This window comes from Amaricoccus sp., from assembly GCF_017993425.1.
Lineage (GTDB): Bacteria > Pseudomonadota > Alphaproteobacteria > Rhodobacterales > Rhodobacteraceae > Amaricoccus.
Genome location: NZ_JAGOMQ010000033.1, coordinates 1 through 43,038, shown reverse-complemented (window position 1 = coordinate 43,038; position 43,038 = coordinate 1). Strand labels below are relative to the sequence as shown.

The 43,038-nt window shown below is 72.9% G+C and carries 39 protein-coding genes and 1 tRNA gene; 17 read left to right on the top strand and 23 right to left on the bottom strand.

Annotation, left to right across the window (positions count from 1 at the left end; all coding sequences use genetic code 11):
• Window positions 1–267: 267 nt before the first annotated feature.
• The 6 genes from lysA (at window position 268) to KBB57_RS15155 (ending at window position 8,456) form a co-directional block, all read left to right on the top strand.
• Window positions 268–1,566, top strand: a complete 1,299-nt coding sequence (gene lysA / locus KBB57_RS15180; RefSeq protein WP_290751846.1) for a diaminopimelate decarboxylase — start codon at window positions 268–270, stop codon at window positions 1,564–1,566.
• 11 nt (window positions 1,567–1,577) lie between these two features.
• Window positions 1,578–4,118 carry a TIGR02302 family protein gene (locus KBB57_RS15175; protein WP_290751844.1) on the top strand — a complete coding sequence of 847 codons (2,541 nt, stop codon included), beginning with the start codon at window positions 1,578–1,580 and terminating at the stop codon, window positions 4,116–4,118.
• A 246-nt stretch (window positions 4,119–4,364) separates the two neighbouring features.
• Window positions 4,365–5,555: a multidrug effflux MFS transporter gene (locus KBB57_RS15170; RefSeq protein ID WP_290751842.1), complete on the top strand. Its 1,191-nt coding sequence runs from the start codon at window positions 4,365–4,367 to the stop codon at window positions 5,553–5,555.
• A complete protein-coding gene (gene prfA, locus KBB57_RS15165; RefSeq protein WP_290751839.1) occupies window positions 5,555–6,610 on the top strand; it encodes a peptide chain release factor 1 in 1,056 nt (351 codons plus the stop codon). The genes KBB57_RS15170 and prfA overlap by 1 nt, the downstream gene beginning before the upstream one ends.
• Window positions 6,607–7,434, top strand: a complete 828-nt coding sequence (prmC, locus tag KBB57_RS15160; RefSeq protein WP_290751836.1) for a peptide chain release factor N(5)-glutamine methyltransferase — start codon at window positions 6,607–6,609, stop codon at window positions 7,432–7,434. Before prfA ends, prmC begins: the two co-directional genes overlap by 4 nt.
• 203 nt (window positions 7,435–7,637) lie before the next feature.
• Window positions 7,638–8,456: a DUF4167 domain-containing protein gene (locus KBB57_RS15155; RefSeq protein WP_290751833.1), complete on the top strand. Its 819-nt coding sequence runs from the start codon at window positions 7,638–7,640 to the stop codon at window positions 8,454–8,456.
• A 55-nt stretch (window positions 8,457–8,511) separates the two neighbouring features.
• On the opposite strand, the gene rsmA is transcribed toward KBB57_RS15155, so the two are convergent.
• The 6 genes from rsmA to lptF are packed head-to-tail and all read right to left on the bottom strand — an operon-like array spanning window position 8,512 to window position 16,153.
• On the bottom strand, window positions 8,512–9,381 hold the full coding sequence (rsmA, locus tag KBB57_RS15150) for a 16S rRNA (adenine(1518)-N(6)/adenine(1519)-N(6))-dimethyltransferase RsmA (protein ID WP_290751830.1): 870 nt from the start codon (window positions 9,379–9,381) through the stop codon (window positions 8,512–8,514).
• On the bottom strand, window positions 9,378–10,391 hold the full coding sequence (gene pdxA, locus KBB57_RS15145; RefSeq protein ID WP_290751828.1) for a 4-hydroxythreonine-4-phosphate dehydrogenase PdxA: 1,014 nt from the start codon (window positions 10,389–10,391) through the stop codon (window positions 9,378–9,380). Before pdxA ends, rsmA begins: the two co-directional genes overlap by 4 nt.
• Window positions 10,388–11,716 carry a peptidylprolyl isomerase gene (locus KBB57_RS15140; RefSeq protein ID WP_290751825.1) on the bottom strand — a complete coding sequence of 443 codons (1,329 nt, stop codon included), beginning with the start codon at window positions 11,714–11,716 and terminating at the stop codon, window positions 10,388–10,390. Before KBB57_RS15140 ends, pdxA begins: the two co-directional genes overlap by 4 nt.
• Window positions 11,717–11,755: 39 nt before the next feature.
• Window positions 11,756–13,948, bottom strand: a complete 2,193-nt coding sequence (locus tag KBB57_RS15135; protein ID WP_290751823.1) for an LPS assembly protein LptD — start codon at window positions 13,946–13,948, stop codon at window positions 11,756–11,758.
• The gene (gene lptG / locus KBB57_RS15130) at window positions 13,941–15,032 is read right to left on the bottom strand and encodes an LPS export ABC transporter permease LptG (protein WP_290751820.1); all 1,092 of its coding nucleotides are present in this window, start codon (window positions 15,030–15,032) and stop codon (window positions 13,941–13,943) included. The genes KBB57_RS15135 and lptG overlap by 8 nt, the downstream gene beginning before the upstream one ends.
• A complete protein-coding gene (lptF, locus tag KBB57_RS15125; RefSeq protein ID WP_290751818.1) occupies window positions 15,029–16,153 on the bottom strand; it encodes an LPS export ABC transporter permease LptF in 1,125 nt (374 codons plus the stop codon). Before lptF ends, lptG begins: the two co-directional genes overlap by 4 nt.
• Before the next feature lie 85 nt (window positions 16,154–16,238).
• On the opposite strand from lptF, the gene KBB57_RS15120 reads away from it, so the two are divergent.
• Window positions 16,239–17,714, top strand: a complete 1,476-nt coding sequence (locus tag KBB57_RS15120) for a leucyl aminopeptidase (RefSeq protein WP_290751815.1) — start codon at window positions 16,239–16,241, stop codon at window positions 17,712–17,714.
• Window positions 17,715–17,718: 4 nt separating this feature from the next.
• A complete protein-coding gene (locus KBB57_RS15115) occupies window positions 17,719–18,189 on the top strand; it encodes a DNA polymerase III subunit chi (protein ID WP_290751813.1) in 471 nt (156 codons plus the stop codon).
• Window positions 18,190–18,575: 386 nt separating this feature from the next.
• Here KBB57_RS15115 and KBB57_RS15110 read toward each other — a convergent pair whose 3' ends face one another.
• The 9 genes from KBB57_RS15110 to KBB57_RS15070 form a co-directional block, all read right to left on the bottom strand.
• Window positions 18,576–19,031, bottom strand: coding sequence for a cytochrome c-type biogenesis protein (locus tag KBB57_RS15110; protein WP_290751811.1), 456 nt, complete (start codon window positions 19,029–19,031; stop codon window positions 18,576–18,578).
• Window positions 19,031–21,013: a heme lyase CcmF/NrfE family subunit gene (locus KBB57_RS15105; protein WP_290751808.1), complete on the bottom strand. Its 1,983-nt coding sequence runs from the start codon at window positions 21,011–21,013 to the stop codon at window positions 19,031–19,033. The genes KBB57_RS15110 and KBB57_RS15105 overlap by 1 nt, the downstream gene beginning before the upstream one ends.
• 121 nt (window positions 21,014–21,134) lie before the next feature.
• Window positions 21,135–21,743, bottom strand: a complete 609-nt coding sequence (locus tag KBB57_RS15100) for a holin family protein (protein WP_290751805.1) — start codon at window positions 21,741–21,743, stop codon at window positions 21,135–21,137.
• Window positions 21,734–22,345, bottom strand: coding sequence for a holin-associated N-acetylmuramidase (locus tag KBB57_RS15095; RefSeq protein WP_290751803.1), 612 nt, complete (start codon window positions 22,343–22,345; stop codon window positions 21,734–21,736). Before KBB57_RS15095 ends, KBB57_RS15100 begins: the two co-directional genes overlap by 10 nt.
• Before the next feature lie 927 nt (window positions 22,346–23,272).
• Window positions 23,273–23,731: an NUDIX domain-containing protein gene (locus KBB57_RS15090; protein ID WP_290751800.1), complete on the bottom strand. Its 459-nt coding sequence runs from the start codon at window positions 23,729–23,731 to the stop codon at window positions 23,273–23,275.
• Complete coding sequence (locus KBB57_RS15085) at window positions 23,728–24,792, bottom strand: 5-(carboxyamino)imidazole ribonucleotide synthase (protein WP_290751797.1); 1,065 nt, start codon at window positions 24,790–24,792, stop codon at window positions 23,728–23,730. The genes KBB57_RS15090 and KBB57_RS15085 overlap by 4 nt, the downstream gene beginning before the upstream one ends.
• Complete coding sequence (locus KBB57_RS15080; protein ID WP_290751794.1) at window positions 24,785–24,952, bottom strand: hypothetical protein; 168 nt, start codon at window positions 24,950–24,952, stop codon at window positions 24,785–24,787. Before KBB57_RS15080 ends, KBB57_RS15085 begins: the two co-directional genes overlap by 8 nt.
• A complete protein-coding gene (gene purE / locus KBB57_RS15075) occupies window positions 24,945–25,457 on the bottom strand; it encodes a 5-(carboxyamino)imidazole ribonucleotide mutase (RefSeq protein ID WP_290751791.1) in 513 nt (170 codons plus the stop codon). The genes KBB57_RS15080 and purE overlap by 8 nt, the downstream gene beginning before the upstream one ends.
• 19 nt (window positions 25,458–25,476) lie before the next feature.
• Window positions 25,477–25,695: a DUF465 domain-containing protein gene (locus KBB57_RS15070; protein ID WP_290751788.1), complete on the bottom strand. Its 219-nt coding sequence runs from the start codon at window positions 25,693–25,695 to the stop codon at window positions 25,477–25,479.
• A gap of 149 nt (window positions 25,696–25,844) precedes the next feature.
• Here KBB57_RS15070 and KBB57_RS15065 point away from each other — a divergent pair, with 149 nt between their 5' ends.
• Window positions 25,845–26,039: a hypothetical protein gene (locus KBB57_RS15065; RefSeq protein WP_290751786.1), complete on the top strand. Its 195-nt coding sequence runs from the start codon at window positions 25,845–25,847 to the stop codon at window positions 26,037–26,039.
• Here the strand turns inward: KBB57_RS15065 and KBB57_RS15060 are convergent.
• Complete coding sequence (locus tag KBB57_RS15060; RefSeq protein ID WP_290751783.1) at window positions 26,036–26,332, bottom strand: hypothetical protein; 297 nt, start codon at window positions 26,330–26,332, stop codon at window positions 26,036–26,038. The two genes, KBB57_RS15065 and KBB57_RS15060, sit on opposite strands and share 4 nt — an antisense overlap.
• A gap of 128 nt (window positions 26,333–26,460) precedes the next feature.
• Between KBB57_RS15060 and KBB57_RS15055 the strand changes: the two genes are divergently transcribed.
• Window positions 26,461–27,084, top strand: a complete 624-nt coding sequence (locus tag KBB57_RS15055; protein ID WP_290751781.1) for a ParA family protein — start codon at window positions 26,461–26,463, stop codon at window positions 27,082–27,084.
• Window positions 27,085–27,307: 223 nt separating this feature from the next.
• Here KBB57_RS15055 and KBB57_RS15050 read toward each other — a convergent pair whose 3' ends face one another.
• The 4 genes from KBB57_RS15050 to KBB57_RS15035 all read right to left on the bottom strand — a co-directional run bounded on the left by KBB57_RS15050 (window position 27,308) and on the right by KBB57_RS15035 (window position 31,164).
• The gene (locus tag KBB57_RS15050; RefSeq protein WP_290751779.1) at window positions 27,308–28,969 is read right to left on the bottom strand and encodes a DUF262 domain-containing protein; all 1,662 of its coding nucleotides are present in this window, start codon (window positions 28,967–28,969) and stop codon (window positions 27,308–27,310) included.
• Between the two features lie 240 nt (window positions 28,970–29,209).
• On the bottom strand, window positions 29,210–29,518 hold the full coding sequence (locus KBB57_RS15045) for an antibiotic biosynthesis monooxygenase (RefSeq protein ID WP_290751776.1): 309 nt from the start codon (window positions 29,516–29,518) through the stop codon (window positions 29,210–29,212).
• Between the two features lie 53 nt (window positions 29,519–29,571).
• Window positions 29,572–30,258 carry a glutathione S-transferase gene (locus KBB57_RS15040; RefSeq protein WP_290751774.1) on the bottom strand — a complete coding sequence of 229 codons (687 nt, stop codon included), beginning with the start codon at window positions 30,256–30,258 and terminating at the stop codon, window positions 29,572–29,574.
• 204 nt (window positions 30,259–30,462) lie between these two features.
• On the bottom strand, window positions 30,463–31,164 hold the full coding sequence (locus KBB57_RS15035) for a GNAT family protein (protein ID WP_290751771.1): 702 nt from the start codon (window positions 31,162–31,164) through the stop codon (window positions 30,463–30,465).
• Window positions 31,165–31,243: 79 nt separating this feature from the next.
• On the opposite strand from KBB57_RS15035, the gene KBB57_RS15030 reads away from it, so the two are divergent.
• A tRNA-Arg gene (locus KBB57_RS15030) sits at window positions 31,244–31,320 on the top strand.
• Window positions 31,321–31,433: 113 nt separating this feature from the next.
• Here KBB57_RS15030 and KBB57_RS15025 read toward each other — a convergent pair.
• Both KBB57_RS15025 and KBB57_RS15020 read right to left on the bottom strand, forming a co-directional pair.
• Entirely contained in the window at window positions 31,434–32,213 is a 780-nt protein-coding gene (locus KBB57_RS15025) for an SDR family oxidoreductase (RefSeq protein WP_290751768.1), read from the bottom strand.
• A gap of 189 nt (window positions 32,214–32,402) precedes the next feature.
• The gene (locus KBB57_RS15020; RefSeq protein ID WP_290751765.1) at window positions 32,403–33,068 is read right to left on the bottom strand and encodes a GntR family transcriptional regulator; all 666 of its coding nucleotides are present in this window, start codon (window positions 33,066–33,068) and stop codon (window positions 32,403–32,405) included.
• 260 nt (window positions 33,069–33,328) lie between these two features.
• On the opposite strand from KBB57_RS15020, the gene KBB57_RS15015 reads away from it, so the two are divergent.
• From KBB57_RS15015 to KBB57_RS14990, 6 genes are all read left to right on the top strand, one after another.
• Complete coding sequence (locus KBB57_RS15015) at window positions 33,329–34,813, top strand: NCS1 family nucleobase:cation symporter-1 (RefSeq protein ID WP_290751762.1); 1,485 nt, start codon at window positions 33,329–33,331, stop codon at window positions 34,811–34,813.
• 80 nt (window positions 34,814–34,893) lie between these two features.
• A complete protein-coding gene (locus KBB57_RS15010; RefSeq protein WP_290751759.1) occupies window positions 34,894–36,192 on the top strand; it encodes a C4-dicarboxylate transporter DctA in 1,299 nt (432 codons plus the stop codon).
• 154 nt (window positions 36,193–36,346) lie between these two features.
• A complete protein-coding gene (gcvP, locus tag KBB57_RS15005) occupies window positions 36,347–39,187 on the top strand; it encodes an aminomethyl-transferring glycine dehydrogenase (RefSeq protein ID WP_290751756.1) in 2,841 nt (946 codons plus the stop codon).
• Between the two features lie 165 nt (window positions 39,188–39,352).
• Window positions 39,353–40,513, top strand: coding sequence for a hypothetical protein (locus KBB57_RS15000; protein WP_290751753.1), 1,161 nt, complete (start codon window positions 39,353–39,355; stop codon window positions 40,511–40,513).
• A gap of 82 nt (window positions 40,514–40,595) precedes the next feature.
• Window positions 40,596–41,225 carry a ribonuclease HII gene (locus KBB57_RS14995; RefSeq protein ID WP_290751751.1) on the top strand — a complete coding sequence of 210 codons (630 nt, stop codon included), beginning with the start codon at window positions 40,596–40,598 and terminating at the stop codon, window positions 41,223–41,225.
• Window positions 41,226–41,287: 62 nt separating this feature from the next.
• A complete protein-coding gene (locus tag KBB57_RS14990; RefSeq protein WP_290751749.1) occupies window positions 41,288–42,397 on the top strand; it encodes a site-specific DNA-methyltransferase in 1,110 nt (369 codons plus the stop codon).
• 60 nt (window positions 42,398–42,457) lie between these two features.
• Here KBB57_RS14990 and KBB57_RS14985 read toward each other — a convergent pair.
• The coding region (locus KBB57_RS14985) for an NUDIX domain-containing protein (protein ID WP_290751747.1) at window positions 42,458–43,038 on the bottom strand (581 nt) is incomplete at its 5' end.

The following is a 43,038-nucleotide window of genomic DNA, read 5'->3' as shown; positions in this document are numbered from 1 at the left end:
GGCCACGCCAACCCGGCGGCGGTGAAGAACGCGATCTACGACGTGGTGACCGCGCAATTCAACGGCGAGTACGACAGCGCCACGGCGGTGCAGGAGCTCGTCTCCGCCGTCGAGCTCACCCAGTAGCGCAAGCCCGGTAGCGCAAGCACGGAGGGCGGCCCCGCCGCCCTCCGGTCACTCTCCGGCTTGACCGGCCGGAGGCCTGCCTCTAGGGCCAGCGGCGCGGCGCGGCGCGGCGCCGCAGGCCACTCCCGCGCGCGGACGCACATGGACCATTTCCTCTACCGTGACGGCGTGCTCCACGCCGAGGACGTGCCGCTGCCGGAGATCGCCGCCGCGGCGGGCACGCCGACCTATGTCTATTCGGCGGCGACGCTGGCCCGGCATCTCGGGCTCTTCGCCGAGGCGCTGGCCGGGCTGCCGCATCTCGTCTGCTACTCGGTCAAGGCGAACTCCAACCTCGCCGTGCTCGCCCACATGGCGGCGCTCGGGGCGGGCATGGACGTCGTCTCGGGCGGCGAATGGCGGCGCGCGCGCGCGGCGGGGGTTCCCGGCGAGCGGATCGTGTTCTCCGGCGTCGGCAAGACCCGCGAGGAGATGGCGCTGGCGCTCGAGGGGGGCGTGCGCCAGTTCAACGTCGAGAGCGAGCCGGAGCTGCGCGCGCTCTCCGAGGTCGCCGCGGCGATGGGGCGGACCGCGCCGGTGGCGGTGCGGGTCAACCCCGACGTCGACGCGCGCACCCACGCCAAGATCGCCACCGGCAAGTCGGAGAACAAGTTCGGCATCCCGATCGCCCGCGCCCGCGAGGTCTACGCCGAGGCGGCGGCGCTGCCCGGGATCGCGGTCGTCGGCATCGACGTCCATATCGGCAGCCAGCTGACCGAGCTCGCGCCGTTCGAGGCGGCCTTCGCCAAGGTCGCCGAGCTCGCCCATGCGCTGCGCGCCGACGGCCACGACATCGCCCGGCTCGACCTCGGCGGCGGGCTCGGCATCCCCTACGCCAGCACCAACGACGCGCCGCCGCTCCCCTTCGACTACGGCGGCGTCATCCGCCGCACCGTCGGCGCCCTCGGCTGCGAGATCCAGATCGAGCCGGGGCGGGTGATCGCCGGCAACGCCGGGATCCTGCTGGCGCGGGTGATCTACCTCAAGCGCGGCGAGGGGCGGGATTTCCTGATCCTCGACGCCGCGATGAACGACCTGGTGCGCCCGACGCTCTACGACGCCTGGCACGACATCGTGCCGGTGCGCGCGCCGGAGCCAGACGCCCCGGTCGCGCCGGTGGACGTGGTGGGGCCGGTCTGCGAGACCGGCGACACCTTCGCCCGCGGGCGGATGCTGCCGCCGCTCGCCGCGGGCGACCTCGTCGCCTTCCGCTCGGCGGGGGCCTACGGCGCGACGATGGCGTCGGAATACAACACCCGGCCGCTCGCCGCCGAGGTGCTGGTGCATGACGATCACTTCGATGTGGTTCGTGCGCGTCCGAGCTATGAAGACATCCTCGCGCGCGATACCATCCCCGCATGGATCGGCCGGGACCCGTCTCCGCCGGCGCGAAGGAGGTAGGCTCGGAACGCATGGCGGCAGGGCGCAGGACGGCCAGCAACCACGATCCCGCCGCCGCCCGCATCGCCGCCGCAATCCGCCGCACCCGGGCCGGCCTCGCGCTCGAGCGCGCCCTTCGCGCCTTCTGGCCGCTCGCCAGCCTGCTCGCCGCCGCCTGGGCTGCGCTCGCCTTCGGCCTCGCCGAGGCGGCGCCGCGCGGGCCGCTGCTCGTCGCGACCGTCGCGGCCGGGCTCGCGGCGCTGTTCCTGCTCCTGCGCGGCCTCCGCCGCTTCCGCCTGCCCACGCGCGCCGACGCCGAGGCGCGGCTCGACGCCGGCCTGCCCGGGCGGCCGCTGGCGGCGCTCGCCGACCGGCCGGCGCTCGGGCGCGACGACGCCGGCGCGCAGGCGGTCTGGGCCGCGCATGTCGCCCGGATGCGCCGCATCGCCTCGCGCGCCGCGTGGGTGCGCCCCGACCTGCGGCTGGCGCGCTTCGACAGGTGGGGCCTGCGGCTGATGGCGCTGGTCGCGCTCGGCGCGGCGCTGCTCTTCGCCCGGGCCGATCCGATCGCCGGGCTCGGCGCGGCGATCGCCAGCGCCGGCGGCGACGCCGCGGCGGGCCCGAGCTTCGAGGCCTGGGCCGAGCCGCCGGCCTATACCGGGCGCCCGACGCTCTACCTGCCCGAGGCCCCGCCCGACCGGCCGCTGGTGGCGCCGCAGGGCACCGAGGTCACCGTCCGCGCCTATGGCGACGCCGCCGACTTCGCGCTGACCCAGTCGGTCGCCGGCACCCCCGCGGCGCTCGCCGAGGCCGCGCCGGGGATCGCCATGGCGCGCTTCGTCATCGACCGGAGCGGCGAGGTGGCGCTCGCCGAAGGAAGCCGGGCCCTCGGGGCGTGGTCCTTCGTCATGCAGCCCGACGCCGCGCCGGAGATCGACCTCGCCGCCCCGGTGAGCCGCGCCCCCACCGGCGAGACCCAGCTCTCCTACGTGGCCCGCGACGACCACGGCGTCGTCGCCGCGCGGGCCGAGATCACCCTCGACCTCGCCGCGACCGACCGCCTCTACGGCCTCGCCGCCGAGCCCGCCCCGCGCGAGCCGCTGGTCGTCGACCTGCCGCTCTCGATGTCCAGGGGCTCGGCGCAGGAGGTGGCGGAGACGCTGGTCGAGGACTTCTCCAGGCACCCGTGGTCCGGCCTGCCGGTGACGATCCGGCTGACGGCCGAGGACGCGATCGGCCAGGTGGGCACGCGCGACGGCGTCGCCGCCGTGCTCCCCGGCCGGCGCTTCTACAACCCGGTCGCCGCCGCGCTGGTCGAGCAGCGTCGCGACCTGCTCTGGACCCCGGAGAACGCCCGCCGCGTCGCGCAGGTGCTGCGCGCCGTCACCTGGCGGCCCGAGGGCCTGTTCCAGAGCGAGAAGGCCTACCTCGCCACCCGCATCGCCATCCGCCGCCTCGACGCCGCGATCGGCGAGGACGACAACGCCGCGCAGATCGACGAGGTCGCCGAGATGCTGTGGAAGGTGGCGCTCCTCCTCGAGGAGGGGAGCCTCGGCGACGCCGCCGAGCGGCTGGCCCGCGCGCAGGAGCGGCTGCGCGAGGCGCTCAGGAACGACGCCTCCGACGACGAGATCGCCCAGCTGATGGACGAGCTCCGCCAGGCGACGCGCGAGTACATGCGGCAGCTCGCCGAGGAGGCGCTGCGCGACGGCGAGCGCCAGCAGGCCGAGGGCCCGCCCCCGGGCCAGACGATGACGCAGGACCAGATCCAGCAGCTGATGGACCGCATCCAGGAGCTCTCCGAGCAGGGCCGGCGCGCCGAGGCGGAGGCGCTGCTCGAGATGCTCCAGCAGCTCCTCGAGAACATGCAGATGCAGATGGCCCAGGGCGGGCAGGGCGGCGAGGGTCAGGGCCAGCAGTCGATGCAGGACCTGGGCGACGCGCTCCGCGAGCAGCAGGGCCTCGCCGACGACAGCTTCGAGGAGCTGCAGCGGCAGTTCCGCGAGGGCCGCGGTGCGCAGCAGGGCGAGGGGCAGGGGCAGGGCCAGCAGGGCGAGGGCGGCGCCCAATCGCTCGCCGATCGCCAGCAGGCGCTCCGCGAGCTGATGGAGCAGCTCCAGCGCGGCTTGCCCGGCGAGGCGGGCGACGGCGCGCGCGACGCGCTGCGCCGGGCCGAGCGCGACATGGGCGAGGCCGAGGGCGCGCTGCGCGACGGCGACGCCGCCGAGGCGCTCGACCAGCAGGCCGAGGCGATCGACAACCTGCGCGACGGGATGCGCAAGATGGCGCAGGACATGCGCCAGGCCGAGGCCGGCTCGCAGAACGGCGAGCCCGGGGCCGAGGGCGAGGCGCAGGCCAACGGCCGCAACGACCCGCTCGGCCGGCCGCTCGGCGCCGACGGCGCGACCGGGTCGAACGAGCAGATGGTGCCCGAGGCCGACGTCGGCGCGCGCGCCCGCGGCCTCCTCGACGAGATCCGCCGCCGCTCCGGCGACCAGTCGCGCCCGCCGCTCGAGCTCGACTACCTGCGCCGGCTGCTCGACCGCTTCGGCGCCGGCCCCCTCGGCCCGTAGCCGGCCGCCCGATCCCGTCCCGCCGCCGCCGCTCGGGCGACCGGTCGCCCCCGCCCGCCTGCGCCGCTCCCAGCCTTCGGGTCGGCCCCGTCGGGCCATGGCCAACCGCCCGATCCCCCCAACGAAACGGACCCCCGCCGCCCGCGGCGGGCCGCCCGTGGTGGACAATCCGGGCCGGATCGGGCATAGCACGCCCGCCGCGCCGGGCCGCCTCGTGCCCCGCGGCGAGATCAGGGGAAGCCAGCCATGCTACGGATCGCCCTCGTGATCGGGCTCCTCGGGGCCGTCGGGCCGTTCGCGATCGACATGTACCTGCCGGCGATGCCGACGATCGCCGCCGACTTCGCGACGACGGCGCAGGCGCTGCAGATGACGCTGACCGCCTACTTCCTCGCCTTCGGGGTGAGCCAGCTGGTCTATGGCCCGCTGTCGGACCAGATGGGACGGCGGCCGCCGATGCTGATCGGGCTCGCGATCTTCCTCCTCGGCACGCTCGCCTGCGCGCTGGCGCCGAGCGTCGCGGCGCTGGCCGCGGGGCGCTTCGTCCAGGGGCTCGGGGCGGCGACCGTGATGGTGGTGCCGCGCGCGGTGATCCGCGACCTCTATACCGGGCCGCAGGCGACGCGGCTGATGGCGCTCGTCATGCTCGTCATCTCGATCTCGCCGATGCTCGCGCCGCTCGCCGGCAGCGGCATCCTGGCGGTGGCCGGCTGGCGCTGGATCTTCGGCGTCCTCGCCATCGCGGCGGCGGTAAGCATCGCGCTGACGGTGTTTGCGCTACCGGAGACGCTGGCGCCGGCCGACCGCGTGCCGATGCGGCCGGGCTCGCTCGCCCGCAGCGCGGTGCGGCTGCTGCGCGACCGCGACTTCATGGGCCTGACGCTGACCGGCGGCTTCGCCATGGCGAGCTTCTTCGTCTTCATCGCCTCGGCGGCCTTCGTCTATGTCGAGAGCTTCGGGCTGTCGCCGACGCAGTTCTCGCTCGCCTTCGCGATCAACGCGGCCGGGTTCTTCGCCGCCTCGCAGACCGCGGGCGCGCTCGGGACGCGGTTCGGGATGCGCCGGGTGGTGGCCTGGGCCACCGCGGGCTTCGCGGCGACGACGCTGGCGCTCCTCGCGCTGGTGGCGGCGGGGCTCGGCACGCTGCCGGTGATCGTCGGGATGCTGGTGCTCGCCAACGCCTTCCTCGGGCCGGTGATGCCGACGACGATGGTGCTGGCGCTCGACCCGCACCCGGACGTCGCCGGCCTCGCCTCCTCGCTCGGCGGCGCGATCCAGATGATGGTCGGCGGCGCGATGATCGCGCTCGCCGGGCCGTTCTTCGACGGCTCCGCGCTGCCGATGGTGGCGACGATCGCGCTCTGCGGCGTGCTGGCGCTGGCCGTCGTCGCCACGACGATGGGGCCGCGCCGCCGCGAGGCGGGCGCGCTGCGCTGATGCTGCCGGAGGAGAAGCTCGACCAGATCGTCGCGCGCGCCGGGTTCGTCGAGGCGCGGCTGAACGCCGGGCCGCCGCCCTCGGAACTGGCGGCGCTGTCGCGGGAATACGCCGAGCTGCGCCCCGTGGTGGAGGGCATCGCCGCCTGGCGGCGGCTGGCGGCCGAGCGCGACGAGGCCGAGCGCCTTCTCGCCGACCCGGAGATGCGCGGCCTCGCCGAGGAGGAGCTGGCGCGGCTCAAGGCGGCGATGCCGGAGGCCGAGCAGGCGCTGCGGCTGGCGCTGCTGCCGAAGGACGCCGCCGACGAGCGCTCGGCGATCCTCGAGGTCCGCGCCGGGACCGGCGGCGAGGAGGCGGCGCTCTTCGCCGCGGATCTCGCCCGGATGTACCAGCGCTTCGCCGAGGCGCGCGGCTGGCGCTGGGAGGTGGTCGAGGAGGCCGCGACCGAGCTCGGCGGCTTCCGCGAGTTGGTGGCCGAGGTCTCGGGCCGCGGCGTCTTCGCGGCGCTGAAGTTCGAGAGCGGCGTCCACCGGGTTCAGCGGGTGCCGGCGACCGAGAGCTCGGGCCGCATCCATACCTCGGCCGCGACGGTGGCGGTGCTGCCGGAGGCCGAGGAGGTCGACGTCGACATCCCCGCCGGCGACATCCGCATCGACACGATGCGCTCGTCCGGGGCGGGGGGCCAGCACGTCAACACCACCGACAGCGCGGTGCGCATCACCCATCTCCCCACCGGCATCGTGGTGACGAGCAGCGAGAAGAGCCAGCACGCCAACCGCGCCAAGGCGATGGCGGTGCTCCGCGCCCGGCTCTACGACCTCGAGCGCAGTCGCCTCGCCCGGGCGCGGGCGGCGGAGCGCAAGGGCCAGGTCGGCAGCGGCGACCGCTCCGAGCGCATCCGCACCTACAACTTCCCCCAGGGCCGGCTGACCGACCACCGCATCGGGCTGACGCTCTACCGGCTGGACCAGGTGATGCAGGGCGATCTCGACGAGGTGGTGGCGGCCCTCGCCGCCGACGACCAGGCGCGGCGGCTCGCCGACCTCGACGGGTGAGCACGGTCCAGGCGGCCGTGGCCGCGGCGGCGGCCGAGCTGGCGGCGGCGGGGGTCGCCGAGCCGCTGCGCGACGCGCGCGCGCTGATGGCCGCCGCGCTCGGCCTCGGCGCCTCCGGCCTGACGCCGGCCCTGCGCGACCCGCTGGCGCCCGAGGCCGCGGCCCGCTTCGCCGGCCTCGTCGCGGCCCGGGCGGCGCGGCGCCCCGTGGCGCAGATCCTCGGGCGCCGCGCCTTCTGGGGACGCGACTTCACGGTGACCGCCGACGTCCTCGACCCCCGCCCGGAGACCGAGGCGCTGGTCGAGCTGGCGCTCGCCGGCCCGGCGCCCGCGCGGCTCCTCGACCTCGGCGTCGGCAGCGGCGCGATCCTCGCCACCCTGCTGGCCGAATGGCCGGACGCCTACGGCGTCGGCGTCGACCTCAGCCCCGCGGCGCTGGCGGTGGCGGCGACGAACGCCGCCCAGCTCGGGGTGGCCTCGCGCGCCGGCTTCGTCCGCGGCGACTGGCTCGCCGGGATCGCCGGCCCCTTCGAGCTGGTGGTCGCCAACCCCCCCTACATCGCCGGCGCCGAGATGGCCGGGCTCGCGCCGGAGGTGCGCGACTGGGAGCCGCAGCTCGCGCTGACGCCGGGGCCGCGCGGCATCGAGGCCTACGAGGCGATCGCCGCGCGCCTCGGCGCCGTCCTCGCCCCCGGCGGACGGGCGCTCCTCGAGATCGGCGCGACGCAGGGCGTCGCCGTGGCGGCGGTGTTCCGCGCCGCTGGGTTCGCCGTCGCGCTGCGCCCCGATCTCGACGGGCGCGACCGCGTGGCGGAGGTGCGGTGAGCCCGCGGATTGCGGCTTTTCCGCTTGTGTTTTCCCTCCGCCCGCTTATATCTCGGTCATATCCGGACCTGAACGCCTCCTTTTGACGCCAATCGCGGGCGGACCGGATACGACGCAGCATCGGACAGACGACCGGATCGCCGCCGCGCGCGGGGCCGGGGCGACGCCGATCGGGCCAGGCAAGTGGCGGAAATCAACACGGCATGAGACCTTCGAACAAGCAACGGTCCAGAAACAAGTCTGGAAACCTCGGCGGCGCCAACCCGAACAACAACAACAACCGCCGACCGCTCGGGAACATCATCAACCGCGTCTTCGAGAGCGCCGGGCCGGACGGCAAGGTCCGCGGCACGCCGCAGCAGATCATCGACAAGTACCAGCTCCTCGCCCGCGACGCCCAGCTCGCCGGCGACCGCGTCGCCGAGCAGAGCTTCCTGCAGCACGCCGAGCACTACAGCCGCCTCCTCGGCGAGGCGCAGGCCGAGCAGCAGGCCCAGCGCCAGGCCTTCGAGCGCGACGAGGAGCGCCGCGAGGAACGCCGCGACGGCGGCGAGCCGCGCTTCGACGGCCCGCGCGACGGGCAGCGCCTCGACGGTCCGCGCCGCGACGAGCCGCGCCGCGAGGACCGCCGCGACGAGGGCGGCTTCGGGGGCGGCGACCGGCCGCGCCACGAGCCGCGCCAGCCGCAGCCGCAGCCGGCGATCGCCACCGGGCTCGTCACCATCGGCGACGACGACCCCTACGACAGCGGCCTGATCGAGACCCCCGAGAGCCGCTCCGCCCCGCAGCCGCTGGCCCCGGAGCCGGCGAGCGCGCCCGCGCCCGAGCCCCAGCCGGTCTTCGTGGCCGAGGCCGTCGAGCCCGCCCCCGCGCCGGCCCCCGAGGCGCCCGCGCCCGCCGCGGAGGCCGAGCCGGCCGCCGAGGCCCCGGCCGCCCCGAAGCGCGGCCGCCCCCGCCGCCGCGCCCCGGCCCCGCGCCCGGAAGGCGAGCCCGCCCCCTCGGGAGAGCCCGCCGCCTCCTGACGCGGCGCGAGAGACAAGGGACCACGGGCCGGGCGGCGACGTCCGGCCCGTCGCGTCATCCGGGCGGCAACGTCCGGCCCGTCGCCTCCGCGACGATGCGCGCCAGCCGGCAGAACCGCTCCAGGTCGACCGTCTCCGCCCGGTCGGTCGGCGCGATCCCCGCCGCCTCCAGCCAGGCCTCCACGTCCGGTCCGAGCCCGCGCAGGCTCGCCCGCAGCATCTTCCGCCGCTGCCCGAAGGCGGCCGCGACCACCCGCGACAGCACGGCCGGGTTGGCCGGAAACCGCGGCGCCGGCAGCGCGTCGAGATGCGCCACCGCGCTCGACACCTTCGGCGGCGGCGTGAAGGCCCGGGGCGGCAGCTCGAAGGCGATCCGCGCCGCCGAGCGCCACTGCGCGAGGATCGCGAGCCGCCCGTAGGCCTTCGACCCCGGCGCCGCGACGATCCGCTCCGCCACCTCCTTCTGGAACATCAGCGTCAGGCTGGTCCAGAACGGCGGCCACGCCGGCGGCGTCAGCCAGCGCACCAGCAGCTCCGTCCCGACGTTGTAGGGGAGATTCGCCACGATCCGCACCGGCGGCCGCAGCAGCGCCGCCGCGTCGACGGCGAGCGCGTCGCCCTCGATCACCTCGAGCCGCCCCGGCCAGGCGGCGGCGATCTCCGCCAGCGCCGGCAGGCAGCGCGCATCGCGCTCGATCGCCACCACCCGCCGCGCCCCCGCGGCGAGGAGCGCCCGCGTCAGCCCGCCCGGCCCCGGCCCCACCTCCAGCACGTCCGCCCCGGTCAGGTCGCCGGCCCGCCGGGCGATCTTCGCCGTCAGGTTGAGATCGAGGAGGAAGTTCTGCCCGAGTCCCTTGCGCGCGCTCAGCCCGTGCGCCGCGATCACCTCTCGCAGCGGCGGCAGTCCGTCCGGCGCGAGGCTCACGCGCGAACGGCCGGCCGCGCCGCGGCCCGGCGGGCGCCGAGCTCGGCCGCGAGCCGCAGCGCCGCGATCAGGCTCGACGGATCGGCGACGAGACCGGCGGCGATGTCGTGCGCGGTGCCGTGGTCCGGCGAGGTGCGCACGAAGTCGAGCCCCAGCGTGACGTTCACCCCGCCGGCGAAATCCAGCGTCTTGATCGGGATCAGCGCCTGGTCGTGGTACATGCAGACCGCCGCGTCGTAACCCGCCCGCGCCGCCGGATGGAACAGCGTGTCTGCCGAGCGCGGCCCGTCGAGGCGGAAGCCCTCGCCGCGCAGCCGCTCCAGCACCGGCGCGATCACCTCGATCTCCTCGCGTCCGAGCTTGCCGCCCTCGCCGGCATGGGGGTTGAGCCCCGCCACGGCGATCCGCGGCGCCGCCACCCCGAAATCGCCGACCAGCGCGTCGCGCGTCACCCGCAGCGTCGCCTCCAGCAGCCCCGGCGTCAGCCGCGCCGCCGCCTCCGCCAGAGGGACATGCACCGTCACCGGCGCCACCCTGAGCAGCGGCGAGGCGAGCATCATCACCGCGAGCGGCGCGCCGGCGAGATGCGCGAGATACTCGGTATGCCCCGGAAAGCCGAACCCCGCCCCCTCCATCAGCTCGAGCTTGCTGATCGGGTTGGTGCAGAGCGCCGCCGCCGCCCCGGACCGCGCCAGCGCCACCCCGAGGTCGATCGCCGCGACCACGGCCGGGGCGTTGGCCCGGTCCGGACGGCCGAGGACCGGCGGCGCCGGCCAGGGATGGTCGAGCACCGGCAGCCCGTGCGGCATCGCCGCGGCCGCCGCGGCCGGCTCCGCGACCACGCGCACCGGAACCCCCAGCCGCTCGCCGAGCCCGGCGAGGTGGCGCGCGTCGCCGATGGCCACGAAGGCGGGGCCGCTCTCCCGCAGCGCCGCCCAGGCGCGGAGCGCGATCTCGCCGCCCACCCCGGCCGGATCGCCGGGGGTCAGCGCCACCGGCGGCGCGCTCATCGCTGGACGATCACCGCGTCGCGCAGGAGCTCCTGGAGGTAGCCCTGGCCGAAGGTGTTGATGCGCTGCTGGAAGATCTGCTGGCGTATCTGGTTGCGCACCTCCTCGTCGGTGACGTCGGCCGGGCGGGCGCCCGGCGCCTCCAGCCGCAGCGAATCGACGCGCAGGATGGCGAGGCCGCCGGAGATCGGGATCGGCCGAGTGACCCCGCCGGCCCCGAGCAGCAGCACCTGCGAGCGGATGGCGGGCGGCAGCTGCGCCGCCGGCATCGGGTCCATGCGGCCGCCGTTCCCCGCGGTCGAGGAGCGGCTGTACTGGCGCGCCGCGGCGGCGAAGGCCCCGGCGCTGGCGCTCTGCCGCGACAGCCGCTCGGCGAGCGCGGTGGTCTCCTGCTCGCCGCGCTCCTCGAAGGGCAGCGCGATCTCGCTCAGCTGCACGATCTCCACCGGCGCGTTCTCGGACGAGGTCAGCGCGATGTCGAGGTCGTCCTCGCTCGGCATCGACTTCTGCCGGAAGCGGCTCTGCACCACCTCGCGCCAGTAGAGCCCGGCCTCGACGAAGTCCTGCATCGTCTGGTTGTCGATACCGCGGGCGGAGAGCACGCGATAGACGTCGTCGACGCTGATCCCGCGCTGCGCGGCGAACTCGTCGACGCCGGCCATCACCGCGCCCTCGGGCAGCTCGATCTGGAGCGCCTTCGCGGCCTGGATCTTGACCGCGTCCTCGGTCAGCTGGTCGACGGCGATCTTGCGCACGTCGCCCCGCGCCCCGAGCGCGGCCAGGAGCGCGGCGCGCTGGTCGATGTCGTACCAGGTGATCGCGCCGTTGTTGACGGTGATCGCCGGCGAGAACGGGGTCACGCCGGCCGGCGCGGTCGAGGCGACGCGCGAGGGCGGCGGCGGGGCCTGCGGCTGCGCCGGCGCCTGCGGCTGGATCTGCGGCAGGGTGCGCAGCGGTATGCCCTCGGGGCCGACGGCGCCGGGCACCGCGACGCTGCCGGCGACCGCGCCCGGGGCGACCGCCTCGGCCGGCGGCTCGACGGCCCCGGGCGGCGCGGCCGCCTCGTCGGAGAAGCTCTCGAGCTGGGCGGGCGGCAGCTCCGTCGGGCCGGGCAGGCCGGGCGCGGCCGCCTGGCCCGCCGGCGCGGCGTCGCCCAGGGTGCGGATCGGCAGCCCGGGCGGCGCCACGGCGCCGGGGTCCATCGCCGCCGGCGGCGCCTCGGGCGCCGCGCCGGGCAGCGCCGAGGGCGGCAGCGTCACGACCTGGGCCACGGCCGCCTCGCCCGCGATCAGCGCGAGCGCCAGAAGAGTTCCCCGCCAAGCCATGCCGCTCAACCTCGCGCGCCCTTTCATCGTCTCCTGCCGTCAGCGCAGCGCCACGCCGACGCAGGCCCGCGGCGGCCATTCGGCCGAACCCGACGCGCCGAGCCCGGCGAGGCGCACCCCGAACCCGATCGTCGTCGCGGGCGGCAGGTTAGCCGATGACGTATAGCGGCGCGAGACGGAAAGGTCGATCTCGGCGCAGTCGTTGCCATAGGTGATCCCCGCCCCGGCGCGCACGTTCGAGCCGCTGGCCGCGTCGAAGCGCCAGTTGCCGCGGATCTCCCAGTTCGGATGCACCCGGTAGCGCGCCCCCAGCCCGAATTCCGACGTCTCCGGCTGCGGCCCGAGATAGGGGTTGCTGTCGTCCTCGGCCAGATAGATGTAGCTCGCTCCGAGCCTTCCCCGCTCGCCGTCGTACTGCACGGCGAACTCGTTGCGGGTGAAGTCCATGTCGCTCTGCACCAGCATCCGGTTCGAGAGCGTCAGCCCCCAGTCGAAGCCGACCGTCAGCAGCCCCACCCAGTCCGACCAGCGCCCGTCGAGGCCGGTCCCCTCGGGGAACTGGTCGAGGTCGCTCGCCCGCAGCACCCGCCCGAGCGTCGCCCCGAGGCTCCAGCCCTTCGGGTCGGTGCGGGTGTACTGCACCCCGAGATTGGCGCGCAGCCCGGTCTCCAGCCGGTCGCGGCCGGGGAAGCGGTTGAGCGCGAAGAGGTTCGCATACGAGAACTCCGGCAGCTCGCTGTCCTCGTTCGGCACGTCGGTGTCGCCGAGGCTGTCCGACCAGACCACCTGCGCGATCGGCTCGATCACCTGGTCCGCCCCCGTCGCCCCCCGCCGCACCCAGGGCCAGCGCAGCTCCACCGCGGCGAGCGGCGTGGCCCGGCCGAGCGGGTCGCCGTCGTAGGTCGTCTCGTTCGCGTCGTCGGCGTCCGACCAGACCCGATAGGCGTCGAGCGCCGCGCTGGCGGTGGCGTGCGCGCGCAGCCCCATCGCCAGCGTCCAGTCCCCCCGCCAGTCGAAGGCTCCGGTCCCCCGCACCATGCTCTGCCCGAGCTCGCGCGTCATCCCGAGCAGCGCCACGTCATAGGCGAGCCGCCCCCCCGCCACGTCCGCCTCCAGCATCCGCCGATAGACGAGATCCGGCAGCACCGCCGGCACGGTGCGCTTGTCCTCGTCCTCGAGCAGCGACTGGAACGCGATCCCCTCCAGCCGCAGGTAGTCCTTCGCCCGCGTCCGCGCGATCCTAGCCGTGCTGGTCAGCAGGTCCGCGTCGGAATAGTCGAACTGCTTCAGGAATACGTCGTCCGACACGATGCTGGCGTCGAAGTCGAAGACGAAGCCCCGCCCGAGCTGGTAATCGCCGTTCCCGTAGAGGAACCACCGCGTGCTGTCCCCGCCGATGTCGTCGTCGAGCCCGTCGTCGAGCGCCAGCACGCCCCCCACGTCGAGGCTCCCGTGCGCAAACCGCCGCCGGTACTCCCCCTCGGTCAGGAGCCCGCCCTTGGTGGTGGCGAACGGCGTCACCGTCATGTCCGCCGACGGGCCGATCACGTAGTAATAGGGCGTCTTCATCGCCGCCCCGTAGATCTCCGAGTTGAGGAAGATCGGCGCGAGGAAGCCGCTCGCCCGCTTGGCGCGCGGGTCGGGGATCGACATCCACGGCAGCCACGCCACCGCCAGGCCGAACACCTCCAGACGGGCGTTGTCGAAGTAGATGCGCTGGGCGACCTCGTCCTCGGTCACCCGCCCGGCGCGGATCGCCCAGGTCGGCGTCGGGTTGCCCGGGCAGACCGTGCAGCTCGACGCGATCACCCGGTCGAGCGTCACGAAACGGCCCTCGCGCCGCTGCGCCTCCACCGCGGCGATCTGGAGCTGGTCGGCGATCAGCACCCGCGCCCCCTCGACCAGCCCGTCCGCGAGGTCCGGCGTCAGCTCCGCCCGCTCCGCGAGCAGCACCCCGCTGTCGGGATCGACCAGCACGATCGGCCCCTCCGCCCTCACCCGGTCGGCATTGCGGTCATAGACGATCCGCGGCGCCCGCAGGATGCGCCCCTGATAGAGCACCTCGACGTTCCCCTCGGCGACCAGCAGCCCCGTCGCGTCGTCATAGCTCACGCTGTCCGCCGCGAGCGCCACCGGCTGCTCCGGCGCCGGCGCCGCCTGCTGCGCCGCGGCCGCCCCGGCGACCAGCGCCAGCGCCAGCGCGGCGGCGAGGAGCGGGCGCGGCTCAGCCATCTTCGAGATGCAGGAGGAGCCCGAGGGCGAGGAGGATGGCGGCGACCGGCGGCGTCCAGGCCGCCACCATCAGCGGCAACGCCCCGCTCGCCCCGAGCGACTCGGCGAAATCCTTGAGGAAATAGAGCGAGAACCCCGCCAGCACGGCGAGCAGCATCATCACCCCCACCTGCCCGAACCGCGCCGGCCGGAGCGCGAAGGCCGCCCCGATCAGCACCATCGCGAAGTAGAGCGCCGGCTTCGCCAGCTCGCTCTGCAGGAACAGCCGGTGCCGCCGCCCGGAGAACCCCGCCTCCTCCACCTGCCCGATGAACCGCCCCAGCTCCCAGAACGACACCGTCTCCGGCGGCGAGAAGCTCTCGACGATCTGCTCGCGCGTCAGCGTCGTCGGCAGCGCGAGCCTGCCCCCTTCGAGCGGCGCCGGATCGAAGCGCCCGTCCGGCGTCCGCTGCCACAGGAGCGCGTCCTCCAGCGCCCAGTCGCCCGCCTCCAGCCGCGCGGATCCCGCCTCCACCCGCGCATAGAGCCGCCCGTCCGCGTCGAACCGGGTGAACCGCGCCTCCGTCAGCGCCGTCCCGTCCGCGTTCGTCCGCGCCGCCTGGATCACCGTCTGCCCGTCCGGGTCGGCCTGCCGCAGCCACAGCCCGTCCTTCGAGACCGACAGCCGGCTCGGATCGCGCCCGCGCAGCGCATCCTGCATGTCGGCCCCGCGCTGGATCGAGGCGGCGACGATCGGATTGACCGCCGCCACCATCAGGCAGGCGAGCACGACCGCCGCGACCGCCGGCACCGCGATCAGCCGCAGCGCCGAGACCCCCGACGCCCGCATCACCACCAGCTCGCTCGTCCGCGCCAGCCGCAGGAAGGTGACGAGGCTCGCCAGCATCAACACCAGCGGCGACGCCTGGTAGAGCACCTCCGGCGCCTGCAACGCCGTCACCCGCAGCACCGAGCCCGCCGGCGAATCCGAGAAGCGACGCAGGTTCTCCACCCCGGCCGCGAGCACCACGATCAGCGCGATCACCGCCTGCACGGCGATCAGCGCCTTCAGGAAGCACACCAGCAGATACCGCGCGAGCGTCACGCCGGCGCCCCCCGCAGCCGCGCCGGCCCCGTCGGCCGGCTGAGCCGCCACAGGAGCGCGCCCACATAGGCGAGCCCGACGAGGATCGGCAGGTACATCGCCGGCCACAGCGCGGCGTCGTCCTGCACCCGCGCCCGGGTCACGATGGAGAGCGACTGCATCAGCACCGCCACCCCCACCGCGACCACCACCCGCCGCCCGAAGCCCGAGCGGCGATAGCCGCCGGCGAGCAGCGTCACCAGCGCCACCGGCGGATAGAGCCACGCGAGGAGCGGCAACGTGATCTTGTAGTGCGCCTCGGCGATGTAGTGGCCGAGCTCGTAGCGGCCCTTCTCCAGCATCTCCGGCGTCGGGCTCAGGAGCTGCCGCAACCCGTATTCCGCCGGGCGCGGCGCGCGGTCTTCGTCCGTCTTCACGAGGTCGGAGAGGTCGAAGACGAACTGGTCGTACTCCACGGCGCTCAGCTGCTTGCCCTTCGCGTCGAAGGCGAGCGCCACGCCGTCGCGCATGACCAGCCGCGCCTCGTCGCCCTCGCGCAGCAGGAGCGCGGTCTGCGCCGCGTAGGTCACCGGCCGCGCCGGGTCGCGCTGGTCGTGCAGGAATACCCCGGACATCGACCCGGCGGCGTCGGTGTGGGCGATGAACAGGGTGAGCCCGTTCACGGGGTGGAGGAACTGCCGCTCGACGATCAGCGCGCTGGCGAGGTCGGAGCGCAGCTCCTGGGTGCGGGTCGCGAGCGCCGCGCCGCCGAGCGGCACCAGCACGGTCAGCGTCACCGCCATCATCGCCGCGATCAGCGCCCCGAAGGCGGCGACCGGGCGGAGCAGCGTCCAGGGGCCGACCCCGGCCGTCATCATCACCACCAGCTCGCTCTCCGAGTAGAGGCGGTTCAGCGTGTAGAGCGCCGCGCCCATCCCGGACAGCGGCAGCACGATGACGAGCACGTCCGGCAGCACGAAGGCCGAGAACTCGAGCAGGATGCGCCCGCCGCGCCCGCTCGCCACCACGGTGTCGATCAGCCGCACCGCCTGGGTCAGCCACACCACGCCGGTGAAGACGAGCAGGAAGAAGCCGAACGCGATCAGCAGCTGGCGCAGCAGATAGCGGTCGAGGCGCGTCACGGTCCCTCCCTCGCCCCCGGGACTCGCCAAGCCTCGGGGCTCGCGATAGACCGGCGGGACGTTCGGCAACCTAGTGGAGACGCCCTTGACCGCGCCAGTGCAAACGAGCTTCGTCGCGGCCGACGCGCAGGCGATCGCCGGTCTCGGTGGCCGCGTCGCGCTCTTTCTCGACGAGGAAGGCCGGGTCGACCCGGCGGCGCGCCGGCTCGACGCCCGCGCCAAGGGGCTCCTGCGCCGGGTCGGCGCCAGCGACGCCTTCGCTCGGCTGAAGCCGGGCGAGGGGCTGACGCTCGCCTTTCCCGCCGGGCTCGCGGCCGAGGCGCTGCTGGTCGTCAAGCTGCCGCGCAAGTCCGGGCCGGCGCAGGCCCGCAAGGCCGGCGCCACCATCGCGAGCTTCAACGCGCAGGCGCCGCTCTCGGTCGTCGCCGGCCGCGCGCCCCAGCTTTCCGAGGTCGCGCTCGGGCTCACGCTGCGCGCCTACGACTTCCGCGACTTCCGCACTCCGGAGAAGGACTGGAAGGCCCCGAACGACGCGGTGATCTTCCACGTCCGCGACCCGGAGGCCGCCGCCGCCGAATGGGCCCCGCGCGAGGCGGTGGCCGAGGGCGTGCTGCTCACCCGCGACCTCGTCAACCTGCCGGCGAACGTGCTGACCACAATCGCCTTCGCCGAGCGGCTGGAGGCGCTGCGCGAGCTCGGCGTCGAGGTCGAGACCCTCGACGAGGCGGCGATCCGCGCGCTCGGGATGCGGGCGCTCCTCGGCGTGTCGCAGGGCTCCGAGACCCCGCCCCGGGTGGTGGTCATGCGCTGGAACGGCGGCGGCGACGAGGCGCCGCTGGCGCTGGTCGGCAAGGGCGTGGTGTTCGATACCGGCGGCATCTCGATCAAGCCGGCCGCCGGCATGGAGGACATGACGATGGACATGGGCGGCGCCGGCGTCGTCGCCGGCGTCCTGCACGCCATCGCCGCGCGCGGCGCCCGCGCCAACGTCGTCGGCCTCGTCGGGCTGGTCGAGAACATGCCCGACGGCAAGGCCCAGCGCCCCGGCGACGTGGTCCGCTCGATGAAGGGCGACACGATCGAGGTCATCAACACCGACGCCGAGGGCCGCCTCGTCCTCGCCGACGTGCTCTGGTATGCGCAGGAGCGTTTCTCCCCCCGCGCGATCATCGACCTCGCGACGCTCACCGGCGCCTGCATCATCGCCCTCGGCCACGAGATGGCCGGCGTCTTCGCCTCCGACGACGTGCTGGCGAACCAGTTCCTCGCCGCCGCCGCCGAGGAGGAGGAGGGCGCCTGGCGGATGCCGCTCGCCGCCGCCTACGACCGCCAGATCCGCAGCCGCATCGCCGACGTCGCCAACACCGGCGGCCGCCCCGCCGGCTCGGTCACCGCGGCCCGCTTCCTCCGCCGCTTCATCAAGGACGGCGTGCCCTGGGTCCACCTCGACATCGCCGGCGTGGCCTCGCTCTCCCGCGACACCGAGCTCGGACCCAAGGGCGCGACCGGCTGGGGCGTGCGCAGCCTCGACCGGCTGATCCGGGTCCGCTTCGAGCGCTAGGCCCGTGGCGGAGGTCCTGTTCTACCGCCTGAGCGAGTCGCCCGTCGAGGCGGCGCTCCCGGGCCTGCTCGGGCGCTCCCTCGAGCGCGGCTGGCGCGTGCTCCTGCGCATCGGCGCCGACGCCGGCCTCGCCTTCCTCGACGAGCGGCTCTGGACCTTCCGCGACGACACCTTCCTCCCCCACGGCGTCGCCGGCGGCCGCCACGACGCAAGCCAGCCCGTCCTCCTTACCCGGGGGTCCGACAACGCCAACGCCGCCAACGTGCTCATGCTCGTCATGGGCGCCCGCGCCGGCGTCGACGAGATGGCCCGCTACGACCGCGCCTGCCTGTTCTTCGAGGCCGGCGACGCCGCCGCCGTCGAGACCGCCCGCGACGACTGGCGCGCCGTCGTCGCCGCCGGCCTCCCGGCGAAGTACTGGGCCGAGGAAGGCGGCCGCTGGGTGCTCAAGGCGAGCGGCGGCGCCGCGCAATAGAACCGCCGCACGACGGTGGAGAGAGGCCCGGCCCGAGGCTGGCCGCGACGCCTGAGCCAGACGGATTTGACCCGTGGCAAATCCGTCCGCGATCGCCCCTGCGGGGGGCGAGCGCGTTACCGCGCTCGCCGGGGCGCTCACGGACGGATTGCGCGCTACCGGGAAATCGGCGCCCCCCACGGCTTCCGCGCCAACGCGCTCCAGCCGTCGGCGCGGCGAAAGCCATGCTTTCGCCTGTCGCGCCGCAGCCTCGCGGGCAAAGCCCGCTTCGGTCGCTCACCGGCCCTCGATCCCCCGCGCGAGGTGGTGCGACAAATTAATTCGAGACAATTATCGTTATCTTACAGTTGGTTGACCTTTGTCACGCTGTGTGCCGCCCCCGCGCCTCACTCCTTCATCAGCGCATCGAGCCGCGCCTGCTCCTCGGCGCTCAACCCGTCCCGCGGTATCCGCGCCTCCCGCGCCCGCCGCCGCAGCACCGCCGCGACAAGGGCCGACCCGAAGATCAGCATCACCGGCCCCGCCAGCCACAGCGGCGCGTTCGCCGCGGTCATCGGCGGCCGGAACAGCACGAACTCGCCGTAGCGGTCCACCACATAGGCCAGCACCTCGTCGTCGCTGTCCCCCGCCGTGATCCGCTCCCGCACCAGCAGCCGCAAATCCCGCGCGATGTCGGCGTTCGACTCGTCGATCGACTCCGACTGGCACACCACGCAGCGCAGCTCTTTGGTGATCCCCCGCGCCCGCGCCTCCAGCGCCGGGTCCGGCAACGCCTCGCCCGGCCCGATCGCCGCCGCCGCAAGCGGCGCGACCAGCGCCAGCGCCAGGAAGATCCCCCGCATCATTCCGCCGGCGCCAACCCCGCCGGCGGCCGCCGCCGCGCCGGCGCCCCCACCCGATACCGCCGGTCGCTCAGGCTGACGGCCCCCCCGGCCGCCATCACCAGCGCCCCGAGCCAGATCCAGTTGGCGAACGGCTTCACATAGGTCCGCACCGCCCATCCCCCGCCATGCTGCGGATCCCCGAGCGTCACATAGAGGTCCCGCGTCAGTCCCCGGTCGATCGCCGCCTCGGTCGTCGGCATCCCCTGCACCGGATAGACCCGCCGCTCCGGCGTCATCACCGCCACCTCGCGGCCCCCCCGCGTCACCGTCACCCGGCCCGTGTCGGCGAAATAGTTTGGCCCCTCCCGGCGCTCCACCCCGTCGAGCCGCAGCTCGTAGCCGGCGACCGCCACGCTGTCGCCCACCGCCATCGCCCGGATGTCCTCGCGCGCCCAGGCGGTCACGCAGGCGATCCCGAAGATGCTGAGCCCGAGCCCCGCATGGGCGATCGCCTTCCCCCAGTCCGCCCGCGGCAAATTCCGCGCCCGCCGCAGGCTCTCGCCCAGAGGCGCCCGCCCCAGCCGCACCCGCTCCGCCACCTCGACCGCCGAGCCGAGCACCAGCCACGCCGCCAGCGTCACCCCCACCGGCGCGAGCATCGACCCCCCGGTCTGCACCGTCCACGCCAGCGCCCCCAGCGCCACCGACAGCGCCAGCGCCCCCCGGAGCGGCCGCATCGCCCGCCCGAGATCGCCGCGCTTCCACGGCAAAGTCGCGAAGACCGGCAGGATCGCCGCCAGCGCCACCATGAACGGCGTGAACGCCGTGTCGAAGAACGGCGCCCCCACGGACACCTTCCGCCCGGTCAGCACCTCCGCCACCAGCGGCCAGATCGTCCCGAAGAACACCACCAGCGTCGCGGTGACGAGCAGCAGGTTGTTCACCAGCAGCCCCGCCTCGCGGCTCACCGTCGAGAACGCCGCCGTCGAGCGCATCACATGCGCCCGCGCCGCATAGAGCGTCAGCGACCCGCCGATGAACGCCCCGAGGATCAGCAGCAGGAACACCCCCCGCCCCGGATCGGTCGCGAAGGCATGGACCGAGGTGATGATCCCCGAGCGCACCACGAAGGCCCCGATCAGCGAGAACGAGAAGGCGAGGATGGCGAGCAGGATCGTCCACGCCTTCAGCGCGTCCCGCTTCTCCACCACGATCGCCGAATGCAGCAAGGCGCAGCTGAGCAGCCACGGCATGAACGAGACGTTCTCCACCGGATCCCAGAACCACCACCCGCCCCAGCCGAGCTCGTAGTAGGCCCAGTAGCTCCCCATCGCGATGCCGATGGTCAGGAACGACCACGCGAGCAGCGTCCACGGCCGCACCCAGCGCGCCCAGGCGGCGTCGACCCGCCCCTCGATCAGCGCGGCGATGGCGAAGGAATAGGCCATCGAGAGCCCGACATAGCCGAGGTAGAGGAACGGCGGATGGAAGGCGAGCCCGGGGTCCTGCAGCAGCGGATTGAGATCGCCCCCGTCGATCGGCGGAAAGTCGAGCCGCGCGAACGGGTTCGACGTCCACAGGATGAAGGCGAGGAACGCCGCCGCGATCAGCCCCTGCACGGCGAGCGTCCGCGCCTTCAGCGTCGGCGGCAGGTTGGTCCCGAACCAGGCGACCATCGCGCCGAAGAGCGTCAGGATCAGGATCCAGAGCAGCATCGAGCCCTCGTGGTTCCCCCAGGTCCCGCTGATCTTGTAGATGAGCGGCTTCGCCGAATGCGAGTTCTCGGCGACGAGCCGCACCGAGAAGTCCGAGACGACGAAGGCATGGACCAGCGCGAGGAAGGCGCAGGCGGCGAGCGCGAACTGCACGCCCGCGGCCGGAACCGCGACCCGCATCCAGTCCGTCCAGCCGCGCTGGGCCCCGACCATCGGCACGACGGCCTGCACGATCGCCACGAGGAAGGTGAGGATCAGGGCGAAATGCCCGAGCTCGGTGATCATTTTCCCTGGCGCTCCGCGGGGTCGGCCCCGTTATGCGCCGAAACCGCGGGGCGTGCAAACCACGCCGGCGTGGACCGGGACGCGGGCGCAGCGCCCCGCGTCCCGGCAGGTCGGCCTCGGGTCAGCCGGCGGCCGGCCCGAGGTTCCGCCACTCCTCGAGGGCGGCGTTGTAGCCCGGATCCGCGGCGTGCGACGCGGCGGCCGGCGTGGCCCGGCGCATCGCCGCGGGGCGGGGCTTCGGGCGCAGCTGGCCGCTCGCCGCCGGCGCGGCCTTCGCCGCGGCAGGGACGGCGAGCTTCTTCGTCGTCGCCGCCGCGAAGGTCCGCGCCGGCGCGCGGTCGCGCATGTAGTGCAGCTCGCGCGCGCCGAAGTAGAACGACACGATCGCCCCGAGCAGCCACCAGAGCGGGTCCGGCACCAGCGACAGCCCCTGCATCCGCACCCCGAAGCCGTTAGGCTCCACCATGGCGTAGCCGAAGAGCCCGATCGTGCTCAGCGCCAGCAGCGGGCGGGGCAGGCGGTTCAGCCCGTTGACCCAGCCGTCGAACGGGCCGGCGGGCGCGCGCTCGTACTCGGCGCCCGCCTGCTCGACCACCGCCGAGAACGCCTCGGCGTTGGCGGCGTCGCGCTCGGCGCGGTTGCCGACGAAGACCTCGGCGACGTCGCTGACCGCCTCGCCCACGGTCACGGCGGCCGATCCCAGCCCGATGATCCGTCCCATCATCCCCATGCCCGCACCCGCTCCGCATGATCCGCGGCCGTGAAGTGGAACCGCTCCGCGATGAACTCCTCGGCCCGGACGATCCAGCCGCCCTTGCCGCCGTCGCGCCGGCGCGCGTATTTGCGGCTCGCGGGCCGCTGGTCGGCGAGCCGGTAGTAGTAGTTGCGCCGCTCGATGCCGTAGGCGTCGGCGATGTGCTCCGGCGCCGCCGCGGCCGCCGCCTCGACGGCGCGGACGGTCTGCGGCCCGACGACGCCGTCGTCGCCCGCCGGAAAGCCCATGGCGGTGACGAGGCGCTGCAGGATGCGCACGGCGTTGGCGCCGGCGTTGACCTGCATGTCGAAGACGCTCGCCTGCAGGCAGGCGGGCAGCAGGTTCAGCTTCGGCTGCTCGAAGTAGTGGCGCACGTAGATCGCCGTCGCCTCGTCGGCGCCGAGCGCCTTGACGTCGGCCGCGTCGATGCGCCCGTCGCCGGTGATGTCGCGCCCCAGCGCGCGCATGGTGTGGATGGTGACGCCGTGGTTGGTCGCGCCGCCGGGATCGTCGGGGTCGTTCACATATCCCCCTTCGCGGCGCACGATCTCGGCGGCGATGCTCTCTACCGAGTGCATCCGGTGCTCCTTGCATGATCGTGATCGGAATCGCCGGAGCGTGGCGCCGGAACCATAAGATTGGATTGATCCCGCAAGCGCCGAACGCTCGTCCCTGCCACGGTCGGCCAATCGCGATGCTGTCGGAAGGTCCGGGCAGATGCGAACGGACGGCATCTCGATCATGCTTATTTGTGCGCAAATATAATTCGAAATATATTTGCAAATATTTTTAATATAAACGGTGAAAATCATCGCACAGTCATCAGCGCCGCATTTCGCGGCGCCGTTCGACTCACTTGAAGCTTGCGCGCTCCCCGTCCGAACCGCTCCGCGTCGAGCAGGTTGACATGCGCATGTCAACCTGCGGGAGCCGTCGCGAGGCGGGATGTCGCCGCTGGTCGACCCTTACTCACGGCCTCCGCGCCAACGCGCTCCAGCTGTCGCGCCGTGGCCTCGCGGGCAAGCCCGCTTCGGTCGCTCGGCGCTCGCGCGTCCCGTGGATCCGGCAGGGCGGATGCCGTGCAGCGTCGACATCCGTTCACACTACACGACAGTGGAGAGAAATATCGGTCGGGAGGGTGCGGGGCAGTGAAGCCAGACGGATTTGACCCGTGGCAAATCCGTCCGCGATCGCCCCTGCGGGGGGCGAGCGCGTTGCCGCGCTCGCCGGGGCGATCACGGCCGGATTGCGCACAACGGGGAAATCTGAACCCCCCACGGCCTCCGCGCCAACGCGCTCCGGCCGTCGGCGCGGCGAAAGCCGTGCTTTCGCCTGTCGCGCCGCAGCCTCGCGGGCAGAGCCCGCTTCGGTCGGGGCGAGCGCCGCAGCCTCGGGCGGCGACCGGCTCCTGCCGTGCAGCGTCGACATCCGTGATCCAAAAAACTCCACTCACGTAAAATCAATGGCTTAGGTAATTTTCACGCGTGAACAACCCGCGGCCCGGCTCAACGGACGATGATCTCCAGCGGGTCGTAGACCACCGCGTCTTCCGGGCCGAAGGCGAGGTCGGCGAGGCAGCCCGGCTTGAAGCGCAGGCGGGAGAGCTCCGCCGCGTCCACCCAGCGCAGCCGGTTCACCACGCCCTCGGGATCGGCGAGCACGTGCGCCGCCGAGCCGGCGAGGGTGGCGCGATAGATGAGGTCGACCTGGTGGAAGCCGCTCGGCGGGTCGTGGAACTCCGAGACCGCGAGGAGCCGGCCCGGGACGATGGCGATCCCGGTCTCCTCCATCACCTCGCGCGCCAGGTTGTCGGGCAGGCTCCGCCCGGCCTCGACCCCGCCGCCGGGCGCGCACCAGAGGTCGCTCTCCTCGCCGGGATAGGCGTTGACGAGGAGCACGCGGCCCGCGTCGAGCACCACGGCCCGCACCGCCAGCCGGACCTTCGCGCGGAGCCGCAGCGTCATGGGCGGCGCGCCGAGAGGCGGGTGACGTGGCCCATCTTGCGCCCCGGCCGCGCCTCGGCCTTGCCGTAGACGTGGACGGCCGCGCCGCCGAGCACGGGCGCGGCGTCGATCTCCGCGCCGATCAGGTTCCGCATCTCCGCGTCGGAATGCCGCGCCCCGTCGCCGAGCGGCCAGCCGGCGATGGCGCGGACATGCTGCTCGAACTGGTCGATGAGGCAGGCGTCCTGCGTCCAGTGCCCGGAATTATGCACCCGGGGCGCGATCTCGTTGACGAGGAGCCCGCCCGGCGTGACGAAGAGCTCCACGCCGATCACGCCGACGTAGTCCAGCGCGTTGAGGATGCGCCCCGCGACGAGCGCCGCGTCCTGCGCCGTGGCGGCCGGGATCCGGGCGGGGACGGTGGTGGTGTCGAGGATGCCGTCGCGGTGGACGTTCTCGCCGGGATCGTAGGCGACGACCGACCCGTCGAGCCCGCGGGCCGCGATCACCGAGATCTCCCGCTCGAAGCCGACGAAGCCTTCGAGGATCGCCGGTCCGCCGCCGATCGTGGCGAGAGCCGTCTCCGCGTCGGCGGGCGCGGCGAGGCGGGCCTGGCCCTTGCCGTCGTAGCCGAGGCGGCGGGTCTTGAGGATGGCGGGCGCGCCGATCCGCGCCGCCGCGGCGGCGAGGGAGGCGGCGTCGTCGACGGCGGCGTAGGGCGCAGTGGCGAGGCCGATGCCGGTGAGGAAGTCCTTCTCGGCCACGCGGTCCTGCGCGACCTCGAGCGCGCGGCGGCCCGGGCGGACCGGGACGCCGCCGGCGACGGCGTCGATGGCGGCGAGGGGGACGTTCTCGAACTCATAGGTCAGGACGTCGACGCCGGCGGCGAAGGCGGCCAGCGCCGCGGCGTCGTCGTAGCCGGCGCGGACGACCTTCTCGACCACCGGCGCGGCGCAGGCGTCGCCGGGCTCGAAGACGTGGACCGCGAAGCCGAGCCGGGCCGCGGCGAGCGCGAGCATCCGCCCGAGTTGGCCGCCGCCGAGGACGCCGATGCGCGATCCGAGGGGGAGGGGCTCAGGCATGCGAGGGGCTCTCGGCGTCGAGGCGGGCGGCGAGGCCGGCGCCGGCACGGAGGATGGCTGTCCGCCCAAGAGGGAGCGGGTCGGCCGTCGGAGCGGTCCCGGCGACCGCGGCGATCCGGGCGGCGGGGGAGGTGACGGCGCGGGCGAGGGGCTCAGCCATCGGCGGGGGTCTCGGCGATCGCGGCGCTCTGGGCGGCGCGCCAGGCGTCGAGGCGGGCGGCGAGGGCGGCGTCGGTGGTGGCGAGGAGCGCGGCGGCGAAGAGGCCGGCGTTGGCGGCGCCGGCCGGGCCGATGGCGAAGGTCGCGACCGGCACGCCCTTCGGCATCTGGACGATGGAGAGGAGCGAGTCGAGGCCGGAGAGCGCGGCGCTCTGCACCGGCACGCCGAGCACCGGCAGGCGGGTCTTGGCGGCGAGCATCCCGGGCAGGTGCGCCGCGCCCCCCGCCCCGGCGACGATGGCGCGGAGGCCGCGGCCCGCCGCCGCCTCGGCATAGGCGAACATGCGGTCCGGGGTGCGGTGCGCCGAGACGATGCGCGCCTCCCAGGGCACGCCGAGCGCGTCGAGCGCCTCGGCGGCGGCGCGCATCGTCGGCCAGTCGGACTGGCTGCCCATGACGATGCCGACGAGGGGGCCGGCAGGGGAGCCGGCGGAGGGTTCGCTCATTCCGTGGTCTCCGGCCGCCTCAGGCGATGATGTCGGGGGTGATCTCGTCGCTGATGCGGGTGATCTGGTCCTTGAGCATCAGCTTGCGCTTCTTCAGCCGGCGCAGCGTGAGCTGGTCGGCGCGGCCGCCCTGGTCGAGCGCCGCGATGGCGTCGTCGAGGTCGCGGTGCTCGCGCTGGAGCAGCTCCAGCTTGATGCGCAGCACCTCTTCGCGCGAGAGGAGAGGGGGTTCGGTCATGCTCGCCCGGGCCGGATGTCCATCGCCGACCTATATACGGCGAAGGCGGGGCGCGCATCCAGATCCGCGGTTCGCGCTTCGCGGATGCGGCGGGGTCCTGTAGTGTGGCGGTCGTGCCGCCCCGTGGGCGGCGCCGTGCGGAGGTGGCGATGACCGCAAGGGAGCCGGCCGGCGAGCCCCGCAAGGCGGCGAAGGAGCCTGCGCGCCGGGGGGCGCCGGAGCTTCACCCCGACATCATGCCGTCCATGGAGACGTGCAGCGAGGAGTGCTGCCGCTATCTCGACACGGCGCTCAGGCGGGGCTGCTGCGACGAGGCGGAGGAGGCGGCGCCGCCGCGGCGCTAGGGTTCGTCGCTGCGGCCGCCGGAGGCGACGTCGCCGGGGCCGGTCTCGTCGGGGACGCCGTAGCCATGGGCCTTCGGGGCCTCGGCCGGCTCGTCGTTCTGGACGGCGGCGCCCATCTCCAGCGCGTGGATGGCGCCGGCGATGCGCTCGTGCTCCGCCTCGGGGGCGTCGCCGCGGCCGAGCTCGGCCTTCCAGGCCTGCAGGATCTCGAGGCGCTCGGCGTAGTCGATGTCCGTCCGGTCCACGATCTCCAGCGGATCGCGGAAGCTCCGGAACTCGGTGCGCACGGTCATCCGTCTCTCCCGGCATGATGCTCCGGTGAACGCCGGCGGCGGGCGGCGGTTCCCCGGGCTTGCGCAGGGGGAGGCTTGCGCGCGGCGAAGATGCGCCCCACGGTCGGGGGAAACGGCGGGAGGGCGCGATGCGGACGGTGCTGGTGGCGAACCGCAAGGGCGGCTGCGGCAAGACGCTGGTGGCGATCACGCTGGCCTCGGCGCTCGCCGCGCGGGGCGGCGCGGTGGCGCTGGCCGACGCCGACGCGCAGAAGTCGGCGCTGCGCTGGCTGAAGAGCCGGCCGCCGACCGCGGCGGCGATCCGGGCGCTCGACTGGAGCCATTCCGGGGATGTGGGCGACGCGCCGAAGAAGCTCGACTGGCTGGTGATCGACGCGCCGGGAGCGCTGGCCGGGGCGCGGGCGGCGGCGCTGATCGCCGAGGCGGACGCGGTGGTGACGCCGGTGCTGCCCTCGTCCTTCGACGCGGACAGCACCCGGCGGTTCCTGAAGGAGATCGAGGAGGTGAAGCGGGTCCGCAAGGGCAAGGTGGCGGTCCACCTCGTCGCCAACCGCATCCGGCCGCGGGTTCACGCCACCGACCGGCTGCAGGCCTTCTTCGCCTCGCTGGGACAGGCGCCGCTGGCGTGGATTGCGGAGCGGGCGGTCTATGCCGACCTCGCCGAGGAGGGCCTCGCGGTCTTCGACGCCGCCGCCCGGGGCGCGCGGCCGGTGCGGGCGCAGTGGGACCCGGTGCTGGCGGCGCTGGGCTGAGGGGGTGCAGGGGCCGACTTTGACATACGTGCGAAGGGGCGAAGGGGTTATATGTTTGATTTTATTTTGAATTCATGAAATTGTAGCCATTTGGGCTGGCCCGCTTGTCGGGGAGGGTTGCGGGTTGTGCCGACACGCCGCCTGATGCCGGCTCGGACGAGCGCCCCGCCTTGTGTCTCGGCGGGGAACGGGCGCCGGGCGCGCCAGCCTTGAGGCGAGGCGATCAGCCGGCGCGTGTGCGGGGCACGGCCGGGGACGAGAGCGCGGGATGGATTCGTTCGTCTATCCTTGCCCAGAGCTTCGCGGCGCGGGCGCGCAGGAAGGTCGCGTAATCGTCCTCGTCGATGCCCATCCCCTGCCGGTCGATCAGGTGGGTGGCGAGGCTGGACGGCATCGCCTTGTTCGAGGCCTCGAATTTCCGGATGTAGACCTTGGGCGGCCTCGCGTTGATCTGGCGCTTGTTCAGGTCGGCTCCGATCAGGGTGATGTTCACGACCGAGTTCTCATCGCCCACGCCGTTTGTGCGGAGGTGATCCTTCGGGAAGAAATGATGGAAGTTCTTCGATGAGGCGATCTTGAGATAGCTGTTGTCGAGCAGGACCGTTCCGTCGTTGTGGAAGTTGCGCGGCTGCTCGAAGGCGAGCAGGCAGAGGATGCCCTTGCAGAGCCAGTTGCCGGTCGCGAAATTGGTTCGGATCAGACCCTCGGGGCCGGTGACGCTGACGGGAATGTCCCAGGTTCCGGGTCCGCCGGCGATGATGTCGTCGATCGCGCGCTTGTCGGCGGCGAGCTTCGATTCCGTGGCTGCCGAGTAGCGATAGCCGAGCGCCGAGCGCCAGAAGAACTGTCGCATGCGCAGGTGATCGTCGCCCGCGGGCTCGTGCCGCTTGACGAAGAACCAGTAGGCGAAGGGAACGATGAGAGAGTCATATGGGAGAAGCGCGGACACGGGAATTCTGTACGCCGTGCGGAAATGGTCCACGGCGCTCTTGATGGCGCTTACCGCCTTCGGCCAGGTCTCGATGACGCTGGCCTTGTCGAGACCGAGGATCGTCGCCCGCTTGGCCTCGCCCGCCAGCACGAGCGCCAATAATTGCAGGATCGTGGAGGGCGAGATGCCGTCGTAGCCGACCTCCAGGTCGTCCTCGAGCTTTGACCATTCGACTTGCATGTCGAATCGTCTCTCCTCGTCGTAGGTCTTGGCGACCATGATCTCGAAGACCGTGAGAACGGAGCCGCCGGTGTTGATGCGCGTGAACACCTCGATCGCGCTGTCGATGTCCTCGCGGGTCAGGGTGACAAGGCTGAAGTCGTAGGTCGCGAAGGCCTGCTTGAACCTGTCCGCGACGTCGAGATCGTCGTCGGTCAATCCCAGCGTTGCGACGAGCCGCTTCTCGACCTCGCGGTTCAGGGACAGAACGTCCTTGAGCGACACGCACCTGTGCGGATTGTCGGGCAACTCGTGGACGACGATCTGCGCGTCGTCCGGGAGCGTGGGGTCGAGGTTCACGTAGATTCCGGCGAAGTCGGTGAGCTTTCTCGACCCCGCGCGCCGTATCTTCGCGCCGCGGTAGGCAGCGAACAGCGAGGTCATCCGCTGCTGGCCGTCGAGGACGTACTCGACCTGCCGGTCGTCAGGCGTTGCGGGCAGGGGGATGTCGCCCACGTTCTTCACGTCCGCCATCCGCTGGTTGGTCTTCCAGTGGATGAACGTGCCGATCGGGTAGCCCTTGACGATGCTGTCGAGCAACGCCGCGGTCTTCTCGATCGGCCACACGAAATCGCGCTGGAATTTCGGGATCTTGATGACGCCTTTCTCGATGTCGGTGATCAGATCCCGATATTTTCTGCTGTCGGGCTTCGGCTGCGGGCGCGGCGACGTCATCGTAAATCCTGAAACCTGAGCTTCGCGGCGACGATAGCGAGGAGTTCCTTGCTAATCCACGACGAGGATCGACGTTTGCGTGGCATGGTTACCGCCGCGCGGGAACTGGCCGCGCTATCCGCCAGGCGGGGAGATGTCGCCGCTACCGCCGCATGGCTCGGGCCGGGCGCTCCTCCGGGGCGATCCGGTCTCAGGCTGGCGTCTCGCGGGGGCGGAAATCTCGGGCCGTGCGCCCCGGGGTCAGCCTTCCAGGACGGTGTCGAAACCCTCGAAGCGGGGGCCGCCGAGGTACATCGGCTTCGCCTCGCCGGCGGTGGCGTGGGCGCGGCGGAAGTAGGGGGAGCGGGTCCAGCCCTCGAAGGCGGCGCGGTCGCGCCAGATCGAGTGGGAGATGTAGGGCGTGTGGTCCTCCGCCGGGTCGCCGCGCAGGAGCCGGAAGGAGACGAAGCCCTCGACCTTGTCGAGCTGGCTGTCGCGGTTGCGCCACATCTCCTCGAAGTCGTCCTCCATGCCGCGGACGACGCGGAAGCGGTTCATCGCGTAGAACAAGGGCGCACCTCCCGAAGCGGCTCGCCCCTCTATGGCCCGGGCCGGCGCCCGGCTCAACCCTCCGGGCCGGGCCAGGGCAGCTCGGGCAGGCCGTCCCCGGCGGTGGGGAGGCGGCGCGGGTCGCGCAGCGCCGCGGCCCGCCAGGCGAGGAAGGCGGGATGGGCGAGGTGCGCGGCGACGTAGGCGCGGGCGTCGGGGCCGACCGGCAGCCGGTAGGCGGCGATCCGGGCGGCGACGGGAGCGTAGAACACGTCCGCGAGCGAATAGGCCCCGAGGAGCCACGGCCCCTCGGGCGCGGCCGCCCGCGCCGTCGCCCAGAGCGCCTCGATGCGCACGAGGTCGGCGTGGACGGCGGGGGAGGGCTCGAAGCCGGCATAGGCGCAGCGGAGGTCCATCGGGCAGGCGCCGCGCAGCGCGGCGAAGCCCGCGTGCATCTCGGCGGCGAGGGCGCGGGCCAGCGCCCGCCGCGCCGGGTCGGCGGGCCAGAAGGCGATGTCGGGGCGGCGCCCGGCCAGCGTCTCGGCGATGGCGAGCGTGTCCCAGACGACGCCGACGCCCTCGAGCCGCGCCGCGGGGACCGTGCGCGCCGGCGGGAAGGCGGCGAGCGTGGCGGCGAAGCGCGGGTCGCCCATCGGCGCGAGCACGGTCTCGACCTCGAGCCCGAAGGCGGCGAAGGCGAGCCAGCCGCGCAGCGACCAGCTGGAATAGGCGCGCTCGCCGATGACGAGCAGATCGGGCATGGGGGCTCTCCCTGGTGCGCGAGGGAGCCTCGCCGGGGCGGCGCCCCGGCGCAAACGACTTCGCGTGAGGCCGGCCATCACGGCGGCGAATGTCCCGGGCTTCGCGGGGACGAATGCCCGGCCGCGCGTGCCAAGCCTCCGTCCGATTGAACGCCGGCGGAGTCCATCGCCGAGCGCGGCGGGCTGTCGCCGGGCGCCCGGTCGTCAGGGCCGCGGGTGCTCGGCCTCCGCGCGCCGGCGCACGGGTGCGGTCAGGTCGCCGAGGCGGCGGCGCTGCCGGCCTTCCGCGTCGAAGTTCTCCGGCGCGAGCCAGGCGGCGTGGGCGGCGGCGATCTCGGGCCAGTCGCGGTCGATGAGGGCGAACCAGGCGGTGTCGCGGTTCCGGCCCTTCACGATCGCCGCCTGGCGGAACACCCCCTCCCAGGCGAAGCCGCGGCGCGCCGCGGCGCGCCGGCTCGGGAGGTTGCGGGCGTCGCATTTCCACTCGAAGCGGCGATAGCCGGCGGCGAAGGCCCAGCCGGCGAGCAGCGAGATCGCCTCGGTCGCCGCGGGGGTGCGCTGGAGGGAGGGCGCGTAGCAGATGTGCCCGACCTCGATCACGCCCATCGCCTGGTCGATCCGCATCAGGCTGGCGACGCCGGCCGGCCTTCCGGCCGCGCGGTCGATCGCCGCGAAGAACCGCGGGTCGGGCTTGCCGGCGACGGCGTCGACCCAGGCGGCGTAGTCCGCCGCGTCGGCGAAGGGCCCGTAAGACATCCAGTCCCAGATCGCGTCGTCGGCCGCGTTGGCGGCGTGGAGCGCGGCGGCGTGCGCTGCCGCCAGCGGCTCCAGCCGCACGTGGCGGCCGTCGAGGGTCATCGGCCCCGGCGCCTGCCGCGGCGTCCACGCCGCCAGATCCCTGTCCATTCCGGACCCTCCGTCGCCGCCGTTTCGTTCCGGATTCGGCCTTGCAAACCCCGACCGCCGAGCGTATCTCGCGCCGCACGGACTGGTAGCTCAGCTGGATAGAGTACTTGACTACGAATCAAGGGGTCGCGGGTTCGAATCCTGCCCAGTCCGCCACCTTCCCTTGTCGGCGCTGACGATCCAGCCCCTACGCTGAGCGTCCCGCAGCCCTCGCGCGCCCTTCCGCGTTCTGCACAGGCGCTGCTCCCCGTGGGGAGCAGGCCGGGGGTTCACATCGTCAAGTTGGTCGCGCCGCCGTCGATGAGGAGGTTCTGGCCGATGATGAAGCCGGCATGGATGGAGCAGAGGAACGCGCAGGCGGCGCCGAACTCTGCGGGGGCGCCGTAGCGGCGGGCGGGGATCGTCGCTTCGCGGGCGCGGCGGGCGTCGGCGGGGGCGATGCCGCCGGCCTTGGCGGCGCCGGCGTCGAGGGCCTCGGCGCGGGCGGTGTCGTGGATGCCGGGCAGGAGGTTGTTGATCGTCACCCCCTTCTCGGCCACCTGGCGGGCGGTGCCGGCGACGAAGCCGGTGAGGCCGGTGCGGGCCGCGTTGGAGAGGCCGAGGGCGGGGATCGGGGCGCGCACGGCCTGCGAGGTGATGTTCACCACTCGTCCCCAGCCGCGCTCCATCATGGCGGGAAGCGTCGCCTGCATCAGGGCGATCGGGGTCAGCTTGTTGGCGTCCAGCGCGCGGATGAAGTCGTCGCGGCTCCAGTCCGACCAAAGGCCCGGCGGCGGGCCGCCGGCGTTGGTGACGAGGATGTCGGGGTCGGGGCAGGCGGCGAGAAGCGCGGCGCGGCCTGCCTCGGTGGTGACGTCGCCGGCCACGGCGGCGACGGCGACGCCGTGGCGCTCGCGGATCGCCGCGGCGGTCGCCTCGAGCGCCTCGGCTCCGCGGGCGTTGATCACCAGCTCGACGCCCGCCTCGGCCAGCGCCTCGGCGCAGCCGCGCCCCAGCCCCTTCGACGCGGCGCAGACGATCGCCCGGCGGCCTCTGATCCCCAGATCCATCCTTGGTCCTCCCTGTCCTCCCGCGAGCCTTACGGCCGCGGCGCGGCGGCGCAAGGCCTGTCGGCTGCGTGGGAGATTGGCCGGTCATGAAGCGGAGGGAGAGAGCGGCCGCGCGTGGTGAGGGACCGCGCCGGGTCGGCTTCTGAGCCGATGCTGGAGATCAGGTCGCCGGGGCAGGGGGCGGAAGGCTCAGAGCAGGATGCCCCACCAGCGGAGCGTGGTGCGGCAGTGGTCGGCGATGGCGGCGACGGCGGCGTCGGCGTCGCGGCGTTCGAGGGCGTCGATGATGAGGAGATGCTCGCGCATCGCCGGGACGATGCGGTCGGGCAGGAAGGGGCGGGTGTTCTGGATGACCGCGACGCGGTTGCGGTTCACCCGGTAGGCCTCGGCGGCGAGCGGGTTGTCGAGGCCGGTCGCCAGCGCGTCGTGCAGGCTGAGATCGGTCAGCACGGCGCGGCGCGGCAGGTCGGGCGTCATCGCCCGCTCGGCCTCCTCGGCCAGCGCCTCGTGGCTCGCCCGCAGGTCGCCGAGCGGCAGCGCGGCGCGGGCGGCGACGAGCCGGCGGGCCGCCGCCATGTCGAGGGTGGCGCGGAAGTCGATGCAGTCGCGCGTCGCCTCGGCGCTCGCCTCCATCACCAGCACGCCGCGCTTCGGCAGCACCTGCACCAGCCCCTCGACCCCGGCGCGCTTCACCGCCTCGCGGGTGGCGGCGAGCGGCAGATCGAGGAGCTCGACGAGCCCCGGCATCGAGACGAAGCGTCCAGCCGGCAGCGTTCCGTCGCGTAGCCGCCCGATCAGCCGGCCATAGGCCTGGTCGGCCATCAGCGTCTCGCCCTCGCTCGCCTCGCGGACCATGCGCGCTCCCATTTTCAAACAAGTCCTGAAAGAGCTTCAGGGATTGCCGCGGTTGTGTGCCTGATGAGGTTCCATCTAACATCTCAGATAGAACATCAAGAGGCGGGTCGCAAGCGGCGAGCCCGCTCCCCGGAGGAAACGGCGCCCGGCGACCAGGAGTTGCCGGCCGGACCCAAGCAGCGAATACTGCCCCGCGAGCCGTCAGGTCTGAACGGCGCCGCCGGGAGAAGACGACCGTCCACAGAACGGAGGTTAGAGCCTTGGCCAACATCGCGACCCCCTCTCACGGCGCGACGCCCGGAGAGACGCCCTATGTCGGCGGCGTGCCCGCCCATCCCGACCTCTACAACGAGGATCTCGCCCCGGTGCCGATGGAGAAGCGCACCTGGACCGGGTATTCGATCTTCGCGATGTGGATGTCGGACGTCCACTCGGTCGGCGGCTACACCTTCGCCGCCTCGCTGTTCCTGTTCGGGCTGACCGGCTGGCAGGTGCTGCTCGCCATGACCGCCGGCATCCTCGTCGTCTACGTGCTGATGAACATGATCGGGCGGCCGTCGCTGCGCGAGGGCATCCCCTTCCCGGTGATGGCGCGGGTGTCGATGGGCGTGATGGGCGCGAACCTCGCTGCGGTGATCCGCGGCGTCGTCGGCATCGTCTGGTACGGCGTGCAGACCTACTTCGCCTCGAAGGCGGTGGCGATCATCATCCTGCTCTTCATCCCTTCCGCCGCGGCGCTCGGGCAGGGCTCGGGCTTCATGGGGCTGAGCACGCTCGGCTGGATCTCCTTCTTCATCATGTGGCTCGGGCAGCTGCTGATCTTCCAGCGCGGCATGGAGACGATCCGCAAGTTCATCGACTTCTGTGGTCCCGCCGTCTACCTCGTCATGTTCGCGCTGATGGCGTGGATCCTCTACCATGCCGGCCTCGGATCGCTGAACATGCGGCTCGGCGACACGCAGCTGAGCGGCTCGGCGACGATCGGCGGCATGATCAACGCCATGCTCTTGGTGATCAGCTACTTCGCCGCGCTGCTCCTCAACTTCGGCGACTTTTCGCGGTTCGGTAAATCCGAGAAGCAGATGAAGGTCGGCAACTTCCTCGGCCTGCCGGTGAACTTCCTCCTGTTCTCGATCATCGTCGTCATCGTCACCGCAGGCTCGATCTCGGTCTTCGGCGAGATGATCATGGACCCGGTCGAGATCGTCGCCCGCATCGACAACAAGGTCGCGGTCTTCATCGGCTCGATCACCTTCATCATCGCCACGATGGGCATCAACATCGTCGCGAACTTCGTCTCGCCGGCCTACGACATCGCCAACCTGTTCCCGCGGCATGTCGACTTCAAGCGCGGGGGGCTCATCACCTCGATCCTCGCGGTGCTGGTCTGCCCGTGGATCTTCGTCGACAGCCCGCACGCGATCACCATCTTCGTGTCGGTGTTCGGGGCGATCCTCGCGCCGCTCTACGGGGTGATGGTCGCGGACTACTACCTGGTGAAGCGCGAGAAGATCGTGACGCCCGAGCTCTACACGATGGATGCGTCCGGCCGGTACCACTACGACGGCGGCTGGAACCGGGTCGGCCTCCGCGCCCTCGCCATCTCCGGCGCGATCGCGATCGGGTGGGAGCTCTGCACCCAGCTCTTCCACGTCCTGCCCGAGAATGCGCTCGGCTGGGTGATCGGCGCCGTCTCGGGCGCCGTCGCCTACACGATCCTCATGCGGCGCGCCAACCGCACCTGACGCCTTCCGGCGGGCGGCCGCGCGCCGCCCGCCCTTTCCCCAGCCACCGTCCGCGCCCCGCGTGCGCCCAAGGAGATCCCATGCCCGCATTCACAAAATCACTGTTCGGCCAGGTGATGATCGCCCTTGTCCTCGGCATCGTCGTGGGCGTCTTCTGGCCCGGTTTCGCGGCCGCGATGAAGCCTTTCGGAGACGGCTTCATCAAGCTCATCAAGATGGTCATCGCGCCGCTGGTGTTCGGCGTCGTGGTCCACGGCATCGCCAGCGCCGGCGACCTGAAGAAGGTCGGGCGCGTCGGGGTGAAGTCGATCGTCTACTTCGAGGTCGTCACTACCATCGCGCTCATCCTCGGCATCGTCGTCGCCTACGCCTTCGGGCCCGGGCACGGGATGAACGTCGACACCTCGGCGCTCGATTCGAGCGCGCTCTCCTCCTACGTCGAGCGGACGAAGGAGATGCACGGGCCGATCGATTTCCTGCTCGGGATCATTCCCTCGACCTTCGTCGGCGCCTTCGCCAACGGCGACATCCTGCAGGTGCTCGTCCTCGCGGTGCTCTTCGGGGCGGCGCTGAGCCTGATCGGCGAGCGCGCGGCGCCCGTCACCCACCTGATCGAGCTGACGACCGAGGTGCTGTTCAAGATCATCGGGTTCATCGTGCGGCTCGCCCCGCTCGGCGTCTTCGGCGCGATCGCCTACACCGTCGGCAAGTACGGGGTCGGCTCGCTCCAGCAGCTCGGGACGCTCGTGGTCCTCTACTACCTGACGGTGATCTTCTTCGTCTTCATCATCCTCGGCGGCATCCTGCGGCTGGCCGGCTTCTCGATCTTCAAGTTCCTGCGCTACCTGCGCGAGGAGCTGATGATCGTGCTCGGCACCGCCTCGTCGGACAGCGTGCTGCCGCAGATCATGCGCAAGCTCGAGCACATGGGGATCAAGGACTCGACCGTCGGCCTCGTCGTCCCGACCGGGTACTCGTTCAACCTCGACGCCTTCTCGATCTACCTGACGCTCGCGACGGTCTTCATCGCCCAGGCGACGAACACGCCGCTCGCCTTTGGCGACCTGATCCTGATCCTCGGCGTCGCGCTGCTGACCTCGAAGGGCGCGCACGGCATCCCGGGCTCGGCGATCGTGGTGCTGGCGGCGACGCTCTCCGCGGTGCCGGTCATCCCGGCGATCGGGCTCGTGCTCGTGCTCTCGGTCGACTGGTTCATGGGGATGGCCCGCGCGCTCGGCAACCTGATCGGCAACTGCGTCGCGACGGTGGTCATCGCCGCCTGGGAGGGCGACATCGACCGGGCCCGCGCCCATGCCGTCCTCGACGGCCGGTCCGAGGACCCGACCGAGGCGTCGCTCTTCGAGCCGGAGGGCGTCTGATCTGCGACGGCGCGCCCCTGACCGGGGCGCGCCCGACCTGCCTGAAGGGGCGCGCGTTGCGCGCCCCTTCGCTTTTGCCGGGCGTGCGGAGGCGGCTTGCCCTTGTCCGGCCTCCCGTCCCATATTCCGCGCCATCCCCATCGGCGGACGTGCGATGCCCTTCCAGGAAACCGAGTATCATCCCTACGACTTCGCCAACCGGCGCCATATCGGCCCCTCGCCGGGGGAGATCGCGGAGATGCTGGCGGTGGTCGGGGCGCCGAGCCTCGACGCGCTGATCGACGAGACCGCGCCGCGGGGGATTCGGCAGGCGCGGCCGCTCGATTGGGGGCCGGCGCTCAGCGAGCAGGCGATGCTGGTGAAGATGCGGGACGTGGCGCGGAAGAACCGGCCGATGACGAGCCTCATCGGGCAGGGCTACCACGGCACGGTAACGCCGCCGGTCATCCAGCGGAACATCTTCGAGAATCCGGCATGGTATACCGCGTATACCCCCTATCAGCCGGAGATCAGCCAGGGGCGGCTCGAGGCGCTGCTGAACTACCAGACGATGGTCTGCGACCTGACCGGGCTCGACGTGGCCAATGCGAGCCTGCTCGACGAGGCGACGGCGGCGGCGGAGGCGATGGCGCTGTGCCAGCGGGCGGCGCGGTCCAAGGCGGGGGCGTTCTTCGTCGACCGCGACTGCCATCCGCAGACGATCGAGGTGATCGAGACACGCGCCGCGCCGCTCGGCTGGCGGGTGATCGTCGGGGATCCGTTTACGGAGCTGGAGCCGGGCGAGGTGTTCGGGGCGATCTTCCAGTATCCCGGCACCTACGGGCACTGCCACGACTTCTCGGAGCCGATCGCGGCGCTGCACGGGGCGGGGGCGCTGGCGGCGGTTGCGGCGGATCCGCTGGCGCTGACGCTGCTGAAGCCGCCGGGGGAGATGGGGGCGGACATCGCCGTCGGCTCGACGCAGCGCTTCGGGGTGCCGGTCGGGTTCGGCGGGCCGCATGCGGCCTACATGGCCGTCCGCGACGCGCTGAAGCGGTCGATGCCGGGGCGGATCGTCGGGGTGTCCATCGACGCGCGGGGGAACCGGGCGTATCGGCTGGCCTTGCAGACGCGCGAGCAGCACATCCGGCGCGAGAAGGCGACGTCGAACGTCTGCACCGCGCAGGCGCTGCTGGCGGTCATGGCGTCGATGTACGCGGTCTTCCACGGGCCGGAGGGGCTGAAGGCGATCGCGCAGCGGGTCCACCGCAAGGCCGCCCGGGTTGCCAAGGGGCTGGAGAGCCTCGGGTTCAGGGTGGAGCCGGAGCGGTTCTTCGATACGATCACCGTGGAGGTGGGGGGCCTGCAGGGGGTGATCCTGCGCGCCGCGGCAGCGGAGGGGGTGAACCTGCGCCGGGTGGGGACGACGCGGATCGGCATCGCGCTCGACGAGCGGGCGCGGCGGCGGGACGCGCGGGCGATCTGGGCGGCGTTCGGGGGCGATGCGGTGGACCTGCCGCTGGAGAAGGAGCACCGGCTGCCGGCGGAGCTGGTGCGGACGAGCGGCTACCTGACGCATCCGATCTTCCACATGAACCGGGCCGAGGCGGAGATGACGCGCTACATGCGGCGTCTGGCCGACCGGGATCTGGCGCTGGACCGGGCGATGATCCCGCTCGGGTCCTGCACGATGAAGCTGAACGCAACGGCCGAGATGATGCCGGTGAGCTGGCCGGAGTTCGCCGACATCCATCCCTTCGCGCCGGCGGAGCAGACGGAGGGCTATGCGGAGCTGATCGCCGATCTGGAGGCGAAGCTCTGCGCGGTGACGGGATACGACGCCTTCTCGATGCAGCCGAACTCGGGGGCGCAGGGGGAATATGCCGGGCTGCTGACGATCCGGGCCTGGCACGCGGCGCGCGGCGAGGCGGAGCGCGACGTGTGCCTGATCCCGACCTCGGCGCACGGGACCAACCCGGCGAGCGCGCAGATGGCCGGGATGAAGGTGGTCCCGGTCGCGGTCGCGGAGAACGGCGACGTCGATCTCGACGACTTCCGGGCCAAGGTCGCGGCGGCGGGGCGGCGACTCGCGGCCTGCATGATCACCTATCCCTCGACGCACGGCGTCTTCGAGGGGACGGTGCGCGAGATCTGCGAGATCACCCATGCCGCCGGCGGGCAGGTCTACCTCGACGGCGCCAACATGAACGCGCTCGTCGGGCTGGCGCGGCCGGGGGATTTCGGCTCGGACGTGAGCCATCTCAACCTTCACAAGACCTTCTGCATCCCGCATGGCGGCGGCGGTCCGGGGATGGGGCCGATCGGGGTGAAGGCGCATCTCGCGCCCTACCTGCCGGGGCGGCCGGGAGGCGCGGGGCGGGTGAGCGCGGCGGATTTCGGCTCGCCGAGCCTGCTGCCGATCTCCTGGGCCTATTGCCTGATGATGGGCGGCGCGGGGCTGACGCAGGCGACGAGGATCGCGATCCTGAACGCGAACTACGTCGCGGCGCGGCTGCGCGAGGCCTATCCGATCCTATACTCGCGGGACGGGCGGGTGGCGCATGAGTGCATCGTCGACGTGCGGCCGCTGAAGGACCGGGCAGGGGTGAGCGTCGAGGACGTGGCCAAGCGGCTGATCGACTGCGGCTTCCATGCGCCGACGATGAGCTGGCCGGTGGCGGGGACGCTGATGATCGAGCCGACGGAGAGCGAGCCGAAGGCGGAGCTCGACCGGTTCGTCACGGCGATGCTCGGGATCGCCGCGGAGGCGGCGGCGATCGAGCGCGGCGAGATGGACCGGGAGAACAATCCCTTGCGGAACGCGCCGCACACGGTGGAGGACCTGGTGGGCGACTGGGACCGCCCCTATTCGCGCGAGGCGGCCTGCTATCCGCCGGGGGCGTTCCGGGTGGACAAGTACTGGGCTCCAGTCAACCGGGTGGACAACGTCTGGGGCGACCGCAACCTGATGTGCTCCTGCCCGCCGATGGAGAGCTATCAGGAGGCGGCGGAGTAGAGCCGGCGCCCCGAGGCGGCGGAGAGGCGGCGCTAGGCGCAAGGCGACGGTCGTGCTAGAATGCGCAACCATTCGACGAGCCGACCTTTGATCTCGCCGCGCCGCGGCCTTTCGGGCGATTTCCCGACGCATCCGCCGCGAGCGCCCGTTTCACGGAGCGCGCCCATGCCTGACGACGCCCTCGCCATAGACGAGCGGAAACCCGCGACGACGGAGGAGCCTGCCGCCGACGCCACGGCGGCCGGGAATGCCGGGACGGGCGATCCGGCGGCCAACACCCCCGTCGGGCCCGACGGGACCGAGCCGACGGAGCCGGAGGTCACGACCGAGGCGGTCGTGCCGGATGTGGCCGGCGTCGGCGAGAACGGCCCCGGCACGGCGCCGGCGGAGGCCGCCGGGTCGACGGCTGCCGTCGTGGCGGCGGGGGCCGGCGACAAGCCGAGGGTGGAACGGGGGAAGCCCGATCCGCTCGGCGACAATGTCGGCAAGGTCTATATCCGCACCGACGAGTTCATCATCTACACGGCGGACGCGGCGGCGCGGGACTTCGGCCGGCTGCGGATCGTGCTGCTGTCCGATAACGCCCGGTGTCGCCAGCTGCGCGAGGGGCTGGCGTCGGTGATCGGGCCGGTGGCGGTGATCACCGACGTGGTGTGCAGCATGCGGCCGACCGGCCTCGTCTCGGCGAACCGCAAGGAGGAGTACGAGTCGCTGGCCGAGCGCTGCCTCGTCATCCTGTCGAAGGCGATGCAACTGGCGCTCGAGGGCAAGCCGGACCGGGCGGTGACGCTGCTCGACGGCGTGCGCGTCGATATCGAGGCGCGGCGCGACAGCGGCAACCGGATGCGCTACATCTTGGCGAACGCCACCGCGCTCCTCGCCATTGCGGTCGGGTGGCTCCTGATCCGGACCTTCGCCCATGCGCCGGCCGGGGTGATCGTCAGCTTCTTCTCCGGCGCGCTCGCGGCTGCGGAGCCGCCGCCGCTCAGCTATCTCGACGTGCTGCTGTTCGGGGCGCTCGGCGCGTTCTTCTCGGTGTCGATCGGCATCGACAAGCTGAAGGTCAGCCACGCGATCTCGATCTGGGAGATGCTCTATGCCGGCGTGGTGCGGGTGATGATCGGGGTGATCGCCGCCGCGGTGGTGATCCTGCTGATCGAGGGCGGCTGGATCCTCGGGTCGCTCGACCCGACGTATCGCAACTGGGCGGTCTACCTCTTCGGCTTCCTCGCCGGGTTCAGCGAGGTGCTGGTGCCGAACGCGCTGAAGCAGGCCGAGGGCAGCGCCCGCGTCGAGGGCCAGCCGGCGCGCCCGGCGGCCGGGTAGGGACGCGCCTCGCGCCACGCGAGGCATGGACGGCGGCGTCGCGGGGCGGCATTCTGCCCGCCCCGAGGTCGAGGGAGCGAGGATGCCGCCGGATTTCAGTCGCGAGCGCGAGGGGCGCGGGCCGGTCTGCGGCGTCGACGAGGTCGGGCGCGGGCCCTGGGCCGGGCCCGTGGTCGCGGCGGCGGTGGTGCTCGATCCGGACTGCGTGCCGGAGGGTATCGACGACAGCAAGAAGCTGACCGCGGCGCGGCGGGAGGCGCTCTACGAGGCGCTCCTCGGCTGCGCGCGGGTGGGGGTCGGCGTGGCGAGCGTCGCCGAGGTCGACCGGGTGAACGTGCTGCAGGCGAGCTTCATCGCCATGCGGCGCGCACTCGTGGCGCTGGGGACGACGCCGGGGACGGTGCTCGTCGATGGCAAGCTCCTGCCGCAGGGGCTCGGCGGCGAGGCCCGCGCGGTGATCGGCGGCGACGCGCTCTGCCTGTCGATCGCGGCGGCCTCGGTGGTCGCCAAGGTGGTGCGCGACCGGATGATGGTGGCGCTGGCGCAACAGTTTCCGGGATATGGGTGGGAGACGAACGTCGGATACGGGGTGCGCGCGCATGCCGAGGCGCTCGCCCGGCTGGGCGTGACCCCACATCATCGGCGCAGCTTTGCGCCGGTCCACAAGATATTGTGTGAAGAGCTAACAGTTAAGCCATTGATTCAAATATAATTTGATCGCGAATCGGCTCTCGTCCATCCTGCGCGCGACCGCATGTATGGAATGATGGGCCGATGTCGAGAAGCATGAGAAACGCCGCCGCGCCGGAGCTGGAGCTCGACGTCGTGCATGAGGGGGACTGCCTCGAGGTGATGCGGTCGCTGCCGGAGGGCTCGGTCGACCTGGTCTTCGCCGATCCGCCCTACAACCTCCAGCTCAAGGGCACGCTGCACCGGCCCGACAACAGTCTCGTCGACGCGGTGGACGACGAATGGGACCGGTTCGGCTCGTTCGCGGAATACGACGCCTTCACCCGCGAATGGCTGGCCGAGGCGCGGCGACTCCTCAAGCCGGACGGGGCGATCTGGACGATCGGCTCGTATCACAACGTCTTCCGGCTCGGGACGGCGATGCAGGACGCGGGATTCTGGATCCTCAACGATGTGGTCTGGCGCAAGTCGAACCCGATGCCGAACTTCCGCGGCAAGCGGCTGACCAACGCCCACGAGACGCTGATCTGGGCGGCGCGCTCGCCGCAGTCGCGGCACGTCTTCAACTACGAGGCGACGAAGGCGCTGAACGACGGCGTGCAGATGCGCTCGGACTGGGTGATCCCGCTCTGCACCGGCGCGGAGCGGCTGAAGGGGCCGGACGGGGCGAAGCTGCATCCGACGCAGAAGCCGGAGGCGCTGCTGCACCGGGTGCTGGTCGCCTCGACGCGGCCGGGCGACGTGGTGCTCGACCCGTTCTTCGGGGCGGGGACGACGGGCGCGGTCGCGAGGCGGCTGGGCCGGCGCTATGTGGGGATCGAGCGCGAGCCGACCTACGTGGCGGCGGCGCAAGCGCGGATCGCGGCGGTGCGCCCGCTCGACGCCGAGGCGGCCTCGGTGACGGGCTCGAAGCGCGCCGAGCCGCGGGTCGCCTTCGGGCAGGTGGTGGAGCGCGGCCTGCTCGCGCCGGGCGAGACGCTGGTGTCGCAGAACGGGCGGTACAGCGCCCGGGTGCGGGCGGACGGGACGCTCGTCTCCGCCGACAGCCGCGGCTCCATTCATCAGGTCGGCGCCGCGGTGCAGGGCGCGCCCTCGTGCAACGGCTGGACGTTCTGGCACTTCCGCAAGGATGGCGCGCCGGTGCCGATCGACTACTGGCGCCAGCAGATCCGGGCGGAGATGTCGGGCGACTGACGGACGACGGTCCTCGGGGGCATCGAGCCCCCTCGGCCCGCCCCGCGCCCCTTTCCGGCATCAACGCGACGGCGGCTCCGGGGAACAGGCCCTGCCGGGGGCGAGCGCGGCGCGGGCGAGGCGGAGGGCCTTGCGCATCACGGTGGGCATGGCGCGCTCGAGCTCTGGGGTCCATGGGCGCCAGTCGCCGGCGCGGGGCGGGGTGCGGGCGGCGAGGATGCGGAGCGCCAGGTGGAAATGCGTGAAGGTGTGGCGGACCTCGCCTTCGAGGGGGCGCCACTCGGCGGGGAAGGGCGGCGCTTCGGTCTCGCCGGTCTCGGTCCAGGGGCCGCCGGGCAGGCCGAGCATCCCGCCGAGGAGGCCGCTCGGCGGTCGGGTCTCCACGAGGATCGCGCCGTCGGGGCGGAGCGCGAGGTAGGCGACGCCGCGGCGGAGGGGTTTCGGGGCCTTCTCCGTCCGGCGCGGCAGCCCGGCGGCGATGCCGAGGGCGCGGGCGCGGCAGGAGGGCGACCAGGGGCAGAGGCCGCAGGCGGGCTTGCGGGGCGTGCAGATCGTCGCGCCGAGGTCCATCACCGCCTGGGCGTAGTCGCCGGGGCGGGAGGCGGGGGGGAGGGTGGCGGCGAGGGCGCGCAGCTGCGGTT

Excerpts from the sequence above, each read along its gene's own strand:
- lysA (WP_290751846.1), top strand. The coding sequence starts at position 268 with ATGGACCATTTCCTCTACCGTGACGGCGTGCTCCACGCCGAGGACGTG.
- KBB57_RS15175 (WP_290751844.1), top strand. The coding sequence starts at position 1,578 with ATGGCGGCAGGGCGCAGGACGGCCAGCAACCACGATCCCGCCGCCGCC.
- KBB57_RS15170 (WP_290751842.1), top strand. The coding sequence starts at position 4,365 with ATGCTACGGATCGCCCTCGTGATCGGGCTCCTCGGGGCCGTCGGGCCG.
- prfA (WP_290751839.1), top strand. The coding sequence starts at position 5,555 with ATGCTGCCGGAGGAGAAGCTCGACCAGATCGTCGCGCGCGCCGGGTTC.
- KBB57_RS15155 (WP_290751833.1), top strand. The coding sequence starts at position 7,638 with ATGAGACCTTCGAACAAGCAACGGTCCAGAAACAAGTCTGGAAACCTC.
- pdxA (WP_290751828.1), bottom strand. The coding sequence starts at position 10,391 with ATGAGCGCGCCGCCGGTGGCGCTGACCCCCGGCGATCCGGCCGGGGTG.
- KBB57_RS15140 (WP_290751825.1), bottom strand. The coding sequence starts at position 11,716 with ATGGCTTGGCGGGGAACTCTTCTGGCGCTCGCGCTGATCGCGGGCGAG.
- KBB57_RS15135 (WP_290751823.1), bottom strand. The coding sequence starts at position 13,948 with ATGGCTGAGCCGCGCCCGCTCCTCGCCGCCGCGCTGGCGCTGGCGCTG.
- KBB57_RS15110 (WP_290751811.1), bottom strand. The coding sequence starts at position 19,031 with ATGCGGGGGATCTTCCTGGCGCTGGCGCTGGTCGCGCCGCTTGCGGCG.
- KBB57_RS15105 (WP_290751808.1), bottom strand. The coding sequence starts at position 21,013 with ATGATCACCGAGCTCGGGCATTTCGCCCTGATCCTCACCTTCCTCGTG.
- KBB57_RS15100 (WP_290751805.1), bottom strand. The coding sequence starts at position 21,743 with ATGGGGATGATGGGACGGATCATCGGGCTGGGATCGGCCGCCGTGACC.
- KBB57_RS15095 (WP_290751803.1), bottom strand. The coding sequence starts at position 22,345 with ATGCACTCGGTAGAGAGCATCGCCGCCGAGATCGTGCGCCGCGAAGGG.
- KBB57_RS15090 (WP_290751800.1), bottom strand. The coding sequence starts at position 23,731 with ATGACGCTGCGGCTCCGCGCGAAGGTCCGGCTGGCGGTGCGGGCCGTG.
- KBB57_RS15085 (WP_290751797.1), bottom strand. The coding sequence starts at position 24,792 with ATGCCTGAGCCCCTCCCCCTCGGATCGCGCATCGGCGTCCTCGGCGGC.
- KBB57_RS15080 (WP_290751794.1), bottom strand. The coding sequence starts at position 24,952 with ATGGCTGAGCCCCTCGCCCGCGCCGTCACCTCCCCCGCCGCCCGGATC.
- purE (WP_290751791.1), bottom strand. The coding sequence starts at position 25,457 with ATGAGCGAACCCTCCGCCGGCTCCCCTGCCGGCCCCCTCGTCGGCATC.
- KBB57_RS15070 (WP_290751788.1), bottom strand. The coding sequence starts at position 25,695 with ATGACCGAACCCCCTCTCCTCTCGCGCGAAGAGGTGCTGCGCATCAAG.
- KBB57_RS15065 (WP_290751786.1), top strand. The coding sequence starts at position 25,845 with ATGACCGCAAGGGAGCCGGCCGGCGAGCCCCGCAAGGCGGCGAAGGAG.
- KBB57_RS15060 (WP_290751783.1), bottom strand. The coding sequence starts at position 26,332 with ATGACCGTGCGCACCGAGTTCCGGAGCTTCCGCGATCCGCTGGAGATC.
- KBB57_RS15055 (WP_290751781.1), top strand. The coding sequence starts at position 26,461 with ATGCGGACGGTGCTGGTGGCGAACCGCAAGGGCGGCTGCGGCAAGACG.
- KBB57_RS15050 (WP_290751779.1), bottom strand. The coding sequence starts at position 28,969 with ATGACGTCGCCGCGCCCGCAGCCGAAGCCCGACAGCAGAAAATATCGG.
- KBB57_RS15040 (WP_290751774.1), bottom strand. The coding sequence starts at position 30,258 with ATGCCCGATCTGCTCGTCATCGGCGAGCGCGCCTATTCCAGCTGGTCG.
- KBB57_RS15035 (WP_290751771.1), bottom strand. The coding sequence starts at position 31,164 with ATGGACAGGGATCTGGCGGCGTGGACGCCGCGGCAGGCGCCGGGGCCG.
- KBB57_RS15025 (WP_290751768.1), bottom strand. The coding sequence starts at position 32,213 with ATGGATCTGGGGATCAGAGGCCGCCGGGCGATCGTCTGCGCCGCGTCG.
- KBB57_RS15020 (WP_290751765.1), bottom strand. The coding sequence starts at position 33,068 with ATGGTCCGCGAGGCGAGCGAGGGCGAGACGCTGATGGCCGACCAGGCC.
- KBB57_RS15010 (WP_290751759.1), top strand. The coding sequence starts at position 34,894 with ATGCCCGCATTCACAAAATCACTGTTCGGCCAGGTGATGATCGCCCTT.
- gcvP (WP_290751756.1), top strand. The coding sequence starts at position 36,347 with ATGCCCTTCCAGGAAACCGAGTATCATCCCTACGACTTCGCCAACCGG.
- KBB57_RS15000 (WP_290751753.1), top strand. The coding sequence starts at position 39,353 with ATGCCTGACGACGCCCTCGCCATAGACGAGCGGAAACCCGCGACGACG.
- KBB57_RS14995 (WP_290751751.1), top strand. The coding sequence starts at position 40,596 with ATGCCGCCGGATTTCAGTCGCGAGCGCGAGGGGCGCGGGCCGGTCTGC.
- KBB57_RS14990 (WP_290751749.1), top strand. The coding sequence starts at position 41,288 with ATGTCGAGAAGCATGAGAAACGCCGCCGCGCCGGAGCTGGAGCTCGAC.